A 57671-nucleotide genomic window follows, 5' to 3' on the forward strand; every position below is an offset into this window, starting at 1 on the left:
GTTCCACAGAGGAAGAGGAGGAGGGAGTTGAGGGGTTGGTGAGGTTGCGGGTTGTGGAGAATTGGGAGTCTCAGGATGAGCCTGAACATTTGAAAACTATTCGCGATCGACTTTTGAGAAATCAGCAAAAAGCGGGGCAGTTATTGGGGCTTTACCAGCAAATTTTGGAATCCGCGCACCCCCCCCAACCCCCCCTGGCTAAGGGCAGGGCTGTTTCATTCTCTTGTAGGGGCAATCCCCCCGTGGTTGCCCCGATATCTGAAACCCCTACCCGATCGTCTATCGGCTGGGCGGGCACGGGGGCACCGCCCCTACAAAACCCTGGTTTTTCTGAGAATGAAACAGCCCTGCTTGCTAAGGGGGGGCTAAATGCTGCTGCTTCACCCTTGGGAGAGGAAGAAATAGCCACTCTTGCTCCCCCCCTTAGCAAGGGGGGGCTGGGGGGGGTTCTTGCTGATTGCAGTCCCGAACAAACGGAATTGCGACTGTCAGGTTTAGTGGTGCAACAACAGGGAAAACTAAAAGTTTATAACCGAATTTATGCCGAAGTTTTCAATCTTGAATGGGTGGAAAAACAGTTGGGAAAGCTGCGGCCTTATTCGGAAAGTTTTAATGCTTGGAATGCTGCCAATTTTGAGGATGAGTCGCGGCTGCTGCGGGGTCAGGCACTGCAAGAAGCTTTGGAATGGGCCAAATATCAAAGTTTAAGCCATCTGGATTACCGCTTTTTAGCGGCGGCTCAGGATTTGGAAAAGCGAGAAGCTGAATTGGCTTTTGCACTGCAAACTGAGGAAAGTCAAATATTGACACAAGCTAATGAAACTTTAAGTCTGGCCCAGCATCAAGCTAAAACAGAGTTAACGTTAGCTAAAAAACAAGCTAAAAAAATAATTGCGATCGGCTCGACAATTTTAGCGATATCTTTAGCAGCCGCTATCGCCGTACAATTGCAAGTAATTAAAGCCGATCGAGAACTCGCAGAAACCAAAATAGTCCTCGAAAGTTTGTCGTCAAAGACAACTTTAGCCTCAAACCCTTTTCCAGCACTGATCGAAGCACTGCTTGCAGCACATAAACTTAAAAAATTAGAGGCATTGAGTCCGGCAAAATCCGAAACTAAGATGCAAGTATCCATCGCCCTCCAACAAGCAATTTACAGCATCCGAGAGCGCGATCAACTCCTTGGCCACCAAGCTAACGTCAGAAACGTCGTTTTCTCGCCCGATGGCAAAATCCTCGCATCCGCTAGCGAAGACGATACCGTCAAACTCTGGAACCCAGACGGCATCTTGCTCAGAACGCTCACCGGACACGGAGACAACGTTTGGACTGTCAGTTTCTCACCTGACGGCAAGACGATCGCATCTGCTAGCGACGATGCTACTATCAAACTCTGGAACATCGAAAACGGCACACAAATTAGAACGCTTACGGGGCATAGGGGCTGGGTGAGAGGAGTCAGTTTTGCTCCCGACGGGTTGGCGATCGCATCTTCGGGTTCCGACGGCACTGTCAAACTCTGGAATCCAGCAGACGGCACTTTGCTCCAAACCTTTACTGGGCATAGGGGCTGGGCAACAAGCGTCACTTTTTCGCCCGACGGGTTGGCGATCGCATCTTCGGGTAGCGATCGCACTGTCAAACTTTGGAATCCAGCAGACGGAACGGAAATCGCAACGCTGACGGGCCATACCAATGCTGTCAGAAGTGTTAGTTTCTCCGACGACGGCAAAACCCTCGCATCCGCTGGTGAAGACGGTTTAGTCAAGCTGTGGGATGTCAAAAACCTGACTCTCCTCAAAACCCTGCAAGCCCACAGCAGGCAAGTCTGGAACGTCAAATTCAGTCCCAGAGGCAGCCTCCGCCCAACTCTGGCTACCGCTAGCGAAGACAGCACCGTCAAATTGTGGAATTTATCGCAGTTAGGAGACATCGAGCCGCAAACGCTCAAAGGACACAGTGGCAGGGTTGTCAGCCTTAGTCTCAGTCCCGACGGCCGCACTTTGGCAACGGCAGGTACCGATCGCACGGTACGACTCTGGAACCTCACCGGCATCGAACCGAAAGTTCTGGAAAGTCACCGCCGTCAGGTTTTCAGTGCGAGTTTCTCGCCCGACGGCAAAACTGTTGCCTCCGGTAGCAGCGATCGCACTGTTAAATTGTGGAATGCACAAAACGGCCGCGAAATCAAAACTTTTCTCGGACATCAAGGTGCCGTCACCAGCGTCAGTTTCGCCCCTGACGGCAAAATTTTAGCATCCGCAGGAAGCGATAAAACTATTAAATTGTGGAACCTAGAAACGGGCACCGAAATCAAAACTCTTTCAGGACATCTGAGGGGAATTGACAGCGTTGTTTTCAGTCCCGACGGTAAAATCTTAGCATCAGCAGGAAGCGATAAAACTGTTAAATTGTGGCATCTAGAAAGCGGTGTCCAAATCAAAACCTTCACAGGACATCTCGAAAGAGTTAGAAGTGTCACATTCAGTCCCGATGGCAAAACTTTAGCATCCGCAGGGAACGATCGCACAATATTTTTCTGGGATTTAAATAATTTAGAATCTACGCCAAGAAAGATTGTGAAAGCCCATAACAGCCGAATTACCAGCCTGCGTTTCAGTCCCGACGGCAAAATCTTAGCATCCGCCTGCGATGACAGCACCATTAAATTGTGGAATGCAGAAACAGACACCGAAATCAAAACTATCCGAGGACACGGAAGCTGGGTAAAAAGCATTAGTTTCAGTCCCGACGGCAAAATTTTAGCATCTGCAAGTTTCGATCGCACAATTAAACTGTGGAATGTAGCAGACAGCAAAACTGGATTGGAGGCGGTGCCCCTACAAACTTTTGAGGGACATAGCGATCAAGTTAATGACGTTAACATCAGTCCCGACGGCAAAACTCTTGTTTCTGCCAGCGATGATTCTACTTTAAGGATCTGGAATTTGGAACTTGATGTAGATAGTTTAATGAAACTGAGTTGCCAATGGCTGAGCAATTATATTGCTAATCATCCCGAAGAAAAAGCGATCGCAGAAATATGCAATCCTTAAAAAACATGACTTACACCAATACGGTTCAGTTAAGATCGATCCCCCCTAACCAAGAGGGCGGGCACGGGGAGTAGGGGTCGCACCGCCCCTACAAAGGGGGGGACAAGAAGTTGCTCAAAGTCAACCCCTACTCCCCAACAATCAGGGGGAGTAGGGGGTATGCGAGGGGGATCTCCGGGGAATTAACAGTGTTAACCCAAGCGTATTGGGACTTACACAACTGGCACATTAAACAAAGGTATCTTGTTGCGCTTCAGCACTATTTGATATCCTAAGAGCGAGTCGAGCGCAACCACATACCTAAAAGTCTTGTGACTGTTGCGTAAGGCCTGAGATTAAAGAATTGGCAACGACTAATGAACTAAGGGTTTGATTCACCGCCCTACAGTGGCATTCTTTTTTTACTGGTATAAACAAGCGCCCAAGATATATCTGGGTATTTAAGTTTGTTTTGTAGATAGTTTGACAGTAATTCCTTTTTGGGAAGACCTGGGAATTGTCAAGAATGCTATTATTTTGACATAATAAACATTACTTAATTTTTGCTTTCACGGCCCTAGATTCCACTGTAAATCCTGGAATATCTTGCAGTTCTGTTTCGCTCAAACTGTACTGTTCGCAAACCAAACTCAAACGAGTTCCGGTACTTTTAACAGCGTTGACAGAGTGAGTCAAATCTCCTTGAAAATACACCAGCGAGTTGGCTTGCGGCTTAATCTGCCCGACTTGCTGTTTGTTGCGCCGCAGTATCAATTCTCCCCCTTGCAAGTTGGGCGGTACTTGCACGTACAAAACGCTGACGGCTGCGGGAGGTTCAACTGTTTTGCAGTACGATCGCAAAGATCGATCGATATGCGGATCGACGCGGGAACCTTCACCCAGCAACAAAGGGTTGAGGTAAAAAGCATTGCATTCAGGCAGTAATGCTTGGTCTAGATAGGGTTTGAACAAAGGGAACCGCCGTTCTACTTCAGCAATTTCCGCACGTTGAAACACTACGGAAAACCCTTTTGTGCCAATGAAATCGCGATTGAGGTTGTTGATTGCTAGATAAGGGGAGGCTAGAATTGCTCCTCGCAAGTCGTTGAGGTAGTCGATCGAGAAAGCGTTAGGATGTTGGCTATAGTATTTCAAGGCACTCAAAAATCATCAAAGTTTAAGGAAACAGCAGATAGAAATGTAGCAATCGCTCAGAGTTGGGATTGCTTCGTTCCTCGCAGAGGACATAATAATCTTGATTTCAGTCCGCGTACTTAAGTCAAAGGTTTTTCTTAACTGCGGGCGATCGTCCGGAAGTGTCGCAACCGACTAGCAACGGCAGAATATCAGTATACAGGCGATCGTTGTGGTGATTCGATTATATTTGCAATTCTATTATACATGATGCCGCTCAGCAGCCGATCGCCCATTTATTTTAACTTGTCCAATTGCAGGGGCAAGCCTAATTTGGGCGATCGCATCCGGCCTCTGTTTTATCACCGATTTCTTGAGTTTGCTAGCTGGAAAACAGATGCGTGTTGGTGGTGTATAGGAAACATCTTGCTAAAACCAGCAATCCGTGCATTAGGTCAAAATGCTGGGAGGGCGATCGACAATATCTAACTGGCGAGAGAACGTTAATAAAGTTTACAATTAGAGAATGTGGTCTAAAAAATACCAGCAGTCGCAACAGTTACTAAGTAATTATTTCAGATTAAATTAACATTTCACAGTGGAAAAAAGCCAAGCTGCCAGCTATAATTAAAGAGTAAGGGAAAAAAATAACTCGCTGAAACGATATGGCAACAACATTGTACGAAAAAATGGGTGGAGAGCCAGCCATTAAAGAGATGGTGGATGATTTTTACCGCGATGTTTTGGCTGACGAGATAGTGAGCCATTTCTTCGATCATACAGATATGGAAAAGCAGCGCCGCCATCAAACTGCTTTTATCTCTTATGCCCTCGGCGGCCCCAAGCAATACTCAGGCCGTTCAATGGAGAAAGCACACGCAGGTTTGAATTTACAGCCTGAACACTTTGATGCAATTGTGAAGCATTTGACCGATGCAATAGTTGCCCACGGCGCCTCCCAAGAGGATCTCGATGAAGCGCTAGGTAAGATCGCGACTTTGAAAGAGGCTGTTTTGTACAAGTAAAATCGAGTGAGGGCAAGAGGGTTTTTGCAGCCACTAGAATAGTGATGAAAGTGGAGATTTCGTAATTGTGCAGCGAAAGCTCCACTTTGTTTTTTGCCGGATATAATGAACCCCGAAGAGGCGAAGGAAGTAGCCTGTAAGGTGCGTCAGCTCGCTCACTTATTAGGCAAGAAAAACGCTGCGGCCCGTGGCACCCTACAATACTATTTTAAATGCGTAACAGCTTAAGTAGATTTAGTAAAGTACAGTAATTGTTCGGCCATCCATGAGAGCGACGCTGATTGTTTCTTCGGTGAAGTACAGGTTTTTAACTCTATCGCCGGCAACATCATGCCACCGCATATCCGGTATGAGGGCGGGCGTTGGGCGGTTGAAACCCCAAGACAATCTGATCTTTCCCAATCCCGGCTTCGACTAGCTCATTTGTAATCCCATCCTCAATGCCATCGCGTTGAATCCAAATTTTGTCATCAATAATTTGGACGTGAGTTATACATCCATGCACTCGCCGTTTTTGCTGCCAACCCACATCAAACAGCATAAAGTGATTGCGATCGCGATCGACAATTAAGTGCTGATCGATTTCTCCAAAAGAATAGGGAATTTCTGCATACTTTCTTAAAATGGTCTCGATCGTTTGCCGATAAAACTCTAAGTTATCCATCTTCTAACCTCCGCTGTGTTCGCATCAAAAATTAGCAAGTTTAAGTGATTGATTTCAACCATTAATTGTGGCAGCTCCTCTGAAAAAAAATCTAAAAACACGCTTTCTGGAATGGCTAAGTACAACAAACGCGCCGAATTCTGCCGCTCCAAAACTTGTGAATACATGATGTATTGACCTAGCGCCTGCTCCAAATCATGTACGGGTGATGGGCCGATAAAGCTTTTCACCTCCACTGCAATCCGCTGACCTTCTTTCTCTGCTGCCAATAACTTCTGTGCACCCAAATCTATATAAGCCGAGCGTCCTCCTATCTTCAAGGTTAAGGGATCGTTAGTAATCGTCCAACCATCATTTTCTAGAGCCGTTCTCACCGTATTGTGGTAAATGTCTTTAGCCATCTTCAGAGTACCTCATCCAACTTAATGTCGGCTCCTTGTCGCCCATTATACCCTGGCTACGGGTGGGGAATACTCAGTTTGGCTATAGTTCAGCCTTTTGCCAGATGACAACCCTTAACTGCTCATAGCAAAATCGATAATATTTCGAGTCAGAGTGTATGCCGCAATACTTCGGAAAACTCCAAACAACCGAACAGCCTTGGTCAATTATTGGCTCTGTACAATCGATCGATAAAACCGATTCCCTACGGGATAGCTGCGCTTCACGCACAATTCACTTCAACTGTACCAATTCCTCCCTAAATATCAGCATCCTCGCACCGAATTTAATCCGAGTGCGAATGTCCCCAAACCCCCCCCAACTAGGGCGGGCACGGGGGCACCGCCCCTACAAGGGGGAGGAAGAAATTATAGACCAACCCCCCCTTAGTAAGGGGGGGCAAGGGGGGGTTGAAAGCCGATCGTACTCAATAACTGTCCCTGACGAAGAGTGGGAAATTATACCATTTGAAGTGCGAGAAACAGACGAAAAAATAGAAATTGAAACATCACAAATAACGATTTCAGTCAAGCGCGATCGCACTTCCATCGAATGCTTTGACAAATCGGGAAAACCCTTTGCTAGCGACTGCGATCCTAGTATGGGATGGCGCGCAGGCGCAACCGCAGGCTGGAAACGCATCGAAGCAGACGAACACTTCTACGGTTTCGGCGAACGTACCGGGTTTCTCGACAAACTCTCCGAAGTCAAGACAAACTGGACAACCGACTCCCTTGACTACAATTCCCTCACCGATGAAATGTACCAGGCGATCGCATTTTACATCGCCCTGAATCCCGATCGCGCTTACGGCATTTTCTTCAACACGACATTTTGGAGTCAATTCGATATCGGCGCGGAACAACCGGGGGTTTTGCGGATGGAAACCAGAGGCCCGGAACTCGACTACTACATCATTTACGGCCCGGAACCCGCCCAAATTATCGCCACCTACACCCAGTTAACCGGCCGGATGCCGCTTCCGCCAAAATGGGCGCTGGGATACCACCAATGCCGTTGGAGTTACGAATCCGAGGACATTGTGCGCGAGTTGGCGAAGGAATTTCGCGATCGGGCGATTCCCTGCGATGTCATCCACCTCGACATCGACTATATGCGCGGCTACCGCGTTTTTACCTGGAGCCCGAAGCGTTTCCCCGATCCGGCGAAACTGATCGCAGACTTGAAAGCAGCGGGTTTTAAGGTTGTCACGATTGTCGATCCCGGTGTCAAGTACGAACCGGAAGCAGATTATGAAATATTCGATCGCGGTGTGGAGAATGACTATTTCGTCCGCACCGCAGAGGGAAAGCTATTCCACGGTTACGTTTGGCCGGACAAAGCGGTGTTTCCCGACTTCCTGCGGCCGGAGGTGCGGCAGTGGTGGGGCGAATTGCACAAAACGCTGACAGATGTTGGGATTGCGGGGATTTGGAACGACATGAACGAACCTGCGATCGCAGAACGGCCTTTTGGTGACGGCGGCGAACACATCAGCTTTCCCCTGGATGCACCGCAAGGCCCGGAATCCGATCGCGCTACCCACGCCGAAACCCACAATCTGTATGGGTTGATGATGGCGAAAGCTTGTGCTGAGGGGTTGCAAAAAGTGCGATCGGGCGATCGATCTTTTGTGCTGACGCGATCGGGTTTTGCGGGCGTTCAGCGTTACTCGTCGGTGTGGATGGGCGACAATCAATCGCAGTGGGAACACTTAGAAATGTCGCTACCAATGCTTTGCAACATGGGGCTTTCCGGCGTGGCGTTTGTCGGTTGCGACATCGGCGGCTTTGCGGGGAATGCAACCGCTGAACTGTTCGCGCGGTGGATGCAGGTGGGGATGCTGTATCCCTTGATGCGCGGTCATTCGGCGATGAGTACGGCGCAGCACGAACCGTGGGTTTTTGGCGATCGCACTGAGAAGATTTGCCGCGAATACATCAATTTGCGCTATCAGTTGTTGCCTTATATTTATACCTTGTTTTGGGAAGCTGCGACGACGGGAACGCCGATTTTGCGACCGTTACTGTATCACTTTCCGCGCGATCGGGCAACTTATCACCTTTACGATCAAGTATTGCTCGGCCCGTCGCTGATGGCTGCACCTGTTTACCGCCCGGGAGTTGAGCATCGCGCCGTGTATTTGCCGGAGGGTACTTGGTACGATTGGTGGACGGGCGAATGCTATCAGGGCCCGACGCACATTTTAGCTTATGCACCTTTGGAGAGAATGCCGCTTTACGTGCGGGGCGGGGGCATAATTGCGATCGCACCTGTGAGGCAATTTGTCAGCGAAGAACCGCTTGAGTCATTAAAAATGCGAATTTGGCCCGGAAGCGGTGAATGGACGCTTTATGAGGACGACGGACACAGTTTTGAACACGAAAAAGGTGTCTGGGCTACGACTAATTACAACGTGTATTTGGAAGGGGACAAAATCATCGTTGAAATTGCCGCGCGGGAGGGTCAATTTTTGATATCAGAACGCGAAGTTATTGTGGAAGTTGTTGGCGTTGGCGAACAGCGATCTACAGATGATGGTACGGTGCGGCGTTTGACATTTGGATAATGTAGGGATAAGGATGGAATATTGCCTGTCTGTGGGGTTGAGTTTTGAGATGGCGGCGATGACAGCAGGAAACATAGAGTCTGGGAAGGTCGAGAAAATTGCCCTGTGGATGTTCTATCATGTCCAGTTAATCAGTTATCATAAGAGTGGGAGCTTGTACCTTGCAAGCGAGACGCTCCCGCTCAACAAGAATCAACAGATGGATAAATAAACCATGCTAATAGAAGAATATTTTGAGTTTTTAGCCGATGATGACATTCGAGTAAAAGGCACAAGAGTAGGAATAGAAAGCATCCTCTATGAATATATTTATCAGCAACGTTCACCAGAGGAAATTTTAAAACACTTTTACACTTTGACCCTCGATCAAGTTTATGCGACAATTTTGTATTATTTGAACAATAAAGCTGCCTTAGATAAATACATCGCAGACTGGCTCGAATGGTCGCACGAACAGCGAAAAGCTCAAGAATTAAACCCTCATCCAGCTTCGGTCAGGCTCCAAAAAATCAAGGAAGAAAGAAATAAAAAAAATGGCACTCAAGTATCTCATGGATGAAAATATTGACCCGATTTATCCTAATCAAATTCGGAGCAAACAAGTAGGATTAATTATTCGGGTCATTGGCGAACCTTCCATACCAGCAAAAGGAACTAAAGACCCGGAAATTTTAGAATGGTGTGAAAAATATGACTTTATCCTAGTCACGAATAACCGCAAATCCATGCCCGTTCACTTAAACGATCATTTGCAAGCCAATCGTCATATCCCTGGGATATTTATTTTAAATGCGAATTTAAGTATAGGGCAAAACATCGATGAATTAATTTTGATTGCTGAATGTTCTTTTATCAATGAATATCAAGACCAAATTATTCATCTACCTATCACTAAAGAGGTTTAATGATTATCTCCCATATAGCTCTGAAAAATTGGCGCAATTTTCAGTCAGTGAATGTTGATTTGCGCGATCGCGTTTTTGTGGTAGGCCCTAATGCTTGTGGTAAGTCAAACTTTCTCGATTCATTGCGCTTTTTGCGGGATCTGGCTAAAGCAGGAGGCGGATTGCAGAAAGCCGTGAGCGATCGAGGTGGCGTCTCAAAAATTCGCAGTCTTTATGCGCGCCGTTATCCAGATGTAGAAATAGAAATTCACCTTTCCGAATCTAATGCCCAACAGCCATTATGGAGGTATGGGCTGGGAATTAAACAGAGAAAAGGGGGGAAAAATGAGCCGATTGTTGCCTACGAACGAGTTTGGAAAGGCGAGGAGCAAATTGTCAATCGCCCTACTCAAGAAGATGACAACGATGAGCTACGTCTCACCCAGACTTATTTAGAGCAAATTAATGCCAATGCAGAATTTAGAGAAATTCCTAAATTTTTAGAAGCGATTTTATATTTACATTTAATTCCTCAGTTAGTCCGCCATCCCGAAGCTTTTGCTACCCCTGGACTTTCCGAAGATCCTTTTGGGAGAACTTTTTTAGAGCGAGTTGCTAAAACTACCGAAAAAACCCGAAGATCGCGATTAAAAAAAATTGAAGGTGCTTTAAAGCTGGCCGTCCCACAATTGAAAAACCTCACAGATACCAAAGATGTGATGGGAGTTCCGCATTTGGAAGCTGTTTACGAACATTGGCGGCCCGGAGCAGGAAAACAACGGGAAGACCAATTTTCTGACGGAACGTTACGGTTAATTGGTTTACTCTGGTCACTGTTAGAATCCGATTCATTATTGTTATTAGAAGAACCAGAACTTTCCTTAAATTCGGCGATTGTTAGCAATCTACCCTCTCTGATTTATCGCCTTCAGCGTCCGAGAAAGCGACAGGTTATTCTTAGTACCCATAGTGCTGATTTGCTCTCAGACAAAGGCATTGGCGGCGAAGAGGTGCTGCTTATGACACCGACTCCTGAAGGAACTCAGGTAAAACTTGCTTCAAGTAATGAACAAATCAAAATGCTATTAGAAGGAGGTTTAAGCATAGCTGATGCTGCACTTCCTCTGACAGCACCGCCCGCGATCGAACAACTCAGTTTATTCAAATGACAGATATTCCCATCAATCTAGTGTTTGAGGATGTACTGAGTGAAGCAGTTCTTAAACAAATGCTCAAACAGTCTCAACGTCCCTTTTCAGTGGGACAGTGCTTGAATCAGAGAGGATATGGCAAAATTAAAAAGATTATTTCTGGATTAAATTATGCGGCCAAGGGAATGCCATACTTAGTATTAACTGATTTGGATAATGCAGAATGCCCGCTAGTAATTATTTCGGAGTGGTTAACTCAACCAAAACATCCTAATCTGCTGTTTCGGATTGCTGTTAAAGAAGTGGAAGCGTGGTTACTTGCACATCGATCGGCATTTGCCGAATTTCTGGGTATTTCAGTAGACTTGATTCCTCCTGGCGACGCGGATCGAATTCCTGACCCCAAGCAGCTTTTAATCAATTTGGCTAAAAAGTCAAAGAAGCGAAATCTGCGGGATGCGATCGTCCCCGCTCCTAATAGTACGGCTAAAATTGGTAAAGACTACAACGGTCAACTGATCGAGTTTGTCAATCAAAGTTGGCAGGTTGCGTCAGCACAGACTAATTCCCCCAGTTTGGAACGAGCTATGAATGCACTCATAAATTTTCAACCAACCTGGGAAAATTGAGGAGAAAGAGAAATTATGTTATCATCATCTACTATGATTAACTCATAATCTGTTATAATATACATGAAATTTTATTATTACCACATTTATGCTAGAACCCTATCACCTAGCTAATTTGTTGCTTGTCGCTGCCAAAAAATCAGAAAGTGAATGATTGGGAGAGAAATAGAATGTCTACAAGAATTGAAGAAGTTAAGAAGCAGTTATCTAGTGAAAGTGAGCAAGAAAGACTTGCTGCTTTATCAGAAACTCTCAATTATGGTCAACAAGGTTTAGAACTATTGATTGAACAGTCTATCAAAGATCAATCAGACAGAGTTAAACAATTTGCCTACAGAGTTTTTCGTGGTGATAGTTGTTGCTTGAGGGAAAATACACCTGAAAGCTTAATACCTTCCCCAACAGATGTTATTACTTCTCTGGCAATAAGTCCAGGTAATAGTATTTTAGTAGGAGGGAGTTGGAAAAAGATTTGGGTATGGAATTTGCAAACAGGGGAAATAATTCGTAGTATTGAAGGACATTCGCACTGGGTTTTGTCAGTTGCTATTAGTCCTGATGGCAATACCTTGGTTAGCGGAAGTGCAGATAAAAATATTAAGGTATGGAATTTAAAAACAGGGCAGCTTATTCATACATTAATCGATCTAAGTTGGCATTCTAGTTGGGTTACTGCTGTTGCGATCGCTCCCGATGGAAAAACCATTGTTAGTGGTAGCACCAACAAAACCATCAAAATATGGGACTTAAATACTGGGAAATTAAATGAAACTCTACAAGATCCAAAGGAACTATCTTCTGTTTTGAGCTTATGTATTAGCCATGATGGAAAAGTTATCGCTTGTGGAAGCACTAATAATAAAATTACCTTATGGAATTTGGATAGCGGTAAACTCATACGCAGTATTGAAGGACATTCAGCTTGGATTCAATCTTTAATTATTACTTCAGACAACACAACCTTAATTAGTGGCAGTCGTGATGGTGTTGTAAAATTTTGGCAATCAAAATCTGGAGAACAATCTTCAAATCAATCAGGTTCAGCTTTGGGTAAAGGTTTAGTAGATGTAGCAGCTACTGTCGCAGGGTTTTCATTAGGAGGGCCTATAGCTGTAGGGGCTTGGGTATTAGGTAGAATTATTGTTGCCGCAGCAGATAATGGAGGTGTTTCTGTACTACCTCTTCAAAATTTAGAATGCACCAAGACTTACCCAAATAATCAATCAATTAATTCTCTAGGTTGTAATATCAATCAAAATATACTTGTAGTAGGTGTTTCCAGAGAAATTAAAATCTTTGATTTAAGATATAATTATAATAAAGTCATCTACACTTTACCAGAGCAGCCTGATTTTATTAGCTCTGTAGCAGTTAGTCCTAATGGAAAAACTCTTGCTGTTGCAGGGAAAGATTGGGTAACATTATTGGAACCACAAACAGGAAAACCACTTCATGCTATTAAGGGATGTTCTTATCCAAAATTAAGCAAGATTGTTATTCATGAAATTTCCCAAGCACTCACTTGTGGTCAAGTTCAATATTTTACTGTCCAAGGTTTAGACCAGAATAATAGAGATATCAACCTTAACGATAAAGATGTTGAATGGGAAACTACTGGCGGTAAAATCAAACAAGGTTTATTTACAGCAGGTGAACGGGAAGGAAGATTTGAAGTTAAAGCAAAGATAGGAATTTTTGAGACTTCTGTCACAATTACTATTATTCAGCCCCCTAGAATCACTGAGATTTCTGTTACTCCTTCTAGGATTACTTTAGAGTTTGGTAAAACGCAACAATTTACAGCACAAGTTTTAGATCAACGCAGAAATCCCATGCCGGAAACTGTATTGTGGGAAGTAAGCGGAGGTGGAACGATCGATCAAAATGGCAATTTTGTAGCTGGAAGCGATCGAGGTAAATTTGAAATCATCGCTTCAGTCAGTTCAATTCGTCGAGTTATCCCAATTACGATTATTGAACCTCCGAAGCTAACAGAACTAATTATTATATCGTCAACATCTCAATTAGAGTTTGGGCAGAGTTTTCAGTTTCAAGTTAAAGGAGTAGATCAGTATGGTGACAGCATACAAACTGGGAGAATTACTTGGTCAACAAGTAGCGGCGGTGGAATAATTGACCAAACTGGCTATTTTATAGCTGTCAACAAGCAAGGAAACTTTGAAGTTATCGCTTCAGTTAGTTCAATTCGTCGAGTTATCCCAATTACGATTATTGAACCTCCGAGGCTAGCAGAACTAATTATTACATCCTCAATACCTCAATTAGAGTTTGACCAGAGCTTTCAGTTTGAAGTTAAGGGAGTAGATCAGTATGGTAACAACATACAAGCTGGAAAAGTTACTTGGTCAGCAATTAGTGGAAACATTGATAATCGGGGTGTATTTTATGCGGGCGATCGAGAAGACACTGTTATTATTAAAGCAAGTGTAGGGAGAATTAACACTTGCACAGAAGTTAAAGTTTACGAACCTTCTCGGTTAACATTCATAGAGATTTTACCTTCATCTGTTACTTTAGAGCCAGGAGAAAGCCAAAAATTTAATGTGGTTGCTTTAAATCAACGAGGTGAAGAAATATCTGTCAGCAATATAGAATGGAATGCAACAGAGGGCTTAATCGATCGACATGGCAATTTTTGCAGTGGAGAACAGCAAAAAGGTGCTTGTCAAGTAACCGTCAATGTAGGGCATTTAAGCGCTAATGCTGAAGTTACTGTTACTCCTGTTCTGAGAGGGCTAAAAATATCTCCTGAACAGGTAGAAATTAAACCAGACGAATCATTTACTTTTACTGTAACTGGATTCGATCAAGTCGGCGATCCTTTAGAAATAACGAATGTTAGATGGAACAGTACAACTGGTGGATTAATTACCAATAAAGGAGCTTTTAAAGGCGATTATCAAAAGCGCGAAGTTACTGTCACCGCAAAATTAGGAAAACTTAGTGATACAGCTAAAGTTATCCTCCTACCTGTTTTAAGACGTTTAGAAGTTCAGCCTGGTTTTGTTTATCTTAAATCAAGCGAACAACAAACATTTGTTGTTAAAGGATTAGATCAATTCGGCTTTTCACTCGCGCCCGGTGAGGTTGATTGGGAAACAACCGGAGGTGAAATTGCTCAAGATGGTACATTAAATTTTACCCAGAATGAGCAAGGTTATTTTCAAGTAACTGCAACATCTCAATTAGCTCCGAAGTATACGCAAGATATAAGAAAGCTCTTTTTATATACTGGTATTTCTAGCAGAATAATATCTTACTTAATTTCCTATGAAATGCTGCTCCAAGAAATATTTTCTTTAGATTCAGGCTCAACAGATACCGAGGAAAAATTAGATAATGCAATAGTTGATGAGACACAAGAATTAGATATAAGTACAGATAAATTCGAGGCAATTCAAGAGACGGATACGATAGTAGAAGCTGACGAACAACTAGATATAGAGGTAGATCAAACAACAGATATTGATACAATTGTAGATCCAAATGTATTAGATTTTTATACGGCTTTAGAAGGGTGGTTTTGGAAAAAGCTGCAAAAGCTAGTAGCTAGGGTTTTCTTATCTATCAGTCGTTTCTGTTTGAGTGAGGCGAGTGCAAACTTAAGCGCTTCTGCTGATGTCTTTGTTTTGGCTGTTAAATACAATCCCTATAAATGTTTTAAATGTCTTAATGTCCTTAATGGTCATTTTGATAATGATTTTGATTTTGATTTTCATTTTGATCGTTATCATGGATATTATAGATATCATGAATTGATTCATACTTCTTTGGCTATTACACCAGATGGACAGAGACTTGTTAGTAGTGGTTACTGGGACGATTCCATAAAAATATGGAATTTAAACACTGGAGAATTAATTAGTACACTGGAAGCTCCTCAACACTATATTAACCCTATTGCTATTACTCCAGACGGGCAAACACTTGTTAGTGGTGCGAATAACACCATAAAAATTTGGGATTTAAAGACGAATGAGTTACTACACTCTCTACATTATTCAGATTCAGTTTATTTAGTGGCTATTACACCAGATGGGAAAAAGTTTATTAGTGTTGAAGACAACAACATTATTCAAACATGGGATTTAAACAACCAAGAAATCTTGAAAGCATTTTATATTGATTGGAGTAATACTAACAGGATTGTTATTTCTCCAGATGGACAGAGAATAATTGTAGGAAGTGAAAAAATTATCAAATCCTATGATTTAATAACTGGAAAATTGCGAACTATTATAGGATGTGATTTAGGATGGATTTATGCTTTGGCTATTACACCGGATGGTAAAACACTCATCACTAGCCATAATAACAACACGATTAAAATATGGGACTTAACGAAGGAATCTCCAGGTGTTCGGCTAAGTTTAAAGAGTTCTGCTATAGTGCGGACTCTTACACTTACACCTGATAGTCAAAGAATTGTATCGGTTGGATATGACGATGACGATTATGAGTCGTTTATTGAAATATGGGACTTAAATACTGGAGAAAAATTTCACTCTATAGAAGAGTATTTCAGCAGCCATATAGAAGAGCATTTCATAGACCATATAAAAGAGAGTAGTGTTGCCCAAGTCAGATGTTTAGCCTTTTCAATCCTTAGAGAGAGAGGATTAGATCCAACGCCATCATTAGTTATGCAAGTTATGAAAGTTTTGCAAGCTATGGACAGTGGCATATTGTCACACAGAAAGAGTCATCGAACGCCATCATTAGCTATAGCTATTCAAGTTGTGCAGGAGTACCTAAAAGAGTATTTTTCCCGCGCTAATAGGGTTTCTTGCCTTGCAATTACGCCAGATGGAAAACAAATTATTAGTAGTCACTGTGATGGAACTATTCGTATATGGGGAATACCAGAGTTGAGTCTGTAAGAATAGATCGTGAAAAGCACCTTTGTTATAATATACCGTCCGGGGATGACTAGACCCGACACCTACCCACAAACTATGCAAGCCATCCAAATTACCACCTTCCAAGCTTTGTGGCGCAGCCTCGGCCTGATAATCAAAGCCGCACCAATTGAACTCCGCCATTTAATAATACTCAACATCATCGCCGGTGCTGCCCCATCTGCCGTGCTTTTTTTAGATAAATTAATCATTGATGAAGTATCTCGGTTGCTGTCGCAAACCCAAACAGCACAGCCCCTTGCTTTGATGCTTTCCCGACCAATATTGCTGTGGAGTATTGGCGGAGTCTTAAGTCTTAGGTTAGTCGGCGATGCCCTAGACACAATGAGTTCTTTTGCAGCGACATCTTTGCGCGATCGCGTTCAAGGCTTTGTCGAAGGAAAAGTCCTCGAAAAAGTAGCCAATTTCGACGATATTGCCCTGTTTGAAAACCCGGAACTATTAAATATAGTAGAACTCGCAAAAACCGGAGTATTCAAAATACAGCAACTAGCATTTACCATCAGCATGACCATCACGGGAATTTTTATATTTATTCCATCGATAGGCCTTGCTGCTGCAATAGCTTGGTGGGTGCCAGTGGTGATGTTGATTTCATCCTGTCCCTCAATTTACATCCAAAGAAAATATAGCAAAATTATCTGGAGAGTTCAAAGAAAGCAAGCTAAAATCAGCCGCGAGATGAACTTATCCGCTAGAGTCTTGACGGGCGAAGAATATGCTAAAGAATTGCGTTTGTTTGGCTTGCAGGAACTTTGGCTCAAACGCTGGCAGGATCAGTTTTTGCAATTTTTTAGCGAGATGCAGCAAATCCGAAAAAAAGGAGCAATTGTTTTACTTTTGTGGTCAGTGTTTAGTAGAATCGGAGTAGCTTTGCCATTTGTTTATGTGGTAATGGGAGCTTTGGGTGGTCGCTATACTTTGGGAGATTTGGCGCTGTATTCTGGTTTGATTGTTCAGGTGGAGCAAAGTTTGCAATTACTTATAGGCAATTATGCTAATTTGTACGATATTTCACTCGGTGTTACTCCGATTTTTCAACTTTTGGAACTCAAGCCAGAATTGCAGTCTCCGCTTGTGGATGTGGCATCTCGCCTGCCTAGTTTACCAGATGGCGGGCAAGATGCCCCCCCCACAAAAGATAAAATTGGCATCGAGATTAAGCATCTATCTTTCTGCTATCCCGGTAGCAATAAAAGCACGGTTGAAGATATCAACTTAACCATTAATCCGGGGGAAATGCTAGTGCTTGTTGGTGAAAATGGCGCGGGTAAAACAACCCTTGGCAAACTCCTCGGCCGCCTGTACGACCCGACAAGTGGTACGATCGCCTGGAACGGCAAAGATTTGCGATCGTACTCTCTAGCATACGTGCGATCGCGCATCGCCGTCGTCATGCAAGATTACGCCCGTTTCCCCTCCACAGTTCGCGAAAACGTCGGTTTCGGCGACTTGCTTTCACTGTCAGATGACAGCGCAATTAACGAAGCTATTTCCGAAGCAGGAATTCGCGAAAAAGTCAATAGTCTTTCCGCAGGTTTAGAGACACCGTTGGGGAAACAATTAGAAGACGGCATAGACTTATCGGGGGGACAGTGGCAAAGAATTGCGATCGCCCGCGCCTTAATGCGGCTTTCTACAGCCGAAGTGCTAATTTTTGACGAACCAACCGCCGCCCTAGACCCCAAGACAGAACACGAAATTTACAGCATCTTCCGCCAAATAGCCGCCGGGAAAACAACAATAGTAATCAGTCACAGATTGGGATTAGCAAAAATTGCCGATCGTATCGCCGTGATGGAAAACGGTAAAATAGCAGAAATAGGAACTCACGACGAATTGATCGAATTGGGCGAAATTTACTATTCAATGTTCACCCGTCAAGCTAGCAGCTATATTTAGAGTTAAACCAACAGTCCGCCAGGGGTTAAAACCCCTGTCTCATAGCGAAAGTCGGTTTCAACTCACATCTTGCACCATTCTCAAGAACAGGCAAGATGCCCGTTCCACAAAGAGTGAATTTTGTTGTGGAACAGGCCGAAAAGCCTGTTCATAAAAAGCTTATTGAGAATGGTGCAACATCTCAGTTTCAACCGACTGGGGAGATATTGCAATGCTTGTTCAAAAATGTGTCTTTCAGTCCTCTTTGAGAGGACTTTTGCTATGAGACGGGGGTTTTCAACCCCCGGCGGACTTGTGGGTTAGCATGGGGAATTTGGCGCTGGTGATTGCGATCAATTATCGCGGATTTGCGATCTAATTTCTCTCGTTAGGTGGCGATAAACCGAGTTTCTGCGACAATTTTCAGTGGAGTACGATAAATATCGGAAGAAACCCGGTTCCGGGGATTAGCTGCGTGGCGAGAAACCGGGTTTCTGCCACAATTTTCCGCCTCGCACGAGAAATATCGGAAGAAACCCGGTTTCTGAGCGTGCGATATTTTTGAGAAAATTGTCAGAAAGTGCGAGTTATAATAAAACCAACCTAGTTGGCGATAATATCAACGATGGAAACTATAACCCTCAACCTACCTGCATCCGTCGCTTTAACCGACGAACAATTTTATCAATTGTCCATCGCTAATGAAGAGTGGCGATTAGAACAAACCCCCGAAGGAGAACTAATTATTATGCCTCCAACAGGCGGCGAAAGCGGCATCAGAAATTCGGATTTGACTACAGACCTAAATTTGTGGAATCGTCAGACTCGATTGGGAAAAGTCTTTGACTCTTCCACTGTCTTTCAATTACCCAACGGTGCGAAGCGTTCCCCTGATGCTGCTTGGGTACTCCTAGAACGTTGGGAAGCATTATCCGCAGAAGATAAGCGCAAATTTCCTCCCCTGTGCCCGGACTTTGTAATAGAATTGCGTTCCCAAACTGATTCCCTAGAAACATTGCGGGCTAAAATGCGGTATTATCGAACTAACGGCTGTCGCTTAGGTTGGCTAATTGACCCGCAAACGCCTTTAGTAGAAATCTATCGGTTGTCTGAAGAGGTAGCAGAAGTGATTAATTTCTCTTTTGACCAACCGCCTACACTTTCGGGTGAAGATGTACTTCCCGGATTTCTTCTAGATATTACACCTATTCTCAATCCTTGAATCTCGCTCCATTTTCTTTAGTTGGTTGGCAAGAAACCGGGTTTCTGCGACAATTTTTGGTTGAGTACGAGAGATATAGGAAGAAACCCGGTTTCTGGGATTCACTGCGTGGCGAAAAACCGGATTTCTGCGACAATTTTTGGTTGAGTACGAGAAATAAGGGAAGAAACCCGGTTTCTGAGATGAGCCTCCATCCACAAAAATGATGAGCAATTATCTCCCCGTTAGAGTATCCGCATAAGGATCGGGCAAAGCTTGCTGCACCTCCAAAAGCGGCAAAGGATCTCCAGTCAACGGTTGGCTAATCAAATTTTTTTTTAGCCCATCCCCCCGGCGATCGCGCTCTTGCAGCTTCAGCAATTCCTCTTGATAAACAGCAACAATTCGCCCTAAACTCAGCACCAAATCATCCCAATTATCATCTCCCACCAACTTCTCAGAAATTCCCTCAAATAACTCTCCCGCTTGCCTTTTTTGGACATAAGCTTTCAAAAGCTTTCCCGACTTTTGCAAAACGGCCTGATAAATATCCCCATCAGACCACCACAGCCCCTGTTGACTCAGCAGCCAAGTCAAAATATACTCGCGAGCGTGTTGCTCCTTCACCCAGGCCGCGAGATACTGCAAATCTTCCATAGTTACAACAGTCTCCTAAATTTTCCTCAAAATGTCCGCTTGTTTGTATCTACCGTTACCGCGATCGACATAATACCTGCCTTATCATCACCTGCCCGCGTCATTAATATCCCTTAAATCTTAAAAAAACCCTACTGATTTACCAAACAGCAATTCTGAGAATATAAAAATAAACCTAAACCTCCTAGGTCTATTGTCCAATACTTTTAGTCCACCGGAAAGCGCTACACCCCGCCTCGCTTTCCTCTCTCGCAAATCAATCCTCAAGCGGGAACAACCAGCGGGTTATTAGCATGACAAAGCAAAATTTTGGTTTAATCGGTCTAGCAGTGATGGGCGAGAACCTCGCCCTCAACGTCGAAAGCAGAGGCTTCTCCGTGGCTGTGTACAACCGCACAGCAGCTAAAACCGACGACTTCATGGCCCTACGCGCCCCCGGCAAGAACATTGTAGCCGCCAAGACTCTGACAGAATTCGTCGATGCCCTAGAAACCCCGCGCCGAATCTTAGTCATGGTGCAAGCTGGGAAACCCGTAGATGCCGTCATCGACCAGCTCAAACCCATGCTGTCACCGGGCGACATGATTATTGACGGTGGCAACTCGCTCTACGACGACACCGAACGCCGCACCAAAGATTTAGAATCGATGGGACTGGGATTTGTCGGCATGGGCATCAGCGGCGGCGAAGAAGGCGCGCTGAATGGTGCTAGCTTGATGCCCGGTGGCACGCAAACAGCTTACGGCCTACTAGAGCCAATTCTCACCAAAATTGCTGCTCAAGTAGATGACGGCCCCTGCGTGACTTTCATCGGCCCTGGTGGCGCTGGTCACTACGTGAAGATGGTTCACAACGGCATTGAGTACGGGGATATGCAGCTCATTGCTGAAGCCTACGATTTGCTCAAAAACGTTGGTGGATTGGACGGCAAGCAGTTGCAGGAAGTTTTTGCCGAATGGAATACCACAGACGAACTCAACTCGTTTTTGATTGAAATTACGGCTAACATTTTCAAGTACAACGACCCGGAAACTAAGCAACCCTTAGTTGAGGTAATTATGGACGCAGCCGGTCAAAAAGGTACCGGCCGCTGGACGGTAATGAGTGCTTTGGAATTGGGCGTGAGCATTCCCACAATTATTGCTGCTGTGAATGCCAGAATCATGTCTTCTTACAAAGACGAGCGCATCAAAGCTTCCCAAGAACTAACCGGGCCTAGCGGCAAGTACGAAGGCGATACTAAAGAGTTTGTGAACAAAGTCCGGGATGCGCTTTACTGCTCGAAGATTTGCTCCTACGCGCAAGGCATGGCGCTGTTGAGCGCGGCATCGAAGTCGTACAACTATGACTTGAGTTTGAGCGAAATTTCCCGAATTTGGAAGGGTGGTTGTATTATTCGGGCTGGATTTTTGGACAAGATTAAAACAGCTTTCAAGGACGATCCCACGTTGCCGAATTTGCTGTTAGCGCCGGAGTTCAAACAGAGCATTCTCGATCGCCAATCGGCTTGGCGAGACGTGTTAGCTACTGCTTGCCAACTGGGGATTGCAGTGCCAGCATTTAGCGCCTCGCTGGACTATTTTGATAGCTACCGACGCGAAAGATTGCCACAAAACCTCACGCAAGCTCAGCGTGATTATTTTGGGGCTCACACCTACGAACGCACCGACAAACCGCGCGGTGAATTCTTCCACTCTGAGTGGACGCAGACTGCTAAAGAGTCGCTGCAAACTGGTACTACCGACTAATTAATTTTTGTAGGGTGCGTTTCGGCGCACCTTACTAATTATTCTGGGGTTGCAAATTGTTTTGACGTTTGTTTTGGAGATAGGTTTTAATATATTCGTCGTTAAAGAGCGATCGGGCGATCGTCAGTGCTTCTTGTCTTTCTGCGTCTGTCATGTAATCATCGCCTTTTATACCTGATGGCGGGTGTCGAGGATCGCCGCCTGCATCGAGGAATCGCTGACGTGCGATCGCCATTAATTCTCCTAATCTGCGGTCTTGCTCTCTTCTAATATCATGCGGTTTCGTCATAGTCTTCAAGCTCGTCTATACGAACAATCTCGCCACTTTGTAGTATAGCAGCCCTTGGTAACGCTCGACTAGGGGTTTCGATGTACCAAAAGCCTTTTTCTTCATCATATATTCTCCAGATCAGCAAGTCGAGAGTTTCCAGGGCATTGATAATTAAGTATTGGACTCCTGATGATGGCATAGGTCGATGTGTAGTTGAGCCAATTGGCTATTGTATCACCCATTGATGACAAAAATTTCAGTTATCATTGATTGTATCCCTGCACCTATTATCAATTCTCATAAATTCAGAGTTTCCCTAGATAATCAGTAATTAAGATCACAATGTGCTTGTGATATGGGTAGATAACTATACTGAGTAAATCGGGTACGCTCGTAAATACTTCTTTAAACTAAATATAATCTTATGTTAGATTTTATATTAGTAGCCGCTATCGTTTTCGCTGCGGTAAATATGATTTGGGAATGGGTAGATACCTGGAAAGAAGAAGAGCCAAGAAAATGTTTATCAGACAGTGGTATTCTGGAAGTAGATGAAATGACTGGCAAAGAGTTTGAAAAATTTCTAGCTTTCCATTTTATTAACTGTGGTTATATTGTTAATTTAACTAAACATAGTCAAGATTATGGAGCCGATCTAATTTTGTACAAAGATGGCTCAAGAACGGTGGTTCAAGCAAAAAGAACCAAAAGACCAGTTGGTATTAAAGCAGTTCAAGAAGTAGCAGGAGCGGTTAGATATTACAAAGGAAATAAAGCCATAGTAATCACCAACAACAGATTTACAAAAAATGCTTACAACCTTGCTGAATCTAACGACATAGAATTATGGGATAGAAAAAGACTCATGGAATTCATCCTGATAGCTAAGAATTGTAGTAAATAACTTATCTACCAAAGTAAGTTATATATAAAAGATGCACTGCTTTCCCGGTATATTTAATCTCACTGCTCAATCATGCTACAAATTTCTAATACAGTGTTCATAGACGATCGCGAAATCGAGATTAGTGCGATTCGCTCTCAAGGCGCGGGGGGGCAAAATGTCAATAAGGTCGCGAGTGCGATTCACTTGCGCTTTGATATCCCAGCTTCCTCATTGCCCGATCGCTACAAGGAGCGTTTGTTGCAAATCAACGACCAGCGCATCACCTCCGAAGGTGTGATTTTGACACTCCTCGACTATCAGGTACGAGGATTCTTTCTTCGCAGGGATTCCGACGAATTTACTTGCAAGAAAGCATCTTGACCGTATGCCCTACGGCTGCAAGTCCTCGAATAAGAACTACTTGTGCGGCTGCAACATCTCGGTCTGTTGTATAGCCACAATTGGAACATGAATGAATACGCTCTGACAGTTCTTTCTTGCCTGTCTCCAAACCACAACTAGGACAAATTTGGCTGGTTTTACGAGCATCTACCTTTTGAAAATACACACCGTATTTAAAACAGGTTTGCTCTAAAATCGCAAAAAACTGTCCCCAGCTTGCATCCAAGCAATGTTTTCCTAGCATAGCTTTAGACAAACCAACCAGGTTCAAGTCCTCGACAAAAACCATCCCCACGTCTTTGCAGAGTTGGTGAGACAATTTCCAGTGCCAATCTTTTCTACAGTTAGCGACGTACTCATGCAATTTGGCAACTTTCTTCTGGGCTTTTTTCCAATTATTTGAGCCTAACTTTTTCCTACTGACACGTTTTTGCAGCAATTTAAGCTTGCACTCTGCATCAGCAAAAAACTTTTGGCGTTTAACTAAAAGACCATTGGAAGTTGCTATGAAGTTAGTTAATCCAACATCAACGCCTAACGCTTCACCGTGTGGCATAACTGACGGTACGGAAACATCCCATTGCAGGGTTAGCATCACGTACCAACCACTTGCCTTGCGAACTATTCTCGCTTGCTTAATATTTGCGCCATCAGGGATAGGACGCGATTGATGAAATTTAACGAACCCAATCTTAGGGAGTTTTAGTACCCCGTTGTTGACAGGATTGACACCCAGTTGCGGAAAAACAAAAGATCGCATTGCTCCCGCTTTTTTGAAACGAGGGAAACCGTGCTTTTGCTCCCACATACTCACGAACGCTTTTTCAAGCCTTCTCAAGGTTTGCTGTAGAACGTGTACGGCGACGGCACACAAAGCAGGTATGTTTGCCCTAGCTGCGGTTAAGCTTTTGCACTGACTGGCATAAGTTGGGCGCTTTGTTTCGGCCCGAATGATGAACTCAGAACGGATAGAACAAGCGTTAACTTGGCAACTGCGAGACTGAAACCAATGCTTGCGCTCTGCTAGCGCGTAGTTATAGACGCAGCGACACTGTTCCAGCCAATCTTCAAAGAAGGCTACTTGTGCTGCGGTTGGTTTCAATTTGAACTCGTAAGTTAAGTTAAACATTTTTTCTATCCTCCTGCCCTAATGATAGTGTCGTGACTAAGGGCTAACTCGATTATTCACAAGTCTTAATTAAAGTCGCCCTATAAGGGCGAGGCTTGCACCCAGATCCTTGGTCATCAAGGCTCAGGAACACCGCAGCCAGGAACAAAACCGGGAGGAGGCTTTGAGACGGCTGCAAGAACTCATTAAAAGTGCGATCGTCATACCGAAACCGCGCAAACCCAGCAAAGCAACTCGTAGTTCCCAGCGCAAGCGTCTCGACAGCAAAACCAAGCGAGGGCAGATTAAAGCTATGAGAGCGAAAATTACGGATTGATCGATGAAAGGTCGATCGGGCTTTTTGACTTTTTAGTTGTCAGTCGGGATTTGGTGGGCCTAAGTCGTTCGGTAAATCGTTAAGCGTTTTTCCCAAAGCTTTGCAAAGAGCTTTCATTTGAGCAATGGTGAGTTCTGGTTGGTCTAGTCCTCGCTCCCAGTTACTGATTGCTTGTTGGCTTAGGGTTTTTGCGCCCGTTTTGTCGGGAATTTGCTTTGCTAAAGCTGCTTGCGATAAACCCACAGCCTCCCGCAAGATTTGCAGTGCTGGTATATCTTTGGACTCTTGAGTTTGTTTCTTTCGGGGCATATCATAGGAAACTTACAAGCAGACTTGTTGACAACCGAGTTGTTTACAAGTATCCTTGTTAAAGATAGAGACAACACAAAGGCGGCTCCTTTAGCCGGACGGTGGAAACGCTTTGGTTTAGCGAGCTGCCTTATTTGTAGTTTCTACCCATTATGCCTGCATACCCTTAGTATTTTCCGGGCTTGGGTGCATGACTCAAGCCCCTTTCCCTAGACTTTTCCGAACCCCTGCGGGTTAGTTATCGTTCGGCGAGTGCGATCTTATCAAAGGGATATCGTCAGGGATGTTGGAGATATCGATGCGTAGCAATCTAGCCACGGTTTTGGGCGAAAGCTTTAACTCCCGGCATAGGGCGAAGAAATTATCCGCCCGTGGCATTTTCCGACAATTAACCCAGGAGTTCACTGTATTTAGAGAAACTCCTAGGTTTCGGGCTAGTTGTTCCTGAGTAGCTTCAGCCAATTGGATAGCTTCTTGAATAGTTTCTGGCTTGAGATAGTCTATATCTTGATTCATTCAACTAAAGTTATACAACTTTAGTTGACAAAGAGGAGCTTTCCAACTAAAGTTGTAAGTGACGGACATGACAGAAGACGGTCGGGCGAGCCTACTTTCGTCAAAATGCAGGTTGGAAGAACCGCCGGATTTTTCGTGTCTATCAATTGTGCTTGCATACCCAAGCGTATTTTCGGGGGTTGGGCGCATACCTCAAGCCCCTTTTTTCTCAACGCCGAGGAGGTGGTGCCATGTAAAAGGTCGATCGACCTCACAAGAGTGCCCAACTCAAAATTGTATCAAAGATCCAGACCAAAACTTCAACTTTGCGATCGCACAACTTCCGTGCTATCGTGCCATTTCTCGAACCATTCCCGATCATGCCCACATCCATTGACAACTTCTACCTAGGCGATGTCGCCTCCAACTTTCACTTTGCAGGCCCGCTGCTAGACTTTGAAGAAGAAATCCAGAATCAATCTCCCTTTCACGATTTAGACTACCTGACAGGCGAAATTAAAAGGGGATTCCTAGACTACGTGCGTCAAGGAATCATGCTGGACGCCATCCGAAAGCTGCGATTGTACAAAGACAAGTTCAAAACTTTTAAAAGTTACTGCGAACAAGCATTAGGTAGGCAGTATTTTTACTGCACACAAATTATCAAAGCTGCGAGCATTTGCCTGCGCTTAATTAAAGCAGGATTTGAGATTTTGCCTAGCTGCGTTGCTCAAGTTGTGCCTTTGTTCAAACACGCAATTACCGACCAATACGGCGACTGTCGTTTACAGGAAAAGTGGCAAGAAGTTGTCGATGTCATACCCAAAGAAAGGATTACCGCAGTAACTATTGCCGAAACCGTTGACAACAATCCCAACCTCCGGCTCAAACAAATTCGCATTAAAACCGACACCTACGCCCTTTTAACGAAAAAAGCAGCCGCAGCCGGACTGTCAATTTCGGAATTTTTGGCAAGGTTGGTTGGCGAATACAATCCCAGAAATTCAGACCAGCCAGCGGAACATACTCCCGAACAAGAGGAGATTTTAGACCAATTAGACGCGGAGTTTAAGAAGCCTGCCACGGAACAGACTGCAACTTCTGCCCCAGGAAAAGTTAAGTCTAAAGGTTTTGGAGTGAAAGTTGAGCCTAAAGGTGGTAAAACGGAAGTGAAGGCGAAAACTTCGGAAAGGGAAGTTAAGGCAAAAACTTCGGAAGGTGAAGTTAAGTTCAAAAATCGGCAAACTGAAATCCAAGCCGAGAAACAGTCGAATTCATTTAATGAGAAAAATCATGAAGTCATCTGCCCAAAATCCTATCATGCGTCAACTGAAATTAATGGAGGCTCAACTGAACGAAATTCAGTGCCACCTTATTAAAGCCAGTGTGTTGAATTGGTGGCAAATAGTTTTGCCTGACGGTCAGAAAATTGCGATCGAGCACGCGGGCGGCGGACACTGGATTTTTCGGGCTAACGGGCTTGAGAAATTTCATCCAGAAGTGCGGCTAGCGGTGTTAAGGGCGATCGCCGAAGGCTGTCGCCGATAAGTTACGGGTAAGGACACGGCATCACAGCCGTGTCCCGGAAGGGGCTGGTAGGCGATCGATCTGATTTCATATCATTTGGGGATGCAGGGGGGCGATCGACATTAGTTGCGATTGCGATCGGAAATACAAATCGAATCAAAGTCTCCGTTATATGAGAAATCTCAGCAGTGTACTCCTGAACTCGCACAATCTTCCACCCCCTGTCTGTCCAAGGACAAGTATAAAATTTTTATCCATTAACATTCTTACTAGCAAATTTTTGAAGAATCCTCTGGCTAGGATGAGCGGACAAGCTAACTAACTTATTAACAAGTGCCACTGGGAAAAGAGCAGAATCATACATATCACAGCGTAAACCTTCTACGTTGTCTAGTATTACCTGTAAGTTAGGCAAATCAGTAGAGTTTGGAGTTTTCTTAAGTTTACGAACAGGCATGGAAACAACGTGCATCTGCCCTCCTCTAGCCTTAAAAATAACCTTGTGTCCATAGTTGCTCGTATAAGCATAGGGATTGTTAGGATCTCCTGTACCTGGTAAGATGTAGCGGTAAATGTAATCATCATTAAGAATGACTGCCTGGCCCGGCTTTAGCTTCTCTTGGATTTCATGGGCATGATCCACAAAAGCACCACTTTTCTCTAAACCAGCTAATAGAATATTATGCTTATCTAGAAGCCAATTAACCAAATCATTCATTGGGTCATGTAGTAAAGCTGTTTGCCCAAAAAATCCAGTTGATCCATCTTTGATAAAAAGAACTTTTTTGAGAATTTCTGGTTGACTACGTAGCAACTGACGGATTAGATGAATGATAATTATATGTTCGATAACATTCAGTAAATAACCCAAAATTCCCGCCGCTCCGGTTTCCTCGTCAATAACTTCATGGAGCCTAAAAATATCAGTTAAATGAATTTTTCCTCCGGTTTCTGGACATTTAAACATATAATTTGCCATATCTCTCTCTGACAAAACAACTTGATTCCCGACTGGACTTAAGGGGTTAGTTGCTAAATTCCAGCGTTTATCCTTTTCGGTTTTATTTCCTTGTTTATAGCGACGGAATATAAACCACGCCAGAGTATCTACTAAGCTATGTTTTTCGCTTAAATTATTATTACTGAAAAACTCGAATATCGCCGTAAGAACAGTGGCTTTGAGAGTATTTTTATCCTTAAAGCAAAGATTCTTGGTTGGCAGAGCTAGTTTTAATCGTTCAATATTTCTAAGCTTTGCCATATCTTCTGGAGCAATAAAAGCAGCAGCATCAATTTTGGCAAGATCCTCCATCTCAAAATAGAGTGCGCCAAACTGTAGAAAGTGCATTGTTTGTGAAGGAAATCCCTTATCCAGAATAACCTCCGTATAACCGCCATCCACAGCAATAACCGCCTCTACAGGGTTATTTTGAGGAGGAGCAAAATCTACAGTCATATCTATTAATGAAATACCAGCATCTTTTGGAGGCTTATAAATACGCTCCATTGTGCTTTGAACTTCAGGGTCGTTAATGATGTGATGATGCGAAGCCTTACTCGCACCCTCAAAAGGTCGCCGATTGTTTTTACTGGTATATCCCATATTTTTCAAAAAGTCTCGTAAAGTAAGCTAATTTTCAGGGGGAAAGCGATCTATCTGGACTGGAATAACAAAGGGGTTGCTGTAGGTTTTCATCCGCACAAAACCTTTGTCGGTGTCTTGGCTGAAGCGAATTAGGCTTTCAGTGAAGTCACTGAAGTCATAATACTTTCTTAGCTCTTTAATCTCATCCTCGTTGTTCAAATGAGAAATAAACCAGTTTTGAGTCGCTTTAAGGATGTTACTACTAATCGAGCTAACTTCTTGAGTAGCATAAACTAAACCGAGGTTCAGTTTTGCTCCTTCTTTTGCCAGCCTGTTATAGATTTGCGATAAATCTTTATCATCTTTCTTAGGGAATAGATTGTGAGCCTCTTCAAAGTAAAACTGGATGAAATTATTTGGATGAGTGCTGGTAAAACGATTAATCGCATCAGCAAAAATACATTGACAAATTTTTTCGCTAAACATTACTTGTATCTCAGGATTGCCGAGGGAAAGGTCAACAATGACTATCTTTCCTTGTCGTAGATTACTTAAAATATCCTGGTCAAACGGTTTTTGAACGGTACTGGTATGTTGCTCGCGAATCGGATTAAGAATACGAAACCCAGAAACGTTAGCATTTCCACCCGATCTACTTTTACGAGTGAGCATCACTAGCAAAGCTTTTAAATCCTCGTCGGCCCATTCGTACCCTTTTTGTCGTCTATAATTAGAGAAAACTTGATCAGGATCTTCGTCATAAACATCCCAAAACATTTCCCACCAGTTTGCAGCTTGATCCAAATTCAACCCTGAATTGGGATCAACATTTTCTTGTACAATATTACGAACATCCTGATTGGCCGTAAAACAGACTGGAGGGAAATTAGATGGAGCTTTAAAATTGGCTCGATATAGGCAACACAGATAAACTGCGACTCGGCGATCGTACCGTGCTTTAGCAGATCTATTAGTAGCATAATCTTCTGGTCGAGTAAAATCTATGGATGTAAAACTTCTTATATAGTTGCTGCTATTATTTGCAACACTAGGATAGCTTCTAATTAGTCCAAAACCATTTTCAATTTCCCGATAAAAATTTACTTTCATTTCCAAAAAGTCTGGTTTTGGTACAGTCGAGTATCGAACTGTCTGGTTTTGATATAAATCAAAAATTGCAGTTCCCTGATCCTGTAAGTTTGGGTTGGCATATTCACCGTTAATGTCAAATATAATCTGCCCAATGGGATACTTAGGATTATTATCCTCTGTAAGATTATTAAGGACTTCCTCTGGAGTTTCTTTTCTTTCGTCTAGCTTCAGTGGTGCGTTGTTGCTCATGTCAACACAAGCCTGAATAATCTTCTTAACCGTGTTGGATTTACCTGTTCGAGTCATACCAAAAAGAGCTGTCCGTTTTCCGGCAAAATCTGGCGCTTGGACATACACAGGAACTTCCTGTTCAGTTTGCTGAAAGCGACGGCTGGAACTGTAGCGAACTTTTCCAATTTTGATATCTCCAGATCCTCCAGGAGAGCCGTTTTCTCTATAGTTAACAATCGCCTTTAAGATATCAGATGATGGTTTAATTACTGAGTAATTATGGGCGCTATAGAAGTTTTCTAAGTCAGCACCGAAGCGAGTTATTCCATCTATATCAACGTAGAAAGATCCTAGAACCGAACACTCTAGCCCACTGAAAGAAAATTCGTAACGAGTAAAAGTATCTAGCTGGGAGTGTTTATTCTCTCCTGTTTTAATATCATCCTTGTAATATTCCACCATACTACTAATAACGTTTTGGTCAGTTGGTAGCTTACTTGGTTGAATAACACGAAGAAGAATTGCTTCGCCATTATTTTTGTTGTCAAGTTCGTTGTCATAGTAAGCCAGAAGGAAGCAACCTTGAGGAATGCCTTTAGCTCTCTGCTTCCAAGCATCGGCTACTAAAATTTCTGCTTTATTATAGCTAAGTCGGAAGGGACGACCAACAAAAAATCCCGTATCCCAATCTCCATTTGACTTGCGCTTAAAAACTTTAGTCTGTGTGAGTTGTTGGCTAATGCTCATGATGTTATTACTGATGTTGGTTGGTAAGGGCAGGATCTTGAAAGCGAATTCTAGACTGTTCTACATATTTTTCCTCAGCATCTATGGCTATCCATTTACGATCTAGTCGAGCTGCGGCATATCCAGTAGTATTACTTCCCGCAAAAGGGTCTAGGACTAAATCTCCCGAGTCTGTTAGAAATTCAATAAAAAAAGCCGCTAGACCCATTGGCATCCTAGCAGGATGAGGAGTAATTCCTTTTTTTTTACAAGTTTGTGAAAAGAAATCATTAGAGTTACTATTGGAAAAAGAAAAACCATTTGGTAAGTGAGGTAAGCGAACTTGTCTGTTATCGTCCATATTTTCTAGTTCAAATAAGTTATGAGCAATAGAGCCTCCGCAGTCTCTTAGAAAACTTGTTTCACCAATTTTATGTTGAGAAGGTCTTTTACCTGAATTATAGCGTCCTGTGGAAAGGAGATATTTCATACGTTCACTATAAGGACGCAAAACTTTAGAGTTGTTTGCTTTTGGGAAATCACTTTTAGCAATCCACCAAAGGCGAGTATAACTATCTACAGTTCTAATTCGCTTAACTGTAACCCAGTGAGCTGGGGAGGGAAGCCTGGATGGATTATAGCAGACGAACTCTTGTATTAAACGAAGTTGACATTCGGGATGAGAAACAAAATTCAATAGAGATTTTAAAGGTAGTAAAGATTGAACAGGACGGCCTGGTTCCCAACTGTTACCAAGTTCAATAACAATAGAGCCATCGTCTGTCAGCATTTCAGCAAAGATTGGTGCTAACTCAGTAAACCACTTAAGATATTCATCTCCTAACATATTGCCATAGCTTTTTTTACTATTAAGAGGAAAAGGTGGAGATGTCATAATTAGATTGACTTGACCGTTTAGCTCTTGACAAGAGGGAGTCTTAAGTATGTGTTCACTTTTGCCAACGTAATAGCGACCAGAGTTAGTTTCTTGAGCTGGGGACACCAAATTATTTCCTTACTTGTGTTACTGAGTGTATCGAAAGGATCTTCAGGGTTTACAACGTCTTCTGTATGAAATTTATTTTACAGAAGCGGGCCATAAAACATTTATTTAATTATAAAGCGTTATCAGTGACAAATAATTTGTCAGTGTACAGTTGTAGAAACAAGAAAACCCGCTTGTTGGGCGGGTTTTAGGTATGGACACAACTGGACTCGAACCAGTGACCCCTACGATGTCAACGTAGTGCTCTAACCAACTGAGCTATGCGTCCTCACGAATTCCTAATGTAGCAGAACATTCGATCGCCTGTCAAGCATAAATATGAAATTTTTTAAGCAGGCACTCTTGACATCGCCCCTAATGCCCAATCCCCCGCCAAATTTTCACAGTTCGATCGCCCGCACCGCTAGCCAAACTCCCCCCATCAGCACTAAACGCCACCGACAAAACCTCCCCCCCGTGGCCCGTCAGAATTTCCAGCAAACCCCCCGTACCCGCATCCCACAAATAAATCGTGCCATCCCGACTCCCCGTCGCCAAAACCCGACCATCGGGACTCAACGCCACACACAAAACATCCCCAGAATTGTCCCTCATACTCCGCAGCAGCGTCCCTCGCCCCTGTGCATCCACCCGCCACAGCTTCGCCGTACCATCCCGACTCCCCGTCCCCAAAATCAATCCCTCTCCTACTCCCCCCCTTACCAAGGGGGGGCTGGGGGGGGTCTGACCGGCCAGGGAGTTGGGGGAACTCGCAGCAAAAACGATCGCCCGCACCCAATCCCCGTGCTCCGCCAGAGTACAAATCGATCGACCATTTTGCCAATCCCACAACTGCACAGTCTTGTCCCGACTCCCACTAGCCAAAAACTCCCCGCCAGAACTAAAAGCCACCGCCTCCACCCCGCCAGCGTGACCAGTCAAAGCCGACATCCGCCTTCCCTTATTCAAATTCCACAACTGCACAGTTTTGTCCCGACTGCCGCTAGCCAAAACCTGACCATCCCGACTAAACGCCACAGCAGAAACCCTGTCAGAATGACCAGCCAAAGCGTACCACCACTTACCCTTATTCAAATCCCAAATATGAATCATTTTGTCCCGGCCGCCACTAGCCAAAGTCGCGCCATCAGGACTAAACGCCACACAAGTCACCCAATCAGAATGACCCGTGAGAGTGTACCACCGCCTACCAGTCTCCAACTTCCACATCTCAATCGTCTTGTCCTCACTGCCGCTAGCTAAAGTCGCGCCATCAGGACTGAAAGCTACCGACGTAACAGCATTAGAATGCCCTACCAGAGTATGAACACACCTCCAAGTAGGCGCGCGTGCCGGTACAACCCGCTGCATCGGCGGCACAGGTAAAATGGTGCCTGCAACCGTTGGCGGCACTGCATTCTGCACCACAGGCGTCCTCTGCGGCACGGAAATTTTAGGCGCTGGTAGGGGCGGTGCCCCCGTGCCCGCCCCCGTGCCCGTCCCCGTGCCCGCCCCCGTGCCCGTCCCCGTGCCCGCCCCCGTGCCCGCCCCCGTGCCCGCCCCCGTGCCCGCCCCCGCCGACTGCTGCGGCTGCAAATCTTTCAATACCTCAGCTACAGATTTGTAGCGGCGGCTGAGACTCGATTCGATCATTTTGTCGAGGATGCGACTTAATTTCGGATCAATTGGAACCTTCAAAAAGTCTCGCCAAACCCAAGCATCTTGATTGATATCGAACAAATCAAAAGGAGATATTTGAGTCAGCAAATAAATGCAAGTTACTCCCAAACTGTACAAATCGCTGGCATAAACCGCTTGACCTCTAATTTGTTCCGGCGCCACAAATTCGGGAGAACCGATGACTGTACCGGTTTCTCTCAAACCCTCCACAAGTTTTGCAGCGCCAAAATCAACTAAAACTAACTCCCCAGTTAAGGTGGGGTAAGTATAAATGGTGGGAGTTTGAGAAAGGCGGCGGCGGATAATATTGGGGGGTTTAATATCTCGGTGAATTACACTGCGATCGTGCACGAACTGCAATACTGGCAATAAATCCTTCAGCAGACTGAGAATCTTACTTTCGCTGAAAGGCCCAGTCCGCGCCAACTCTTCCTGTAAATTCTGACCTTCTATAAATTCCTGTACCAAATACTGATAGCGTTCCTGCTGAAAGTGCGCCAGCAGTTCGGGAATTTGCGGGTGTTTCCCCAACTCGTCCAGCCGCACCGCTTCTCGGTTGAATAATTCTGCTGCTTTTTCGCTGCTGCTGGTACCTTGGGATAGCGGGAAAAACTGTTTAATTGCACAGCGCGGTTTTGAGGGTTTGTCTTGGTCTATTGCTAAAAAAGTGCGGCCAAAACCGCCGCGCCCAAGGGGTTTGATGGCGCGGTAACGCTCTCTGAGCAACAGTTTGGAGCCGCAATTCAGGCAGAATTGGGTACGATCGGCATTTTGCGGGTTTTGACAGGCGGGGTTTAGGCAATAACTCATAACTAAACCGAGAAGGAATCAGCAGCACATCTCTATGATACTGACGCCCAAGCGCGATCGACTCTCGCGTTACAATTAAAAACCAAAGGACTAAAGTCCTCAGAATTTAAGATGTGGCTTTCACTTTCAGAGCATACTCTTTAAACCTTTCCAAGTCAGCCTGAATTGTCGATTCAACCACGCGGCCCAGAAATAGGTTATCCATCAATTTTCCCAGCCAGCCGGGAATTCCGTAAGCCACTGTCAGCTTGACGATACTGCTGTCTTTGCGATCGTAAAATCTTACGGCACCTCGATTTGGTAAGCCGTCTACCGATTCCCACTGAATTATCTGATTCGGCACTAATTTGAGAATCCGAGAAAGCCAGCTAAATTCTAACCCGCCTGTTGCGAGTTTCCAGCGAGACAATTCTGGATCTTCTTCAAGAACATGAACAGATTCTATCCACTTCATCCAGCGTGGCATTTGCTCTAAATCTGACCAGAGTTGCCACGCTAATTCGATGGGAATTGCCACTTCTACTTGGACACTGTGTTCTAACCAATCAGTCATGGGATTTTAGATTTTAGATTTTAGATTTTAGATTGAAGAATTGTTTCTTTTTTTCTTGTTACCAGGCTCTGCCTGGTAACGCAGATCCAGAGGCTCCGCCTCACTTTTCCTCTCGAATACTGGAGGCGGAGCCTCCTGATAGGGATTCCCAGGCATAGCCTGGGAACGAGAGAAAACGAGAGAGAACTAATGACTAATGACTGTAAGCTTCGAGAATTGCCTTAGCCGCTTGATGGCCGGAAAGTGTCGCTCCTTCCATACTATCAATGTAGTCTTGCTGAGTGTAACTTCCTGCTAGAAAGAAATTGGCGATCGGAGTTTTTTGAGCAGGGCGGAAAACATCCATTCCCGGTGCTTCGCGATACAAAGATTGAGCTAGCTTCACTACACTGTACCAAGTCATGTTTAATTCCCGCGCTGAGGGAAATAAATCCTGAACTTGTTTGAGTACGTGTTGGGCGATCGCCTCATTGCTTTGTTTGATAAACGGATCTCCCGGTGTCAGCACCAACTGGAGCAGCGAACCTTGTCCTTCTTTATAATAATCCTTGGGACTTGCCAGCGCTAGGTCTGCAAAACAGGAAAAGTCTGCATCTGCTGAATACAGCAAATTATCGATTCCTACAGCGTGGCTCAACTGTTTGCGCTTGGCTTCGTCTTCCAGTTCCGTTACCCAACCGTCGAACCGCAATTGTACTGTAGCAACTGGCACCGCATCTAACTTATAAATGTTGTCAAATTCTGACCATTTGCGCCAAGCTGGGGGCAATATTTTCTGAATTCCTGGCACGTCGCAGGCGAAAACGTAAGCGTCTGCGGTAATATTTTCTTCTGTTTCGCCGTTGGCTACTACCAAGCCTGTTACGCGGGTTTCTTCGCCTTCTTCAAACTGAATTTCTCGGACTCTGCGCCGCGTGTAAATTTTTGCTCCTTTCTTTTCCAAATATTCCACAATTGGCTTGTGCAAATATTCGTTGGGAGAACCAGCCAGCATCCGCATGACAGAGGCTTCGGTTTTCGATGCAAAGAATTGAAAGATTGTCAACATACACCGGGCAGAAATATTTTCAGTGTCGATAAAACCCAGTGCGTAGGCGATCGGATTCCACATTCTTTTGAGCGAGTTTTGGTTGCCACCTTGGCTGCGGAACCAGTCAGCAAAGCTAATTTTATCCAAATCGCGGATAGTTTTCATCGCTCCTTCAAAGTCTATCAAACCCCGGACGATCGGGCTAGTTCCCAGGGCGATCGCATTTTGAATTTTGTCTTGTACGGATAGCTGGGATGTAGTAAAAAATGCCTTCAATCCGTGCAAAGGAGCACCCACGGGAAAGCGAAAATCCAAAGAACCAGTTTCGCCGCCTCGATTGATAAAAGTGTGGACGTGTTCTTTGAGGAGCAAATCGTCAAAAGCCCCCACTTTTTTCATCAGGGCAAATAAGTTATAATAGCAGCCGAAGAAGACGTGCAAACCCATTTCAACGTGATTGCCGTCTGGATCTACCCAACTGCCGACTTTGCCGCCGACAAAGGGGCGGGATTCAAAAATTTCTACTTCGTGGCCGGCTTCCACTAAATCGACTGCTGTGGTCATTCCAGCCAGTCCCGCACCTGCGATCGCAACCCGCATTTTACCTATCCTTTACAGTATTTTTACAAATTGTAACAAAATTTAGAATTTCCGAAACATTCAAAGTTCATAAATGCCGATCGACACTTGTACAGCCCTCTGAATTCTGGCTAGGACATCGGCACTAATTTGACCATAAGGGCCTTGTTCTAGGAATGTCTGCCGCAAAGCAGAAACGTTTTCACCAGAAAACGAGCGAGAAGCCCCTGGCTTTAGACATGGGGAGGAAAGCGGCTGCGACTTCAGTCGCCTTGAATTAAAATCCATAGGAATAGCCATCTTTTTTGTGAATAGATTTGCAATATTTATGACTAATTCCTGCTACTCTTCCCGTCGTTGTGGCGATGTCGAACGAACCGGATGCGCGGCAAAGAATTCGTCCCACATAGGTGCCGACCTTCTTGCCTGCTGTGACGGTAGCGCTGACAATATCGCCAGGCAAGAAAACCGAAATGGATTTGCTTTCTCGACTTGTGACGAATTGGGAAGCCAAACTTATCTGTGCCGCACATTTGTCGAGTACCGTGTCCTGCTGCCTTAATTAGCAGCGGTTGAGAAGTCAGCACTTTTAATTCTTCGACTTTGCCTACACTTGCAGCATCTAACCAGTGAGTTTTAGCTAAATTTAATCGAGTGCGGTTGAACTTTGTTAGACCACCACTGCCTGTAGAAACAAGCAAGCCATTCATACGAAGTCGGTTAAATAACGCCCAGCGAGTTGAATTGACTGCTGCTGCGTCTTTTAAAGACCGCTTTGCTTGAGATAGAATTCGCTTCAAAATTTCTGGCTTTTTGGAGAGGAATTGCTCAATATCTTGAGTTCCCTTCCGAGTATTACAATTTTCGCAAGCAAGGCAAAGATTAGAAATACGATTAGATCCGCCTTTGGCTTTAGGATGAATGTGTTCGACTTGTAGCGGTGTATCCGTAACTCCACAATACGCGCACTTCCTATCCCATTTATTCAACAAGTATTCGCGGATTTCGTAACCACATAAAACGCCTTGCTGGTACTCCAGTCCACTAATTTCTGGATTTTCTAGTCGTTGTAAGTCGAATCGCACAAGTTCTTGAGCAATAGAACTAATGGGAGCGACTTTCATTAATCTAGTTACCCATGTCAGGATTGTTTCGACACGATGTTGCAAGCTTGGAGCCAGCCATCCTTTAGGGCAAGTTCTATTTAGAAATCTAGCCTTTCGATAACGAGTATGGCGATTTCTCCTGGCTCTACGCAGTGAACGGCGAGACTCCAAACAGGCTTTAATTGATTGACCGGGCGTGAGTTAGTTCTGCACCAAAGATTACGTTTTCTCCTTCGACTAATGCAATGCCCGTGGTTTTGGAGCCAGGATCTATTTTAAGAGTGATGGGTTGTTGGGATACCGTTACCTCTACTTTGAGAATTAGCGTGAATGGATACCTTTTGAAAACAGCAGCTTTGCCAGTGGTTAGCAATTTACGAGCCATTCCTGGGCGGATTGGATTGAGCGGTCGTTTTTGGGTATCAAGTACAAAAACGAAATTAGACATAAAGTCCTCCATTGCTGGGTAAAGTTCGCTCCCTTGAATGTTTTATGAGCTTGTTGTGTCAAAAGCACTGGTTTAACCCCGTTAAGCCTGTTTAACTTTTGGCGATAGAGCGGAAAACTAGCGTCGCATTCTCCGGTATCATGACTCAAAAAACGGAGGTCTAATCCTGTCTCTGGTAAGGTTCGAGCTTTCTTCTTGAACCGCTCGGAACGAGCCGGACTTCCCAAAAGCCCCCGCTTTTAAGCGTGGGGTTCCTTACATACAGCTAGAGAATCAGCTTGCAATCCTCCCTCACCCACAGGAATCAAGACGCGAGTTGGATTTTCTACTCTTGCAAGGTTACTCGTGAAAGGAACAACAATGACAGAATCCGTAAACTCGTTGCGGATATCGGGAGAAACCACAACTACAGGTATTTTTTTGGTATCTCCTAACTGACGCAAAGCCCTTGAAAGATAAATCTCACCTTGGCGAGGATAAGTTTTTCCTGTTGAGTTAGAGTCCATCGCTGCTCCATGTTTCTTCTATCTGTTCCTCTACAAAATTAAACCACTCTTTTTCCTCCTCAATATCTTCTGGGCTGCGGTTTTGATAAAACTTCCGCAACTTATCTTCTATTTGCTTAGCGTACCAGAGACGGAGAGCTTGTTCGATCGCCTCCGTCCAATTATCAGTAAGTTGGTCTATTTTCTCCGCGAATTCAGCATCAAGGGCGACTAACACTTCTCGCTTTTGAGTAGAATTTGACATAATCATTTTCCTTGCTCATTCAAATAAAAAAAAATGACTGATGACGGTTGACTGCTGACTAATGTTATTGGTTATTAGCAGTCCAAAGCAATTAACAACTGCCAATTAACAACTGCCAACTGCCAACTGCCAACTGCCAACAGTCAACTAACTTCAAAACATCGGCATCAACTGAAGTGGGCCAATTCCCAAGTCTTTAGCAGACACCCAGCGCACCTCAAGCAAAGCGATCATATCCTTAAACTGAGGCTGACCGCGAGAAGCACCCATCAACCCTTTAGCAATAATCAAACCGCACCAACCGTTGGTTAATTTACAGCGGCGATCCCACTTCTTGCGAGCTTCCTGATGCACCGGATCGTCTTCATTAAACTCCCCAAATAAATACAACTCGCCATTTTTAGTTTGCAAAATACCCAAGTCGTATTGCTCATCCTGAAAAGGATTTTCGCCCGGATTAAAACCAATCCCCTTCACGCCTCCAGCTTCTTTCAAATCCTGAATCATAGTTTTTGCCTTCGGATGAGAAGTTTGGATCATCACCACCGGCAAACCATCTCCGGCGGTATTAATATCAACTTCTGCACCTTGGTGAAACTGGACACTTTGGCGCAGGAAATCTACCGTTTCCCAAGGTACGGCGCCGAGGCTCAAAAATGAATTTTGCGGCACCAAATCGTCCCGCAGCAGTGGTTTGTCAAATTCATCATCATCGTCATCATCGTCATCATCGTCATCGCCGAGCATCTGTAATAATTCGTCTGATACATCGGGCATCGTGGAAACTTTAACGGATACCTGTTGAATTTCTCCGTCAGGCTGCGGCACAGGGATGCGGTAGCGGCTGCTAAGAGTGGGAAAAGTGTCTGAACCCAATTTCCGGCGGCCGTTGCGGAAAAAACGATGAAATGCTTCGAGAGCAACTAACATCGTGAGGGCTTCTTCTTCGTAAAGGATCGATCGCAATCCTTCTAAAGGATGTAGGTTGCCGAAATTTGGTTCAATTTCCGATGGAGGCAAATCGGCTAAATCAATTTCGTCGTCGTCGTCGTCCTCATCAAGCTCTGCTGCACTTTCAAAGGTAACAAACAAACAGTCTTGCCCTAAAAAAGCCTGTTCTAAATCTTCAAAAGATTCATCGTTGACGACTCGTTCTCGAAACCGTTTCAAGGATTCTAGAGAACGGTAAAGTAAAACTCCGTAATCCATTCTGCCTTGCCCCAATACGGACACGTAGAGGCTGGCGACATCCCACTGATTGATTTCAATGGATATAATTTGGTGTTCGCTCAAAGTCCGCCACGGAGCATCTTGCCAAATTTGAGCAGCTTTTTCCATTAAAACTTCAGCATACTGAGGGGGCAACTCAGGAGGTCTGTTGATGGCGACCTCTTCCATGCCTCGAAATATTTCGTCAATTAAGGGCAATTCCGGCACGTAGTCAATGGAAATGCCTAAATCTTGAAGTACGCCCCGCAGATAAAATTGAATTTCTCGGTTTTTGACTACTATTTTTTGGGGGCGGACTGCGGGAGCCGGACTTTGGGGATGTTCCATTGCCCGTAGCAGGGCCCGGACGAGCGCCTCTGGGCCGGCATCTGGGCCTACCATGTCCATAGCCCTCACGACTCCTTCAGAGCCATCGACCCAGAGAATGCACTCGCCACCAGCTTCTAGAACGTCGTCGTCATCTAGCATCATGTGTGAGTCAGCATTAGATAAGGGTCGGCGATCGCCCTCCCACACGCTGGGAATTTGAGGTAAGTTTTGTAGCCGACGAAGAGTAGAGCGATTCAGCGCTGCCATAGAGTAAGCCCGTTGGGTGAAGCATTGTTGCGGTGCCGGTAGCCGGTCAACCGCTGCTTATCAATCATAAACCCTATAGGGGGAGAGGACATCAAGCTGGGGAACGAGGCCCCACGGGAATTAAAAATTAGAAGCTAAAAATTCGGCCTTCAGCATCTAACCTTATGCCTTCTGGCGAATGCCTGTACAATGGAGGGATAAGATTACACTCTTAGCATTAGACAATCTCAGGAGTTCGGCAAATTATGACTCAAGCCATTTCTGAAAAGCGCGGCATTCAAATGACGGACTCTGCTGTCCGTCAAGTTTTAGCTCTGAGAGAGAAACAAGGTAAAGACCTCTGCTTGCGGGTAGGGGTGCGCCAGGGCGGATGCTCTGGAATGTCCTACGTGATGGATTTCGCAGATCCCAGCACTGTCAAATCCGACGATGAAGTGTTCGACTACGATGGTTTTCAGGTAGTTTGCGATCGCAAGAGCATTCTTTATCTCTACGGTTTGGTTCTCGACTTCAGCGATGCTATGATCGGGGGCGGTTTTCAGTTTACTAACCCCAACGCCACTCAAACTTGCGGCTGTGGCAGTTCATTTTCTACATAAATCGGAAAATAGGGCATTGGGGATTGGTAATTGCTAATTGCTGAGAATGCCTCGGACTGCATTGCTGCGTCCCGCACCCAATGCTCTTTCCAATCTAAAATCTAAAATCTAAAATCTAAAATCGAATGACCCCTGAAGAATTGTTTAAAGACGGTTTCGATCGCTACCAAGCTGGCGAAGCCCCGGCTAATCTGATCCCCGTGTTTAAAGAAGTGTGCGAGAAAGCTCCTAAAAATGGCAATGCCTGGGCTAGCCTCGCGTGGCTTTACCTGTTGGAAAATAAACCTGCACCGGCTCAAAAAGCAGCGAAAACAGCCGTTAAATTGAACCCTCATGACCCCCAAGCTCGCATCAACCTAGCAGTAGCGATCCTCGATCTTAAAGAAAAAGGAGTGCGCCCCCACGTAGAAGTGGCTCAGCAATTAGTGATGGCTTCCGAAGAGTTGCTCGACGAAGTTAAAAAAAATTTTGAAGAAGGATTAAGCCGAAAACCCGACTGGAAGAGTCTCGCCCGCGTTAAACAGTGGCTTCTGGAGCCGTAACGGCGCAAACAAGTCGATTTTGGGGCGGGGATCGAGGAAATCGGCTTTGCGGTTTATTACGACATCGTAATAAATCAATAAATAACTTTATGGAAAACTCAGGAAGTCAGTGCTAGTATTTGAAAACTTAGACGATTGACAAACCCGCTCAGCGGTTTTCAGATTTTACTACGATAATACTAGGAGTTGTAAAAACATGAGCAATGACAGCCACGTTAACATCAAACCCGCAACCCGCAACCACAAAGGTTTCTTTATTCAGCCCGCTTCTTACAAATTGATGAGCATCGATAAATCCGGCTGGGCTTTGATTTGTATGGACAAAGCAGTTTGTCACTATGTAGATCCCGATGATTTGCAATTGCCGAATAAATCAGGAATGTCTGAAGGTTAATTCTAAAGTTTTGAGAGACTTTAAGATGCTTTATTTGAGTAGCTGCCCTCCCTGGAGAGGCAGCAACTTTTTTATTCATACAAAAGTCCGGCAACGCGCAGTGAATCGGGATTTAACGGATAGAAGGATAGAAGGAAGAATTACCAATTCCCGATTACCAATTACCGATTCCCAATTCCCTAATTGTTAGATTTCAAGGCAAAAAGCATCTCAAGCTGAGCAGTTGTCGGTTGTGTAGAAGCTGTGGCGACGCTAACTCCTCGGAGAGAATTGAGCAATTCAGCGACGGGCGGCGAAACTAAATTGGGCTGTACTGCGAGCAAATATTGGTTAGCCCAAGACATGGTTTTTTCCATATCTATGTAAAAGTAACCTTGGTTGACTTGCGGTAAAGAAGTGGCGATCGCCTGAAAACTCCGACTGCTGCTTAACGGTTGCGGTGGCGTCGAAGTAATCACATCAACTAAAGGCCCCCCGAAAGCTACAAACACAGAATTTTCATTCAGCCAACCGTGCCCGAATAAAGTGCCTTGCTGGGGTATTTTCCATTCCGTAACTTCTTTGCCCTCAACGGTTCTAGGGGCGACACTGACTGTAGCATTGCTTTTGGCGATCGCATCGAGTTTTTTCAGAGTTGCTTCTGCAGCAGGGCGATCGCTCGTTTCAAAAATCATCGCCGCCCCCATCCCCAACTGAGACAAAATCCCTTGATCCGAACCGATCGCCCCGATCGCAAATTCCCCATTCATCCAACCAAAAACATCTCGATCCGCATCCAAATCCAACCGCTTAAAACTACTCCTCACCTGCTGAACTCCCCTGTCAACTTCCGGGCTATCTTTTGCCTGGGCCGTCGCTTGCGACCAAATTTGATCTAGTCCCTTGCCGCCGACTAAAGCAATAGTTTCGTCGGGAAATCTGGGTAACAATTTCGATGGGACTTGTGGATTTTGCTGGACGAATTTAGGGTCTAACTGAGCGATAGTTTTTACCCTCAATCCCGCACTATCCGCCCCAATTCCCGCTACCAAAGACTTAACTTGTTTGAACTGCGAAAACACTGTCCAAGGCAACTGGATATCTGCGGGCAAATTAGCTTTCAATTGCTCAATGGCAGCAGCATAGTCAGCAATATAAACAGTTGCGATCGGATTCTTGACACCAGCACTCTCTGCAAAAAACTTAGTTGTGCTCTGCTGCGTAGCGAGAGAGGGTTCTCCTTTAAAAGTATCGATCGCCAATTCCACAGGCTTTCTCAAAGGAGCCATCACTAATTGGTCGTTCAGCAAAGCCACACTGTAGCGCTTGCCAGTTGGCTCTGCAATCTCAAAAATTTTAACTCCTTTATACTCGGTTTCTTGAGTAGTTGCACCGGGCTGAGATTTTAATTTATTCGCAAAATTCCAAGCGCTAATTTTATTTTTGACGCTGACTACAACCAGCAGTTTTGGAGGCTCTGTATTCGTCACAGCATCAGGGGGCAGCAAAGCGACCATTACCCCCCCCAGCCAAGGTTTTAAGTCCCTGTCAAAGTCAATTTGAGTGCCTGCCAAGCTTTGTTCTTGAAAGGTCTTCAAACCCTGACCGACCAACTTTTGAGCCCCAGACGTGCCAAATCGCTGTAACTCTGCCAGGGCTTGGGGATTGGGGGAGATAAACGCGGCCATCATTGCTTCGTCGGGTACAACTTTGGCGCTGTCTTGAGGGTTGGATACTTGTTGGCTCAAACCCTGGAAGTAAAAGTAGACCGCAGCGCTACCTGCTGCGGCGATGGAGGCAGCAATTAGAAGCTTTGATTTTTTTGCAGGCATGGTTTGTGTTCCTCGCGTCCCATATCAGTTTAATCAAAATACAGAAAGCTTGTGGGGAGGCGATCGGGCCGGCTCTCTCGTTTTGTATAATCAAAGACAAGTTTGGACGATCGTCTAAACTGCTAGAACTGTGCATTATTGGTAAAAGATGAAAGTAGCGATCGCGGGAGCAACAGGATTTGTAGGTAGCCGGCTGGTGGAGAAGCTGCAAGCTGCGGGACATCAAGTTGTGGTTTTGAGCAGGGATGCGGCGAAGGCTAGCCGAGTTTTTCCGGCTTCAGCTTATCCGAATTTGGAAGTTGTCGCCTACACTCCTGCGGAGTCTGGTGATTGGCAAAAGTCGCTCGCGGGCTGCGACGCTGTTGTCAATTTAGCAGGGGTCCCGATTGCGGAGGAAAGGTGGACGGAGGCGCGCCAGCAAGCAATTCTGGACAGTCGCACACTGACTACGGCAAAATTGGTCGAGGCGATCGTCAATGCTAATCCTAAACCATCGGTGTTTGTGAGTGCATCGGCGATCGGCTATTACGGAACCAGCGAAACCGCTGAGTTTGACGAAACTAGCCCTGCTGGAAACGATTTTTTAGCAGCAGTTTGCAAAGACTGGGAAGCAGCCGCCCAGCCTGCAAAAAATGCGGGAACGCGGCTAGCAATTGTGCGGCTGGGGATAGTTTTGGGAATGGGAGGCGCGTTGGCAAAAATGCTGCCACCTTTTAAACTATTTGCAGGCGGGCCGCTGGGCACTGGGAAACAGTGGTTTTCTTGGGTGCATCGCGAGGATGTGGTTGATTTAATTTTGTACGCTTTGCAAAATTCGCAAGTTGAAGGCGTTTTGAATGCGACAGCACCGAATCCCGTGCGGATGAATGAATTGTGTCAAACTTTAGGGGAAGTTTTAAAGCGGCCTTCTTGGTTGCCGGTGCCAGGTTTTGCTTTAGAAATGCTTTTGGGAGACGGGGCAAAACTTGTTTTGGAAGGGCAGAAAGTGTTGCCGAAACAAACTTTAGCTAGTGGTTTTCAATATCAATATCCCACGCTGAAATTAGCACTCGAAGATATTTTATCGGGAAGCTAGGAACCTAGGGAATAGAACCCGCCGAATAGAATTCGGGGCTAAACAAACAAAGTCCGAGCTGAGAGGGACTCAAACAAAATTCCTCGTTACCAGGCTCTGCTGATTGGTGACAACTTAAGACTGAAACCCATAATAAATGTCCCTTTTAGTCGAGTCTCGATCCCCCTAAATCCCCCTTAAGAAGGGGAGTAGGGGTTGACTTTGAGAAGAATCTTGTCCCCCCCTTATTAAGGGGGGTTAGGGGGGATCGAGACTTCGATACAAACAAAAGAGACGGTCGGTGTGAGCTTAATTTGTCACCAATCGGCAGAGCCTGGTAACGCATATCCAGAGGCTCTGCCTCGCTTTGCCCGCAAGCAGATGAACCATCAAGAAATAGCAACCGGGTTGACAATTCCCGCCGAACTCCCATTCCTTCAAGCTATCTGCTGGCAAATTGCTGATGTAAAAAAATTGAGTTTCAAGGAAATGCTATGCCGCTACGAATCTGGCTGGCATTATTGGGGAGTTTTGGGAACACCTAGCTTTGAGGAACTGGCTTTTATTCAACAAATCAGCCAACACTATCAGTCTTGGTTAATAGCAGAACTGGGAAGCAGTTTTCCGCCAAAAGCTCCAGAAAATTGGGTAAGTTCTCAAGCAATGTTTAAACGCGAAATCCATCAAAAGATATTAACTGTACTCAGCCACTTGAATGTCGAATTTCTACAGGAATGTCGGGCGTATTTTGGGGGCGGAACGTTGGTAAGTATGGAACACGGAGAATATCGGTTGAGCCAGGATATTGACTTTATGTGTCCGAGGGATGATGGCTACCCTCTCCTGCGCCGCAAAGTTGCCGAAGGAGGCTATGATGCGATTTTTGCTAGTCGCGATTCCCTTGGGGATAGCTTCGCTTCACGCATTGTAATTCCGAACGATATTCAAGCCAACCAGTATGGCATAAGATTTCCTGTTATTGTTGACGGCACTACTATTAAATTCGAGATGGTTTGTGAAGGGCGAATTGAGTTTGGCGAACCCAATTATCCAAATTGGTCGCCTGTTCCTTGTTTGAATCAAATTGATAGTATAGCAGAAAAGTTGTTGGCAAATGCCGATCGACAGCCGAGCGATCGGGTAAATTCTAGAGATTTAATCGACTTGGCTATGCAAAGGTTAGCGACTCCGATTCCCCAAAGGGCGATCGACAAAGCGGAAGCAGCTTATCAAGTTATGGAACCGCTCGATCGAGCGATTCAGTATTTCCAAGATCGTCCCGATTATCGGGAAAAATGCTATGAGGTTTTGAGTATTGCAGAGCCCAATAAAGTTATTGACGGTATCGATTTACTAGCTCAGGATTTAGGCGGGGAAATAACAGTCAGGACATTTACCGAGACTATTTCCTCGTTCCCAAGTAAGCTTGAAGATTAGATGCTTAGATGCTAGATTTGGTATTGCTCTCCTCGTTAACAGGCTCTGCCTGGTAACGCATTTCCCGAGGCTCTGCCTCGCTCTTTTCCCTTCTTTTTCCCCTCGTTCCCCTCCTTCCCCTCGTTACCAGGCTCTGCCTGGTAACGCATATCCAGAGGCTCTGCCTCGTTCCTTCAAACAAATCATCCGACTCAAAAATCAATCAAATCAACTGGCAACAATCCATCCTGACCCATATAATTTCGATAACTAGAATATCTCCAACAAGCCGGATCGTCAACATAGCCGCGCCTAACAGGATTATTGTGGATATACTCCAATTTTTGCAACAGCATTGCCTCATCCAAAATAGCTTGCGGGTGGAACCCTTCTTGCCATAGCTGATATTTTTGGTCTTTTTTGTGTAGCTTTTTATAGAATGCGAGTTGATCGAGGATGTTGGTAACTTGATTTTTTTCAAGCAAGTCAATTATGGAGCGAGCTGTAAATGATTTAAAATTTCTCATTTGCGTTGACAATTCAGAAGAAGTTACGATTAAGTGCAAGTGATTTTCCACGTTTCACGTAACCGTGTAAGGCTAAACGCTTCTCCCGTTGCATAAAACTTAAGGAATCTAAGACTATTTGTGCTATTTCTGCTTGACAGAATACAGGAATCCAGTTGATAATTGTACAGGTGACAAAGTGCGGTTGGTTGTCGGAATATATTACTTTGTATCTACTTCTTCCCATTGGGGCTATTGAGGGTTGGTGGGTGGGTTAGGGCGAGGCGGAGCCTCTGGATATGCGTTACCAGGCAGAGCCTGGTAACGAGGTAAAGAGGGATTTTTGCATCCTCATCGAGATTTTGCTAAGAAACCCGGTTTCTGACTCCCCCGGTTTCTGTTCCTCAAATATTTCATGTTATCATAAAATCACTTGAGAGCCGAAGGGAATGACAATGCAAACCCAAGAAAAACCAGCAATCGAAAAGCAACCCCAAACCGAAAAACGCTACTATACACCAGAGGAATATCTCGCATTAGAAGAAAGTGCGATCGACAAAAGTGAATATCACGATGGGGAGATAGTACCAATGACAGGCGGAACAACCAACCACAACAAACTCGCACTGAATTTTTGTCGCAAATTCCCCTTGACTGTGAATGGTCAAGATTACGAGACATTTATCAATGATGTGCGCCTGTGGATACCCCAAACTCGCCGCTACGTCTATCCCGATATCATCGTCATTCAAGGAGAACCAGTCTATCAAGGAAGTAACAAAACAATTGTCACAAATCCTCTGCTAATCGTCGAGGTTTTATCCAATTCAACCAAAGACTACGATCGCGGTGGTAAATTTCTCGCCTATCGATCAATCTCGGAATTTCGAGAATACATTTTAATTGACCAATACAGCTATCACATTGAACAATTTGCTAAAAATTCTAATGGCAAATGGGTATTAACAGAATATGATTCAGACGAATCTGTATTAACCCTAGAATCCGTAGAATTTCAAATGCCGCTGAGAGAGATTTACGAACGAATTAATTTTGAAGTTGAAGACGAAGAAGTAAACCAGCCAACAAGTGACATTCAAGAATAAGATCGAGTCCGCGCCAACTTGTTCAAACACCGGGTTTGTGTGGGACTTTTTCTCGATCGTGAGTTTTGAGCAAACTCGCCGGATCGGGCCCAGCGGGGATAATGCAGCCGGGATTCAGCGGGAACAAATTGCCGTAATAATCGCGCTTCACAGCCTCCAAATCGCAAGTGCCCGCAACTCCCGGTAACTGGTACAAATCGCGCAGATAAGCTCCCAAATGCTCGTAATCTTCAATGCGGCGCAGATTGCATTTGAATAAGCTGTAGTAAACTGCATCAAAACGGAATAGAGTAGTAAAAAGCCGCACGTCTGCTAAAGTCACCCGATCGCCACAAAGGTAACGACTCCTCAACAGCGCTCGATCGATCTCGTCTAACACAGCAAACAATTCACTACAAGCCGAGTCATAAGCAGCTTGAGATTGCGCGAAACCGCAGCGATAAACGCCGTTATTCACCGATTGGTAAATCTTCTCATTCCACTCGTCTATTTGCGATCGCAAATCCAGAGGATAAAGATCCATTTGAGGATTGCCAGCAAACTCGTTAAACTCCGAGTTTAGCATCACAATAATTTCCGAACTCTCGTTATTGACGATCGTCTTTGTCGAATCATCCCACAGCACCGGCACCGTACACCGCCCCTGATAGCCCGGTAAAGCCAACTGGTAAAGTTCCGGCATCGTGTTGCAGCCAAAAGTCTCCGACTCCATCACCCACATCCCCCCTTCCGAGGGATAGACAATAGAAACGGATATCGCATCTTCCAGCCCTTTGAGCGCCCTCGTCACCAGAGTGCGGTGCGCCCAAGGGCATCCCGTACCCACGAAGAGGCGATACCGTCCCGCAGCGGGCCCGTGAGGGTTGTCTGGTGCAGTGCTGACAAAGTTGCGGAAACTGCTGCTGGGGCGAATGTATGCTCCCGTGCGATCGGGCGGCGCTAGTTTTGACATCATTAATTGCCACATTGATGTCCAGACAAATTTGCCTAGTTTGACTGTTACGGATGAAGGAAGCGATTTGTTTTTCACAATGCGATTAAAAGAGGTTTGCTAAACATAATCTGCTTATTTTAACTTACTTTGCGATCGAGGGTTTCTTAGTCCGCGCAGGCGGACTTGGTTTGTGTAGTAGCGATTTCAATCGCCGAATCCCTCTTCACAATTTGTTTTAAGTTATAATAATCTACTAAGTCCTTGGCGCTTAACTTAAATTTATGGATTTCACAGGCACATTAAATCAGATCGTCGCCCTCAGCGTTCAAGATCGGATTCGTCTTGTACAAGCAATCTTAGACAGTATAGCGGCAGAACAGGTTCACCCAGACCTCACAGACTTTCAAAAGCAGGAACTCGATCGCCGAATTGATGATTCTGAAGCAAATCCTGATAATGTGCTGACTTGGGAAGAAGTTAAAGCTTCAGTCAAAGCACGAAAATAAACTATGAATTATGCGTTAGTATTCCGTCCAGAAGTTCGTGAAGAAGTTGATGAAGCATACACTTGGTATGAAAGTCAGCAACTAGGACTTGGTGACGAGTTTTTAGACTGTATTGACGAAATGCTCGATCGAATTTGCCAGATGCCGGAGTCATATCCAGTTGTCTATCGCGATGTTCGGCGATCCGTGGTGCGTCGCTTTCCCTATGCTGTGTATTATCGCATTGTATCAAGCCGAGTGATAGTGACCGCCATTTTTCACGGCCGCAGAGACTCAACAGCATGGCAAACGCGAACCTAACAAGTTCCCTCGTTACCATGCTCTGCCTTCCTCTGTTCCCTCACCTGGGAACGACTTTTCTACTATCTATCCGAGGCTATTTCGCCATAAGCTCGATCGATCAATCGGCGAGCAACGGTTTGAATTCCCGTGTGTTCGTAATAATTGGTAGTCATGTCTAAAAACGCCGCCACATAATCCAATTTGTCATCGGTAACATCAACGTATTGCTTGAGATTGCCTAAAACTATAGCGGGAGTTAAGCCGCGAGACTGTACTAAATTGTTCATCCAACCTTGGGCTGAGGCGAAAGTTGTGGTCACGAATCCAAATTTTGCTGCATTATTTGCGCCGGGAATTAGGTTGCTGATATTTTGGAATGTTGAGTTTTGCTGCAAGGTTGAAGGATTCAATCCGCCTATAGTATTTTGTGCTACTCTAATGAAGTCCGGGCCAAGGGGAATTAAACCGTCAGCACAAACTAAAGCAGCCATCCGCATCAGAGCTTCGCCTTTGTAATGAGATAAATAATTACCAAAGCTTCCCACATTGTTAAGGGAAATATTGTTAAGTTTGCAGAAGGCAATTAGCTCGATCGCCACTTTGACGCACAAGTCGATCGTTTGAGTTGTGTCAGCTTTGGGAGTGAGGCGGTTGAGAAAGGAAAGAAAGCCGATGTTTTCGCCGATTTTATTCGCCATAGCCGTTGCACCTAACGCACTGTCGGCGCTGTCTGCTAACTGGTAAAGCCTGACTACGCCTTGATATGGCTCGTTGGGGTTAGCGTAAAGCTCGATCGCGCGATCGCGAATTTTCTCAACTAATTTGCGCTTTGTTTCCCCTGTCACCGCTTCAATAGTATTATCAAAACCCGTGAGATTGTTCCACTCCCCCGGAACCACAAAATCGAGGGATTTGAGCATCATCACAGTGACGCCACCCGACGGCAAATTGTCAACCAATTCCACAATAGATTTGCTCATCACAAACTCCTGAATAGCCCGATTTAAAGTGTTCTTCCAATTACTCCAACTTCGGGAAATCCGATTCCAGATTCCAGATAAATTTCCCAGAACTAAGTAGGTAAGCACAAATAAATATTACACGACAATATCCAGTTTTGCAATCCTCTGAGCTTTTCTCTCTTCTCTAACTCTGCGTTCTCTGTGCCCTCTGCGGTTCATAAAAAAAAGTCTTTACCACAAAACATTTGCATTTCACTCGCCCGCACAAAGTTAAGTTTCATTATATTGACAACTCAAAATCCTCGCACTGTGTTACAATAATTGGCGCCAAATAGAAAAACATAAAACATGACGGTTGCAGTTAAAAAAACTCCGGGATTAGCCTCGCGTTTAGTAAATGGCGTACTCTCCATCAAGCCTTTGGCTAATCTAGCCAAGCACCAAGCGCGGGAAATGATGATAAAAAGAGGAGAAAAAATCGGAGTGCATTGGCGACAAGAATCGCAAGCACTTTTGTCCCGGAATTGGGATGCAGAATTGCTCAGCGTCCAAAATCCCGATCTTGTTTACCCGAAATATTATCTAACTTCATTCCACGCTTATGAAAAAGGTAATATGAGTTGGGAAGCTGCTACAGAAGTTGAAGTTGCAGCCCGTACAGTTCACGCCACAATTTGGCCGGAAGCGGGTGCAGAAGGCGATGCTAAACTCCGCGCCAGCTATCACGAAGTCATCAAATCGCAGATTGTTTCTTCACCGCAAGATATTGTGGATTTGGGATGCAGTGTGGGATTGAGTACGTTTGCTCTTGGGGAGGTTTACCCGGAAGCGAAGATGACTGGGGTAGAGTTGTCGCCTTATTTCTTAGCCGTTGCTAAATACCGTTCTCAACAGCGAGAATCCCAATCTTTAAATCAAAAATCTCCGACTTGGGTTCACGCTGCTGCTGAATCTACTGGTTTGCCTGCGGCGGCTTTTGATTTAGTTTCTATTTGTTTAGTTTGTCACGAATTGCCGCAGAAAGCTACTAAAGAAATATTCCGGGAAGCGAGGCGTTTGCTGCGTGTTGGCGGACATTTGACAATTATGGATATGAATCCTCAGTCGGAAGTTTATGCCAAAATGCCTCCTTATATTTTGACTTTGCTCAAGAGTACGGAGCCTTATTTGGATCAGTATTTTGGGTTGGATATTGAGCAAGCTTTGGTAGATTCCGGTTTTGCACAGCCGACAATCACTTGCAATACAGTCCGACACCGGACTATTGTTGCTAAGGCAATATAGCGGTTTTCAGTAGAGTGAAGTACAGATATCGGGTAGGACACGGCACTGCCGTGTCTAAAGCTGTATTTATTTAATTCGATTGAAAACTGCTATAAATAGTAAAGTTGCATCGATATTATTCAATCCTTGGGGCGGTGCGTGAGTGTAAATAGTCTAATCTGTGGATTTAAAAATTTCTGCGATCGCGCCCCCTACTGATAAATAATTCCGATGCTACCGGATTTGATATTAGACAGCCGTAGAAGCTATTCACAGCGCCATTTGTTAGACATTTTGATAGAACCCTAAAAGAAGGACATCTTCATGAACCCGACAGCCCCCTCTCAAAACGTCATCGATTGTTTGCAGGTTATCTTGGATGCCACTGCATCGAAGAATTACGAGCTTTTTACTACAGTCGGTGATGCAGGCTACAAAGCGAGCATTACACAACAAATGTTTGACGATGTTAGCGAGCAGCTCGCTTCACGCCTGCAAAAGGGATACTCATTTAATTATTTTGGTGAGATAAAACAAGGTAATTGTCCGATTTATTTGTGGAAGCTGAGTTTTGAAGATGGTGGAGATGAATTTGTGGCACACATGACTATGAATGGAGACAAAGTTGCTGGGATTTTCATCGAATAACATATCTTGCTTGATATCAAATCCGTTAGCATCGGAATAGTAAATTCCAGTTCACTGTTCACTGTTGACTGTTCACTGTCAACCGTCAACCGTCAACCGTCAACATCATGTATGAGTGTAACCGGAAATGATATGACAGGGTGTTTCACTCTCATCTAACGCCGATCGCCCACAACCGTTAATCGAAACCGATCGGGCGGCACAAAGGTGATTCCCCGGCGCACCGGACGAATTGGCCGATCGAGATTCGATACAAACTCACGGGAAGACAGCACCGTTGCTAAAACCAGCTTCATTTCAAACATCGATAACGCCATCCCGATGCAGCTTCGACTCCCGCCTCCAAACGGTAAAAATTCAGAGGCGGAAAACTTGCGCTCTAAAAAGCGATCGGGATTGAACCGGGCGGGATTTTCGTAGGTTTCAGGCCGACGGTGGGCCAAATAGACACAGGGGATTAAAATCGTTCCCGGTTGATATGTATAGCCTTCGAGTTCGATCGTCCGTTTCACCTTGCGCGGCTGCGAAATTAAGGCAATTGGATAAACCCGCAGCGCTTCTTTGCAGACTGCTGTTAAGTAGGGCGACTGCGAAAGTGCGATCGGATCGGGATTCTCGCCCAATTCATCCAATTCCTTCCGCAACCTAGCAAGGCATTCGGGAAACTGATGCAGCCAGTAAAACGCCCAAGTCAACGCCGATCCAGTCGTTTCATGTCCCAACAACAACAGCGTCATCAACTGATCGCGCAATTCTCGATCGCCGAGGGATTCGCCGGTGTCGTCGCGGGCCATCATCAACACCGACAGAATATCCGTGCGAGACGAATCGAGAGAATGCGATCGCCTCTCGGCAATTTCCGCATAAATCAGCGAGTCAATCTCCGCCATCTGCTGCAAAAACTGCCCCCACGGACTCCAAGGCCCCAAATTTTGTTGCAACGGTTCAAAGAAAAATTGTAGGGAGTACAGCTCAGAGGTGATCGCCTCTAAAAGCTTGCTGAGCAATTGTTTCAGGCGTTCGTAGCGCTCTCCCGGCACTAATCCAAACACGACTTGCAAGATTACTTCCAGCGAAATTTCTAACATTTCTTCGCGGACTGCGATCGCATCTGGGGCTTTCCAGTCGATCGTGTGCTTTTGCGTCAAATCAACCATCAAATGCCCTTGACTGTGCAACTGTTCCCGATGCAGCGCGGGCATTAATAGCTGTCGCTGTCGCAGATGTCGCGACCCTTCATTCATTATTATGGATTCATTTCCGACCAGGGGGCGAAATACGTTGGTCACTTTGCCAAACTCAAAGGCATCGGCTAACGTCGTAAACACCGCCTGAATCGCTTCTGGACTGCCCAGAAACACCACGGGGGGGGAAGCGGGCCCCAACACGCGGGCGGTAAATGTATCGCCGTATTTGGCCGAGTAGCGATCGAAAAATGCGATCGGGTCAGCTACCAGCGAAAGCGTTTGGAACAAAGCAGGAGAACGAGATCCGGTAGGCAGCGTCATTCGATTTTAGATTTTAGATTTTAGATTTTGGATTGACTTGCGCGAGATAAATTCGGGGGCGTGAGGATTTTAGATTTTAGATTTTGGATTGATTCCACGGATAAATCACGTGGCGGGTACCACCTTTGAAATTCTTGGTCATTGAAAAACTGGCGATACAGCAATATTTCTAGTGTATTATCGATCGACCTTGCACCCTGAAATTTATCTGCGATCGATTGCGAAGGCAAGTAGCAAAAATAGTAATGCTATCGAGATCGATCGCAGATTGTATGGCTAGCTTCCCAGCCTAAACTGCTAAAAGTTGTAGTTTTAGATAAAATGGATGCTAGCGATCGTGTGTTTGGCTTTCTGCTCACGAAAATCAAATGACCGAAAGCATCCAGGATACAAGCCCCCGGATTCATTCCGAAAGCAGACTCAGGACCGGGGAAATAAAAAACCTGTATCCGATGAAACTTGCCCCCCGAATTTATCCGTGGGGTCAATGCTTCTATTCTAAAATCTAAAATCTAAAATCTAAAATCTAAAATCTAAAATCGATTGACTTTGGGATACAATTGTTGTAAAAGCTGGTAGCCAGTTGGCTGAATTTGTTATGACATTAACATCCCGTGTTGTTCATAGCGACCCCGATATTCTGGGGGGAACCCCTGTTTTTGTTGGGACTCGTGTACCAATGAGAACCCTACTTGATTATCTTGAGGCTGGTGATTCATTAGAGGTATTTCTAGACCATTTCCCTAGTGTCAGTTGGGAACAGACAATTGCAGCTCTTGAATTAGCCAAGGAGATGCTGACAGCCTATGCGAATCCTGCTTGATGAATGTGCCCCACTACCTTTAAAACGGGAACTTGCTGATTACGAGGTACGCACAGTTGTTGAAATGGGATGGTCAATCGATTTTAGATTTTAGATTTTAGATTTTAGATTAAAGAATTGAAGCATTGACCCCACGGATAAATTCGGGCCCTTGTTTATCGGATACAGGTTTTTTATTTCTGGACGGATGAATCCGGGGGCTTGTATCCTGGATGCTTTCGGTCGGGAAAAAAGAACGGTGATTGAAGTCGGAGGTTCTTAAAAGTTCTCTAGGCGACGCAGCAAAACAACGCCCATGCACCCGATCGCACAGAGGTTATGTGTTGGGATCAGAGGTAGTCTCCGGCGGGTGATTGATACCGTTAGATCGCTCTATTCCTGCGAGGGTGGGTTCGCAGATTGTACGGCTAGCTTCCCAACCTAACATGACTGTTTTACGCTCTACTCCCCAGCCATAGCCACCGATTTCTCCAGATTCTCGAATGACTCGGTGACATGGAATTAGATAGCCGATAGGATTGTTACCGATCGCATTTCCTACAGCTCTAGCAGCAGTTGGGCGTGCTACCATTTGAGCTATAGTCTGATAGGTGGCGATCGCACCAAATGGCAATTGCAAAAGTGCTCGCCAAACTTGAATCTGAAAGTTAGTGCCTTTTACCAAGAGCGTTAGTGGTTTTTGCTCGCTGAGAGTTTCTGAATTGAAAATCAGGTCGCGCAATGATTGAGTGGCTTGCTCATCACGAATGATTTCAGCATTTTTCCAGGTCAATCGCAGTCTTTGTGCAGCGGTTTGTTCGTCTGTTGTATCCAAGAAATAAAGATTACAAATACCACGGGTAGTTGTCGCGATTAGAGATGTGCCAAAGGGGGTATCATGAATGCCATAGCGAATTTGTAAACCTGCTCCGCCTGCTTTGAACTCCCCTGGTGACATTGCTTCCAAGTTCACAAATAAATCGTGTAATCGTCCGGGACTCGATAGTCTCACGTCCAATGTTAGGTCGAGAAGGCTTTTAGTCTGAGTGATTTTTGACTTGGCATATTCAACTGTCAGATATTGCAAAAACCGCTTGGGGCTAATGCCGGCCCATTGAGTAAATAGCCGTTGAAAATGATATTCACTCAGTCCTATGTGTTGGGCCACAGTTGCCAGATTGGGCTGGTTTAGGTGGTGTTGTCGCATAAAGGCGATCGCCCGAGCAATCCGGTGATAATCTTCGCTAGCATAGACACTCGCATTCTGCATCGAAATCATCTAGTCTAAGTCAAGGGAATTTTGATGTTTCCTCACTTTAGCGATAGAGTAGGCTCAAAGCCACCCGTTTCTTGCGGTGAATGCAGCCAGTCAGCCGATTTTAGATTTTAGATTTTAGATTTTAGATTGAAGAGATTGAAGAGATTGAAGAAAGCGACCTCATTGCTAAACCCGGGGGCTTGCGATTTTAGATTTTAGATTTTAGATTGAAGAGATTGAAGAAAGCGACCTCCTATCGTTTCCGGTTGGGTGGGAATGATCGAGTCAAGGTCAATAATTCCACATTCCCCCACGGATCACTCCCCACTCCCCATCATTCCGGTGTTACCGGAATTGATATCACCCTCCGCGCAACTGCGTCACCAAGTGAACTAATTCGGGTAAAATTAGCTTTTCCACAGCTAGTTTCACGCCATTGCTAGATCCAGGAAGAGAAAAGACTAACTTGCCTTTATACACGCCTGCCACTGCCCGAGAGGCGATCGCCCTCGAACCAATTTCTTGATAGCTCAAAAACCGAAATATCTCCCCAAATCCCGGTAAAATCCTGTCAAGCAAACTCTCCATCACATCATAGGTCGTATCTCGGGGAGCGATGCCCGTGCCGCCGTTAAAAATGATTGCATCCACATCTTCACGCTGGGAAAAAGCCTGCATTTGCAATACAATTTTTGCCGCATCATCTTTAACAACAGTGTAAGCTACCACAGAGTGACCCGCATCTTTTAGCAGCTTCTTAGTTAACAAGCCGCTAGTGTCTGTTTCAGCAGAGCGCGTGTCGCTAACAGTAATGATAGCGCAATTTACGGTTATTTTAGATAAGTCGGGGTGAGGAATTTGCGTCATATAACAGATGTTGAAGGAAAAAGCAAGAAGCAAGAAGGAATCAGGAAAAGGGAAAAGGGAAAAGGGAAGAGGGAAGAAGTCATTAGTTAGTTGTGATTTGTTCGTTGTTAGTTATTCATTATCAAATAATTAATAACCAATAATATCAAATCCGTTAGCATCGGAATAGTAAATTAGAGTTCACTGTTGACGGTTGACTGTTCACGGCGTCAACAGTCAACCGTCAACAGTCAACATCATTCCGGTGTTACCGGAAATGATATAACCAATGCCTTATACCCCATGCCCCATGCCCTATTCCCATCAATTATGCCTTGCTAAATCCTAAGCCGTTTGATTCCGAGTAGCGTTCCATGAAACGCATAAATCGATCCCATTCTTCGGGACTTCTCATTAGATAAAGAGCTTCCAAACCAGCAGGCTGACCGTTGATGAACTTAGCCTTAACCTCGCGAGTGAGGAGTTCGCCTTCGTCGTCGATCATGTACATTCCAGTAATGTCTTCGGTACTGGTGCTGCTGAGAGCTTTGGGATTTTC

The 57671-nt window shown here is 44.9% G+C and carries 56 protein-coding genes, 1 tRNA gene and 1 pseudogene (1 of these 58 only partly in view); 28 read left to right on the forward strand and 30 right to left on the reverse strand.

Annotated features, from left to right (window positions below):
* Positions 1-3056: WD40 repeat domain-containing protein (locus QUB12_RS13720; protein ID WP_333307149.1), on the forward strand; the 3056-nt coding region annotated here is incomplete at its 5' end.
* A 531-nt stretch (positions 3057-3587) separates the two neighbouring features.
* Here the strand turns inward: QUB12_RS13720 and QUB12_RS13725 are convergent.
* Entirely contained in the window at positions 3588-4190 is a 603-nt protein-coding gene (locus QUB12_RS13725; protein WP_333307151.1) for a 2OG-Fe(II) oxygenase, read from the reverse strand.
* Between the two features lie 246 nt (positions 4191-4436).
* On the opposite strand from QUB12_RS13725, the gene QUB12_RS13730 reads away from it, so the two are divergent.
* On the forward strand, positions 4437-4658 hold the full coding sequence (locus QUB12_RS13730) for a hypothetical protein (protein ID WP_333307153.1): 222 nt from the start codon (positions 4437-4439) through the stop codon (positions 4656-4658).
* A gap of 176 nt (positions 4659-4834) precedes the next feature.
* Positions 4835-5194 carry a group 1 truncated hemoglobin gene (locus QUB12_RS13735; protein WP_333160123.1) on the forward strand — a complete coding sequence of 120 codons (360 nt, stop codon included), beginning with the start codon at positions 4835-4837 and terminating at the stop codon, positions 5192-5194.
* A gap of 328 nt (positions 5195-5522) precedes the next feature.
* On the opposite strand, the gene QUB12_RS13740 is transcribed toward QUB12_RS13735, so the two are convergent.
* Positions 5523-5858, reverse strand: coding sequence for a XisI protein (locus QUB12_RS13740; RefSeq protein WP_333102648.1), 336 nt, complete (start codon positions 5856-5858; stop codon positions 5523-5525).
* Positions 5846-6259, reverse strand: coding sequence for an element excision factor XisH family protein (locus QUB12_RS13745; protein ID WP_333145068.1), 414 nt, complete (start codon positions 6257-6259; stop codon positions 5846-5848). The genes QUB12_RS13740 and QUB12_RS13745 overlap by 13 nt, the downstream gene beginning before the upstream one ends.
* A gap of 158 nt (positions 6260-6417) precedes the next feature.
* On the opposite strand from QUB12_RS13745, the gene QUB12_RS13750 reads away from it, so the two are divergent.
* The 8 genes from QUB12_RS13750 (at position 6418) to QUB12_RS13785 (ending at position 19575) form a co-directional block, all read left to right on the forward strand.
* Positions 6418-8868, forward strand: coding sequence for a glycoside hydrolase family 31 protein (locus tag QUB12_RS13750; protein ID WP_333145069.1), 2451 nt, complete (start codon positions 6418-6420; stop codon positions 8866-8868).
* 214 nt (positions 8869-9082) lie between these two features.
* Entirely contained in the window at positions 9083-9427 is a 345-nt protein-coding gene (locus QUB12_RS13755; protein ID WP_333028145.1) for a DUF433 domain-containing protein, read from the forward strand.
* Complete coding sequence (locus tag QUB12_RS13760) at positions 9402-9773, forward strand: DUF5615 family PIN-like protein (protein WP_333145070.1); 372 nt, start codon at positions 9402-9404, stop codon at positions 9771-9773. Before QUB12_RS13755 ends, QUB12_RS13760 begins: the two co-directional genes overlap by 26 nt.
* Entirely contained in the window at positions 9773-10921 is a 1149-nt protein-coding gene (locus QUB12_RS13765) for an AAA family ATPase (protein ID WP_333307155.1), read from the forward strand. Before QUB12_RS13760 ends, QUB12_RS13765 begins: the two co-directional genes overlap by 1 nt.
* On the forward strand, positions 10918-11532 hold the full coding sequence (locus QUB12_RS13770; protein WP_333307157.1) for a hypothetical protein: 615 nt from the start codon (positions 10918-10920) through the stop codon (positions 11530-11532). The genes QUB12_RS13765 and QUB12_RS13770 overlap by 4 nt, the downstream gene beginning before the upstream one ends.
* A 170-nt stretch (positions 11533-11702) precedes the next feature.
* Entirely contained in the window at positions 11703-16433 is a 4731-nt protein-coding gene (locus tag QUB12_RS13775) for an Ig-like domain-containing protein (protein ID WP_333307159.1), read from the forward strand.
* 9 nt (positions 16434-16442) lie between these two features.
* Entirely contained in the window at positions 16443-18374 is a 1932-nt protein-coding gene (locus QUB12_RS13780; RefSeq protein ID WP_333307161.1) for an ABC transporter ATP-binding protein, read from the forward strand.
* 604 nt (positions 18375-18978) lie between these two features.
* Positions 18979-19575 carry a Uma2 family endonuclease gene (locus QUB12_RS13785; protein WP_333145076.1) on the forward strand — a complete coding sequence of 199 codons (597 nt, stop codon included), beginning with the start codon at positions 18979-18981 and terminating at the stop codon, positions 19573-19575.
* Positions 19576-19788: 213 nt separating this feature from the next.
* On the opposite strand, the gene QUB12_RS13790 is transcribed toward QUB12_RS13785, so the two are convergent.
* Positions 19789-20211, reverse strand: a complete 423-nt coding sequence (locus QUB12_RS13790; RefSeq protein ID WP_333145077.1) for a hypothetical protein — start codon at positions 20209-20211, stop codon at positions 19789-19791.
* A gap of 293 nt (positions 20212-20504) precedes the next feature.
* Between QUB12_RS13790 and gnd the strand changes: the two genes are divergently transcribed.
* A complete protein-coding gene (gene gnd, locus QUB12_RS13795) occupies positions 20505-21959 on the forward strand; it encodes a decarboxylating NADP(+)-dependent phosphogluconate dehydrogenase (RefSeq protein WP_333145078.1) in 1455 nt (484 codons plus the stop codon).
* A gap of 34 nt (positions 21960-21993) precedes the next feature.
* On the opposite strand, the gene QUB12_RS13800 is transcribed toward gnd, so the two are convergent.
* Together QUB12_RS13800 and QUB12_RS13805 are read right to left on the reverse strand one after the other, a co-directional pair.
* Positions 21994-22248, reverse strand: a complete 255-nt coding sequence (locus QUB12_RS13800; RefSeq protein ID WP_333145079.1) for a hypothetical protein — start codon at positions 22246-22248, stop codon at positions 21994-21996.
* Positions 22232-22429, reverse strand: a complete 198-nt coding sequence (locus QUB12_RS13805; RefSeq protein ID WP_333145080.1) for a hypothetical protein — start codon at positions 22427-22429, stop codon at positions 22232-22234. Before QUB12_RS13805 ends, QUB12_RS13800 begins: the two co-directional genes overlap by 17 nt.
* 225 nt (positions 22430-22654) lie before the next feature.
* Between QUB12_RS13805 and QUB12_RS13810 the strand changes: the two genes are divergently transcribed.
* Together QUB12_RS13810 and arfB are read left to right on the forward strand one after the other, a co-directional pair.
* Positions 22655-23134 carry a restriction endonuclease gene (locus tag QUB12_RS13810; protein ID WP_333145081.1) on the forward strand — a complete coding sequence of 160 codons (480 nt, stop codon included), beginning with the start codon at positions 22655-22657 and terminating at the stop codon, positions 23132-23134.
* Positions 23135-23206: 72 nt separating this feature from the next.
* A complete protein-coding gene (arfB, locus tag QUB12_RS13815) occupies positions 23207-23497 on the forward strand; it encodes an alternative ribosome rescue aminoacyl-tRNA hydrolase ArfB (RefSeq protein WP_445252054.1) in 291 nt (96 codons plus the stop codon).
* Here arfB and QUB12_RS13820 read toward each other — a convergent pair.
* Entirely contained in the window at positions 23475-24647 is a 1173-nt protein-coding gene (locus tag QUB12_RS13820; RefSeq protein WP_445252055.1) for an RNA-guided endonuclease InsQ/TnpB family protein, read from the reverse strand. The two genes, arfB and QUB12_RS13820, sit on opposite strands and share 23 nt — an antisense overlap.
* Before the next feature lie 109 nt (positions 24648-24756).
* Between QUB12_RS13820 and QUB12_RS13825 the strand changes: the two genes are divergently transcribed.
* Positions 24757-24963 (forward strand): peptide chain release factor-like protein, encoded by a 207-nt coding sequence (locus QUB12_RS13825; RefSeq protein WP_333145082.1) that lies wholly within the window; start codon positions 24757-24759, stop codon positions 24961-24963.
* Positions 24964-25002: 39 nt separating this feature from the next.
* Here QUB12_RS13825 and QUB12_RS13830 read toward each other — a convergent pair whose 3' ends face one another.
* Positions 25003-25272, reverse strand: coding sequence for a helix-turn-helix transcriptional regulator (locus QUB12_RS13830; protein WP_015176288.1), 270 nt, complete (start codon positions 25270-25272; stop codon positions 25003-25005).
* Between the two features lie 234 nt (positions 25273-25506).
* Positions 25507-25788: a helix-turn-helix transcriptional regulator gene (locus QUB12_RS13835; protein ID WP_333145084.1), complete on the reverse strand. Its 282-nt coding sequence runs from the start codon at positions 25786-25788 to the stop codon at positions 25507-25509.
* Positions 25789-26147: 359 nt separating this feature from the next.
* On the opposite strand from QUB12_RS13835, the gene QUB12_RS13840 reads away from it, so the two are divergent.
* On the forward strand, positions 26148-27146 hold the full coding sequence (locus QUB12_RS13840) for a hypothetical protein (RefSeq protein WP_333145085.1): 999 nt from the start codon (positions 26148-26150) through the stop codon (positions 27144-27146).
* Positions 27147-27153: 7 nt separating this feature from the next.
* On the forward strand, positions 27154-27315 hold the full coding sequence (locus QUB12_RS13845; protein ID WP_333055576.1) for a hypothetical protein: 162 nt from the start codon (positions 27154-27156) through the stop codon (positions 27313-27315).
* A 1-nt stretch (position 27316) separates the two neighbouring features.
* Here the strand turns inward: QUB12_RS13845 and QUB12_RS13850 are convergent, their stop codons facing one another.
* The 13 genes and pseudogenes from QUB12_RS13850 to QUB12_RS13910 all read right to left on the reverse strand — a co-directional run bounded on the left by QUB12_RS13850 (position 27317) and on the right by QUB12_RS13910 (position 40675).
* Positions 27317-27502 (reverse strand): hypothetical protein, encoded by a 186-nt coding sequence (locus QUB12_RS13850; protein ID WP_333145088.1) that lies wholly within the window; start codon positions 27500-27502, stop codon positions 27317-27319.
* Between the two features lie 42 nt (positions 27503-27544).
* On the reverse strand, positions 27545-28906 hold the full coding sequence (locus tag QUB12_RS13855; RefSeq protein ID WP_333145089.1) for a hypothetical protein: 1362 nt from the start codon (positions 28904-28906) through the stop codon (positions 27545-27547).
* Between the two features lie 18 nt (positions 28907-28924).
* Positions 28925-30949: a helicase HerA domain-containing protein gene (locus tag QUB12_RS13860; protein WP_333145090.1), complete on the reverse strand. Its 2025-nt coding sequence runs from the start codon at positions 30947-30949 to the stop codon at positions 28925-28927.
* A 7-nt stretch (positions 30950-30956) separates the two neighbouring features.
* On the reverse strand, positions 30957-31823 hold the full coding sequence (locus QUB12_RS13865; RefSeq protein ID WP_333300710.1) for a site-specific DNA-methyltransferase: 867 nt from the start codon (positions 31821-31823) through the stop codon (positions 30957-30959).
* A 305-nt stretch (positions 31824-32128) separates the two neighbouring features.
* Positions 32129-32202, reverse strand: a tRNA-Val gene (locus QUB12_RS13870).
* An 86-nt stretch (positions 32203-32288) separates the two neighbouring features.
* Positions 32289-34403, reverse strand: coding sequence for a serine/threonine-protein kinase (locus QUB12_RS13875; RefSeq protein WP_333300712.1), 2115 nt, complete (start codon positions 34401-34403; stop codon positions 32289-32291).
* Positions 34404-34509: 106 nt separating this feature from the next.
* Positions 34510-34956 carry an SRPBCC family protein gene (locus tag QUB12_RS13880; protein ID WP_015175311.1) on the reverse strand — a complete coding sequence of 149 codons (447 nt, stop codon included), beginning with the start codon at positions 34954-34956 and terminating at the stop codon, positions 34510-34512.
* Positions 34957-35149: 193 nt separating this feature from the next.
* The gene (gene zds, locus QUB12_RS13885) at positions 35150-36586 is read right to left on the reverse strand and encodes a 9,9'-di-cis-zeta-carotene desaturase (protein WP_333307163.1); all 1437 of its coding nucleotides are present in this window, start codon (positions 36584-36586) and stop codon (positions 35150-35152) included.
* Positions 36587-36646: 60 nt separating this feature from the next.
* The gene (locus QUB12_RS13890; protein ID WP_333143708.1) at positions 36647-36865 is read right to left on the reverse strand and encodes a hypothetical protein; all 219 of its coding nucleotides are present in this window, start codon (positions 36863-36865) and stop codon (positions 36647-36649) included.
* Positions 36843-38119 (reverse strand): annotated as a pseudogene (gene iscB / locus QUB12_RS13895) (RNA-guided endonuclease IscB). Before iscB ends, QUB12_RS13890 begins: the two are co-directional and overlap by 23 nt.
* Positions 38120-38358: 239 nt before the next feature.
* Positions 38359-38625 (reverse strand): type II toxin-antitoxin system PemK/MazF family toxin, encoded by a 267-nt coding sequence (locus QUB12_RS13900; RefSeq protein WP_333143707.1) that lies wholly within the window; start codon positions 38623-38625, stop codon positions 38359-38361.
* Entirely contained in the window at positions 38615-38869 is a 255-nt protein-coding gene (locus tag QUB12_RS13905) for a hypothetical protein (RefSeq protein ID WP_333102672.1), read from the reverse strand. Before QUB12_RS13905 ends, QUB12_RS13900 begins: the two co-directional genes overlap by 11 nt.
* Before the next feature lie 153 nt (positions 38870-39022).
* The gene (locus QUB12_RS13910; protein WP_333307165.1) at positions 39023-40675 is read right to left on the reverse strand and encodes a DUF6930 domain-containing protein; all 1653 of its coding nucleotides are present in this window, start codon (positions 40673-40675) and stop codon (positions 39023-39025) included.
* A 245-nt stretch (positions 40676-40920) separates the two neighbouring features.
* Here QUB12_RS13910 and QUB12_RS13915 point away from each other — a divergent pair, with 245 nt between their 5' ends.
* The 3 genes from QUB12_RS13915 to QUB12_RS13925 all read left to right on the forward strand — a co-directional run bounded on the left by QUB12_RS13915 (position 40921) and on the right by QUB12_RS13925 (position 42210).
* Entirely contained in the window at positions 40921-41274 is a 354-nt protein-coding gene (locus QUB12_RS13915; RefSeq protein WP_006632680.1) for a HesB/IscA family protein, read from the forward strand.
* 125 nt (positions 41275-41399) lie between these two features.
* On the forward strand, positions 41400-41816 hold the full coding sequence (locus QUB12_RS13920) for a tetratricopeptide repeat protein (RefSeq protein ID WP_333143705.1): 417 nt from the start codon (positions 41400-41402) through the stop codon (positions 41814-41816).
* 196 nt (positions 41817-42012) lie between these two features.
* The gene (locus QUB12_RS13925; protein WP_172187588.1) at positions 42013-42210 is read left to right on the forward strand and encodes a hypothetical protein; all 198 of its coding nucleotides are present in this window, start codon (positions 42013-42015) and stop codon (positions 42208-42210) included.
* A 179-nt stretch (positions 42211-42389) separates the two neighbouring features.
* Here the strand turns inward: QUB12_RS13925 and QUB12_RS13930 are convergent, their stop codons facing one another.
* Positions 42390-44021: a DUF3352 domain-containing protein gene (locus QUB12_RS13930; RefSeq protein WP_333307167.1), complete on the reverse strand. Its 1632-nt coding sequence runs from the start codon at positions 44019-44021 to the stop codon at positions 42390-42392.
* Positions 44022-44169: 148 nt separating this feature from the next.
* Here QUB12_RS13930 and thyD point away from each other — a divergent pair, with 148 nt between their 5' ends.
* Together thyD and QUB12_RS13940 are read left to right on the forward strand one after the other, a co-directional pair.
* Positions 44170-45096 carry a thylakoid membrane protein ThyD gene (gene thyD, locus QUB12_RS13935; protein WP_333307169.1) on the forward strand — a complete coding sequence of 309 codons (927 nt, stop codon included), beginning with the start codon at positions 44170-44172 and terminating at the stop codon, positions 45094-45096.
* Positions 45097-45378: 282 nt separating this feature from the next.
* Positions 45379-46512, forward strand: coding sequence for a nucleotidyl transferase AbiEii/AbiGii toxin family protein (locus QUB12_RS13940; RefSeq protein ID WP_333307171.1), 1134 nt, complete (start codon positions 45379-45381; stop codon positions 46510-46512).
* Positions 46513-46703: 191 nt separating this feature from the next.
* Here QUB12_RS13940 and QUB12_RS13945 read toward each other — a convergent pair whose 3' ends face one another.
* Positions 46704-47018 carry a hypothetical protein gene (locus QUB12_RS13945; protein WP_333204816.1) on the reverse strand — a complete coding sequence of 105 codons (315 nt, stop codon included), beginning with the start codon at positions 47016-47018 and terminating at the stop codon, positions 46704-46706.
* Between the two features lie 434 nt (positions 47019-47452).
* Between QUB12_RS13945 and QUB12_RS13950 the strand changes: the two genes are divergently transcribed.
* On the forward strand, positions 47453-48103 hold the full coding sequence (locus tag QUB12_RS13950; protein ID WP_333307173.1) for a Uma2 family endonuclease: 651 nt from the start codon (positions 47453-47455) through the stop codon (positions 48101-48103).
* A gap of 22 nt (positions 48104-48125) precedes the next feature.
* Here the strand turns inward: QUB12_RS13950 and QUB12_RS13955 are convergent, their stop codons facing one another.
* Positions 48126-49070, reverse strand: a complete 945-nt coding sequence (locus tag QUB12_RS13955) for a glutathione S-transferase family protein (RefSeq protein ID WP_333307191.1) — start codon at positions 49068-49070, stop codon at positions 48126-48128.
* A gap of 248 nt (positions 49071-49318) precedes the next feature.
* On the opposite strand from QUB12_RS13955, the gene QUB12_RS13960 reads away from it, so the two are divergent.
* Together QUB12_RS13960 and QUB12_RS13965 are read left to right on the forward strand one after the other, a co-directional pair.
* Positions 49319-49543, forward strand: coding sequence for an addiction module protein (locus tag QUB12_RS13960; protein ID WP_333143700.1), 225 nt, complete (start codon positions 49319-49321; stop codon positions 49541-49543).
* A 3-nt stretch (positions 49544-49546) separates the two neighbouring features.
* Positions 49547-49843, forward strand: a complete 297-nt coding sequence (locus tag QUB12_RS13965) for a type II toxin-antitoxin system RelE/ParE family toxin (protein WP_172187606.1) — start codon at positions 49547-49549, stop codon at positions 49841-49843.
* A 62-nt stretch (positions 49844-49905) separates the two neighbouring features.
* Here the strand turns inward: QUB12_RS13965 and QUB12_RS13970 are convergent, their stop codons facing one another.
* Entirely contained in the window at positions 49906-50805 is a 900-nt protein-coding gene (locus QUB12_RS13970) for a hypothetical protein (protein ID WP_333307175.1), read from the reverse strand.
* A gap of 330 nt (positions 50806-51135) precedes the next feature.
* Between QUB12_RS13970 and QUB12_RS13975 the strand changes: the two genes are divergently transcribed.
* A complete protein-coding gene (locus QUB12_RS13975; protein WP_333307177.1) occupies positions 51136-52071 on the forward strand; it encodes a class I SAM-dependent methyltransferase in 936 nt (311 codons plus the stop codon).
* Positions 52072-52374: 303 nt separating this feature from the next.
* Entirely contained in the window at positions 52375-52698 is a 324-nt protein-coding gene (locus tag QUB12_RS13980) for a hypothetical protein (RefSeq protein WP_333307179.1), read from the forward strand.
* Positions 52699-52853: 155 nt separating this feature from the next.
* Here the strand turns inward: QUB12_RS13980 and QUB12_RS13985 are convergent, their stop codons facing one another.
* Positions 52854-54206, reverse strand: coding sequence for a cytochrome P450 (locus QUB12_RS13985; RefSeq protein WP_333307181.1), 1353 nt, complete (start codon positions 54204-54206; stop codon positions 52854-52856).
* A gap of 598 nt (positions 54207-54804) precedes the next feature.
* Here QUB12_RS13985 and QUB12_RS13990 point away from each other — a divergent pair.
* A complete protein-coding gene (locus QUB12_RS13990; protein WP_333107702.1) occupies positions 54805-55029 on the forward strand; it encodes a DUF433 domain-containing protein in 225 nt (74 codons plus the stop codon).
* 316 nt (positions 55030-55345) lie between these two features.
* Here QUB12_RS13990 and QUB12_RS13995 read toward each other — a convergent pair whose 3' ends face one another.
* The 3 genes from QUB12_RS13995 to psb28 all read right to left on the reverse strand — a co-directional run.
* Positions 55346-56278, reverse strand: coding sequence for a methylated-DNA--[protein]-cysteine S-methyltransferase (locus QUB12_RS13995; protein ID WP_333307183.1), 933 nt, complete (start codon positions 56276-56278; stop codon positions 55346-55348).
* A gap of 348 nt (positions 56279-56626) precedes the next feature.
* A complete protein-coding gene (locus QUB12_RS14000; RefSeq protein WP_333107700.1) occupies positions 56627-57133 on the reverse strand; it encodes a MogA/MoaB family molybdenum cofactor biosynthesis protein in 507 nt (168 codons plus the stop codon).
* Between the two features lie 307 nt (positions 57134-57440).
* A protein-coding gene (gene psb28, locus QUB12_RS14005; protein WP_333143690.1) for a photosystem II reaction center protein Psb28 crosses the window boundary here: on the reverse strand, positions 57441-57671 show its 3' portion. 105 nt of this gene lie beyond the right edge of the window; 231 of the gene's 336 nt are visible here — the last part of the coding sequence; its start codon lies beyond the right edge, outside the window — the gene reads right to left on this strand; the stop codon is at positions 57441-57443.

It is taken from the genome of Microcoleus sp. B7-D4 (assembly GCF_036705125.1).
GTDB lineage: Bacteria > Cyanobacteriota > Cyanobacteriia > Cyanobacteriales > Microcoleaceae > Microcoleus.

Coding starts and splice junctions, on each gene's coding strand:
- QUB12_RS13915 (WP_006632680.1), top strand. CDS start 40,921: ATGACTCAAGCCATTTCTGAAAAGCGCGGCATTCAAATGACGGACTCT.
- QUB12_RS13750 (WP_333145069.1), top strand. CDS start 6,418: ATGCCGCAATACTTCGGAAAACTCCAAACAACCGAACAGCCTTGGTCA.
- QUB12_RS13745 (WP_333145068.1), bottom strand. CDS start 6,259: ATGGCTAAAGACATTTACCACAATACGGTGAGAACGGCTCTAGAAAAT.
- gnd (WP_333145078.1), top strand. CDS start 20,505: ATGACAAAGCAAAATTTTGGTTTAATCGGTCTAGCAGTGATGGGCGAG.
- QUB12_RS13980 (WP_333307179.1), top strand. CDS start 52,375: ATGAACCCGACAGCCCCCTCTCAAAACGTCATCGATTGTTTGCAGGTT.
- QUB12_RS13905 (WP_333102672.1), bottom strand. CDS start 38,869: ATGTCAAATTCTACTCAAAAGCGAGAAGTGTTAGTCGCCCTTGATGCT.
- QUB12_RS13820 (WP_445252055.1), bottom strand. CDS start 24,647: ATGTTTAACTTAACTTACGAGTTCAAATTGAAACCAACCGCAGCACAA.
- QUB12_RS13770 (WP_333307157.1), top strand. CDS start 10,918: ATGACAGATATTCCCATCAATCTAGTGTTTGAGGATGTACTGAGTGAA.
- QUB12_RS13990 (WP_333107702.1), top strand. CDS start 54,805: ATGACATTAACATCCCGTGTTGTTCATAGCGACCCCGATATTCTGGGG.
- QUB12_RS13955 (WP_333307191.1), bottom strand. CDS start 49,070: ATGTGGCAATTAATGATGTCAAAACTAGCGCCGCCCGATCGCACGGGA.
- QUB12_RS13805 (WP_333145080.1), bottom strand. CDS start 22,429: ATGCCATCATCAGGAGTCCAATACTTAATTATCAATGCCCTGGAAACT.
- QUB12_RS13790 (WP_333145077.1), bottom strand. CDS start 20,211: ATGGAAGATTTGCAGTATCTCGCGGCCTGGGTGAAGGAGCAACACGCT.
- QUB12_RS13910 (WP_333307165.1), bottom strand. CDS start 40,675: ATGGCAGCGCTGAATCGCTCTACTCTTCGTCGGCTACAAAACTTACCT.
- QUB12_RS13830 (WP_015176288.1), bottom strand. CDS start 25,272: ATGCCCCGAAAGAAACAAACTCAAGAGTCCAAAGATATACCAGCACTG.
- QUB12_RS14000 (WP_333107700.1), bottom strand. CDS start 57,133: ATGACGCAAATTCCTCACCCCGACTTATCTAAAATAACCGTAAATTGC.
- QUB12_RS13755 (WP_333028145.1), top strand. CDS start 9,083: ATGCTAATAGAAGAATATTTTGAGTTTTTAGCCGATGATGACATTCGA.
- QUB12_RS13865 (WP_333300710.1), bottom strand. CDS start 31,823: ATGACATCTCCACCTTTTCCTCTTAATAGTAAAAAAAGCTATGGCAAT.
- QUB12_RS13875 (WP_333300712.1), bottom strand. CDS start 34,403: ATGAGTTATTGCCTAAACCCCGCCTGTCAAAACCCGCAAAATGCCGAT.
- QUB12_RS13810 (WP_333145081.1), top strand. CDS start 22,655: ATGTTAGATTTTATATTAGTAGCCGCTATCGTTTTCGCTGCGGTAAAT.
- QUB12_RS13960 (WP_333143700.1), top strand. CDS start 49,319: ATGGATTTCACAGGCACATTAAATCAGATCGTCGCCCTCAGCGTTCAA.
- QUB12_RS13970 (WP_333307175.1), bottom strand. CDS start 50,805: ATGAGCAAATCTATTGTGGAATTGGTTGACAATTTGCCGTCGGGTGGC.
- QUB12_RS13890 (WP_333143708.1), bottom strand. CDS start 36,865: ATGGCTATTCCTATGGATTTTAATTCAAGGCGACTGAAGTCGCAGCCG.
- QUB12_RS13740 (WP_333102648.1), bottom strand. CDS start 5,858: ATGGATAACTTAGAGTTTTATCGGCAAACGATCGAGACCATTTTAAGA.
- QUB12_RS13760 (WP_333145070.1), top strand. CDS start 9,402: ATGGCACTCAAGTATCTCATGGATGAAAATATTGACCCGATTTATCCT.
- QUB12_RS13920 (WP_333143705.1), top strand. CDS start 41,400: ATGACCCCTGAAGAATTGTTTAAAGACGGTTTCGATCGCTACCAAGCT.
- QUB12_RS13985 (WP_333307181.1), bottom strand. CDS start 54,206: ATGACGCTGCCTACCGGATCTCGTTCTCCTGCTTTGTTCCAAACGCTT.
- QUB12_RS13735 (WP_333160123.1), top strand. CDS start 4,835: ATGGCAACAACATTGTACGAAAAAATGGGTGGAGAGCCAGCCATTAAA.
- QUB12_RS13835 (WP_333145084.1), bottom strand. CDS start 25,788: ATGAATCAAGATATAGACTATCTCAAGCCAGAAACTATTCAAGAAGCT.
- QUB12_RS13785 (WP_333145076.1), top strand. CDS start 18,979: ATGGAAACTATAACCCTCAACCTACCTGCATCCGTCGCTTTAACCGAC.
- QUB12_RS13840 (WP_333145085.1), top strand. CDS start 26,148: ATGCCCACATCCATTGACAACTTCTACCTAGGCGATGTCGCCTCCAAC.
- thyD (WP_333307169.1), top strand. CDS start 44,170: ATGAAAGTAGCGATCGCGGGAGCAACAGGATTTGTAGGTAGCCGGCTG.
- QUB12_RS13900 (WP_333143707.1), bottom strand. CDS start 38,625: ATGGACTCTAACTCAACAGGAAAAACTTATCCTCGCCAAGGTGAGATT.
- QUB12_RS13930 (WP_333307167.1), bottom strand. CDS start 44,021: ATGCCTGCAAAAAAATCAAAGCTTCTAATTGCTGCCTCCATCGCCGCA.
- QUB12_RS13965 (WP_172187606.1), top strand. CDS start 49,547: ATGAATTATGCGTTAGTATTCCGTCCAGAAGTTCGTGAAGAAGTTGAT.
- QUB12_RS13945 (WP_333204816.1), bottom strand. CDS start 47,018: ATGAGAAATTTTAAATCATTTACAGCTCGCTCCATAATTGACTTGCTT.
- QUB12_RS13775 (WP_333307159.1), top strand. CDS start 11,703: ATGTCTACAAGAATTGAAGAAGTTAAGAAGCAGTTATCTAGTGAAAGT.
- QUB12_RS13975 (WP_333307177.1), top strand. CDS start 51,136: ATGACGGTTGCAGTTAAAAAAACTCCGGGATTAGCCTCGCGTTTAGTA.
- QUB12_RS13730 (WP_333307153.1), top strand. CDS start 4,437: ATGATGCCGCTCAGCAGCCGATCGCCCATTTATTTTAACTTGTCCAAT.
- QUB12_RS13765 (WP_333307155.1), top strand. CDS start 9,773: ATGATTATCTCCCATATAGCTCTGAAAAATTGGCGCAATTTTCAGTCA.
- QUB12_RS13950 (WP_333307173.1), top strand. CDS start 47,453: ATGCAAACCCAAGAAAAACCAGCAATCGAAAAGCAACCCCAAACCGAA.
- arfB (WP_445252054.1), top strand. CDS start 23,207: ATGCTACAAATTTCTAATACAGTGTTCATAGACGATCGCGAAATCGAG.
- QUB12_RS13880 (WP_015175311.1), bottom strand. CDS start 34,956: ATGACTGATTGGTTAGAACACAGTGTCCAAGTAGAAGTGGCAATTCCC.
- QUB12_RS13995 (WP_333307183.1), bottom strand. CDS start 56,278: ATGCAGAATGCGAGTGTCTATGCTAGCGAAGATTATCACCGGATTGCT.
- zds (WP_333307163.1), bottom strand. CDS start 36,586: ATGCGGGTTGCGATCGCAGGTGCGGGACTGGCTGGAATGACCACAGCA.
- QUB12_RS13860 (WP_333145090.1), bottom strand. CDS start 30,949: ATGAGCATTAGCCAACAACTCACACAGACTAAAGTTTTTAAGCGCAAG.
- QUB12_RS13800 (WP_333145079.1), bottom strand. CDS start 22,248: ATGACGAAACCGCATGATATTAGAAGAGAGCAAGACCGCAGATTAGGA.
- QUB12_RS13925 (WP_172187588.1), top strand. CDS start 42,013: ATGAGCAATGACAGCCACGTTAACATCAAACCCGCAACCCGCAACCAC.